This window comes from Bacillus sp. N5-665 (assembly GCF_022637375.2).
In the GTDB taxonomy this organism is placed as follows: Bacteria; Bacillota; Bacilli; order Bacillales; family Bacillaceae_G; genus Bacillus_A; species Bacillus_A wiedmannii.
Window position 1 is genome coordinate 5,010,001 of sequence record NZ_CP093325.1, and the last position, 57,671, is coordinate 5,067,671.

The window sequence follows — 57,671 nt, forward strand, 5'->3', positions numbered from 1 at the left end:
TGTATGCATTGCAACCAACCTTTAACAATGGATCGAAATCTAGAAGGAAAAGAATTTGATGAGAAATATAATAAGAAGAGCTATAAATCATAGGCATATATATGTACAATGTGCCCTTACAAAATTAAATTAGGTTCTTCACTGAACGCTTTAAATCCTCCTGAACCTAACGTAATTCCCATATATAATAAAGAAAGAGGGAGACGTAAACGTCTCCCTCTTTCTTTATTATATATTACGCCTTATGACACTCTGGACAAACGCCATAAATTTCTAAGCGATGACTATTAATAACGAAGCCTGTCGTTTTCGCAGCTTCCTCTTCAAGCTGTTCCAAACCTCCATAAGGAAAATCAACAATTTTACCACATTTTTCGCAAATCACATGATAATGTTGACTTGTAACATAATCAAATCTACTTGAAGCGTCTCCATAAGTTAATTCCTTTACAAGTCCAACCTCTTTAAATACACGTAAGTTATTATAGACAGTTGCAACACTCATATTTGGAAACTTACCTTCTAATGCTTTATAAATGTCATCCGCTGTTGGGTGCGTCATAGATTCCACAAGGTACTCTAAAATAGCATGACGCTGTGGAGTAATGCGTACACCCGTATTTTTCAGCATTTCTAGCGCTTCTTTTAATTCTTCTTTGACCACCGTCATGCACCCCGATTCTATACGGATTATTATTTTATAATTCTTATAAAGAGTGTACTCCTTTTCTTATAAATCGTCAATATTTCTACTATAAGTATGTGGTTTATTTTTGTATATAGCCTTATTCTTATATATCCTTCCCCATTTTCTATACATTTACATAGAAAAAAAGTGCGACATAATCGCACTTGGAATACTATCATCTGAGGAGGTATGCCCTACACTTCACTTTATGTAAGACGATAAAATATGTATAGACACTCGCCTTACTTCTATATATTTATCTCCACAATGAATTTACTTTATATAAGAAAGAACATCCTCAATATGTCCTTTCACTTTCACTTTACGCCATTCTTTTACAAGCTCACCGTCTTTATTAATAAGGAATGTAGAACGCTCGATTCCCATGTACTCTTTCCCAAAGTTCTTTTTCAATTTCCAAACATCGTACAATTCTGCTACCTTATGATCTTCATCTACTAAAAGTACAAATGGAAGCTCATGCTTCTCAATGAATTTCAGATGTCTGTTCGCTGAATCAGGACTTACACCAAGAATAACTGTATCTTTCTCTTGAAATAATCCATATGCATCTCGAAAATCACATGCTTCAGTTGTACACCCTGGAGTCATATCTTTCGGATAAAAATATAGCACTACATTTTTACCACGAAAATCAGCTAAGCGAACTTGTTCCCCGTTACTTCCCTCTATTGTAAATTCTGGAGCCATTTCTCCTACTGTAATCATTGTTATCACTCCTACTCTTTTCTTTTACTATATCAAATGCTATCTTATTTTTCATTGTCTATTACAGACCTCATTACAAAAGCAAACGGTAATGTATATCCAATTAGCGCTTCTGCAATCGCAATCCATCTCCCTATTCCAATCGGAGCTATATCACCGTACCCAACGGATAATAAAGTAACCGCGCTAAAATATAAGCAAATTTCTACAAGTTGAAAAGATTGGGCATGCAAGCTTTCTCCATCTTCTTTCAAAACTGCAAAACCCATTTCTTCTAATACAACATAACTTAACCCAAACGCAATCAATACCGTTGTATAAATTAAAAATAAGGAGGCTAAATTATAAAGCGAAAAGAAACGCCTAGAATCTGAATATGAACTCCATAACAATTGAACACTTCTCAAAATAGCAATCGCTGCAATTAATAGAATAAATCCCCACAACATGTCCTCCACCTCATTTTATATGTATGAGACAGCCATTGGATTTATCCCTTAGAAACAAACAAGCTTCTATAATTAATTCCCAGCACCACGGTACCTTTTTACCCCTTGATTCCAAAGAGTAATTGCAATTGTAAAACAGATAACACCAACGAGTGGTGTTGCAAATGCATAGCTATTCCACTCTGTTTTTCTTAAAAAGTATGCTGCTGGATACACTCCGACAAACGCAAATGGTAAAACAAACGTTAAAATGAAGCGAATCACACGGTTATAAATGTTAACAGGATAGCGACCATAGTTACCTATGTTATACATTAGCGGCATAATTGAACTTTTCGCATCCGACCAAAAACCAAGGCTCGCAAGCGTAACAAATATCCCTCCGTATACAAGTGCTCCTCCTCCTACCATCAGTAAGAATAAGAAGAAATCGTACCAGTAAAAAGATAATTGCAGCTCCACTGCTGCGTAGCCCATTACAATCATTCCTGTGATCGCTCCAATTAAAGATTCAAGTTCCATTCTTTCTAATATAATTTGAAATAAACTATGAATCGGTCTCGTTAATATACGATCCATTTCTCCTTTAATAATATAACGATCATTAAAGTCCCATATGTTAAAGAAAGCTGAGAATATGGAAAATGGTACTAAAAAGAAACCATAAATAAAGATTACTTCTTCTCTACTCCAGCCTTTCAATGCTTGTGTATGCCCAAACACAACGAGAATAAAGATTAAATTAACAGCCTGTAGTGCTAAATCAGAAAGTAATCCAACGATAAAATCGCCCCGATACTCCAATTTTGTTTTTATATATTGGCTTGCATATTGCAAAAATAGGTTTATATATATCATCTCATCATCCCCCTTGTACAATTAGACGTTTTCTCGCCGTTCTCCACATGAGTACAATTGGAATAATAAGTACAATTGCCCAAATTACTTGGAATAATAATGCCTCATACAATTTACTTCCTTGTATACCTTCTGAAAAAATCATACTTGGAATATAACTAATAGCCTGAAACGGTAAAAATACCATTGCCTTTTGGGCCCATAACGGATAAAAACTAATTGGTAATAATAGACCTGAAAATAAATCAATAACAACACGTTTTGCATACATAATTCCACTATTATTAAATAGGAAGAACGTGAGCATTCCCGTCATTAAATTAATTTGTGTATTAATAATAAAACTAAATATTAAAGATAAGAAGAAATATAACCACGTTTGAAAATTCGTTGTAATTTGCAATGAAAATAATAAGGTAACAATAACCATACCTGGAATTGAAAAGAAGGCAAAACGAAATATTCCTTCACCAAGACCTTGCATCACTTTCATTCCTAAATAGTTATATGGACGAATCAGTTCTACCGCTACACGCCCTTCTTGAATCTCCATCGCAATTTCCCTGTCTATATTATTAAAATAAAAGGCACGTGCCATCCACGCAATTGCGATATACGTAGTCATTTGCGAAATAGATAAACTTTCAATATTCTCTTTTCCACTATAAATTGCTTGCCATAAAAAATAATACGCGCCGATATTAATTGTATAAATTAAAATCCCGCTATAATAGTTTGTGCGATACGCAAGCATCATTAAAAAGCGGATTCGAATCATTTCAATGTACTTACCCATGTTTAATACCCTCTTCATAAATGTTACGAATAATTTCCTCTGTAGACACTTCGTTAATTTTTAAATCTTTAATTTGAAATGCTTGTACTACTTTAGAAATAAGCATTGAAATGATAACTTCTTCATTCGGTATTTTTGCAACCCACGCGTTTTCCTCTTTCGCTTTCGACCAAACGACGTGACTATCAGGCATAACCATTGATAACGCCTGATAGGAAACTGGTGCAATAAATTGAAAATGTATTTCCTTCTCTGCTCCCCACTGCGTACGAAGATTATTTAAAGAACCGTCATACATAATATTTCCTTCATCTAGCATGATAACGCGCTCACATAAAGCTTCAATATCAGTAATATCATGGGTTGTTAATAAAATTGTTGTTTTATAACGTTCATTCATTTCTTTTAAAAATTCACGTATTTTCAATTTCACAAGAACATCTAACCCAATTGTTGGTTCATCTAAAAATAATAACGGCGGATTATGAATTAATGCTGCCGCTAATTCACAACGCATTCTTTGACCTAGAGATAACTTTCGAACTGGCTTATCTAATAAAGGACCAATATCTAACGTTTCAATCACGTGTTCCATATGCTCTTTATACTGAGCGTCTGATACACCGTACACTTTTTTTAATAAACGAAAAGATTCTTGTACAGCAATATCCCACCAAAGTTGTGAGCGTTGACCGAAAACAACACCAATTGTTCTTACGAATTCTTCTCTCTGCTTATGCGGGTTCATCCCATTTACTAAAATTTCTCCTGATGTCGGAGTCAAAATCCCCGTAAGCATTTTAATAGTTGTTGATTTACCAGCACCGTTCTCACCTATATACCCAACCATTTCACCTTGTTTCACAGTAAAAGATACATCATTTACTGCTGGTACTATTTTATAATTACGATTTAATAAATCGCGAAAAGCACCCTTTAATCCCGGACGACTTGAATAGGCTGTAAATTCTTTACGTAACCCTTGTACCTCAATTACCGATTTCATAATCGGACCCCCTTCCTAAATGTCACAACGAATAGTTTACCCAACTGCCTTCTCTATCACAAACAATACGTCTTTTCAAAAAACATGTTAGAATAATACATAGATTTTTGTAAGGAGATGAATTGTAGTGAAATTCACAAAATCAGAAGCATTACATAAAGAAGCTTTAGAACATATCGTTGGCGGCGTTAATAGTCCTTCTCGTTCTTTTAAAGCAGTTGGCGGCGGCGCTCCTGTTGCTATGGAACGTGGAAAAGGTGCTTATTTCTGGGATGTAGACGGAAATAAATATATCGATTATTTAGCAGCATACGGTCCTATTATTACTGGACATGCTCACCCGCACATTACAAAAGCAATTACAACAGCTGCTGAAAATGGTGTACTTTACGGAACACCAACAGCACTAGAAGTAAAATTCGCAAAAATGTTAAAAGAAGCAATGCCTGCATTAGATAAAGTCCGCTTCGTAAACTCTGGTACTGAATCAGTAATGACAACAATTCGTGTCGCTCGTGCTTACACAGGCCGCACAAAAATTATGAAATTTGCTGGTTGTTACCACGGTCATTCTGATTTAGTACTTGTAGCAGCTGGATCTGGCCCTTCTACGCTAGGAACTCCTGACTCAGCCGGTGTACCACAAAGTATCGCTCAAGAAGTTATTACTGTTCCATTTAATAATGTAGAAACTTTAAAAGAAGCATTAGATAAATGGGGACATGAAGTAGCAGCTATCCTTGTAGAACCGATTGTTGGAAACTTCGGTATTGTAGAGCCAAAACCTGGCTTCCTTGAGAAAGTGAATGAACTTGTTCACGAAGCTGGTGCACTAGTAATTTATGATGAAGTTATTACTGCTTTCCGCTTCATGTACGGTGGTGCTCAAGACTTACTTGGCGTAACCCCAGACTTAACAGCGCTTGGTAAAGTTATTGGCGGCGGACTTCCGATCGGTGCTTATGGTGGTAAGAAAGAAATTATGGAACAAGTTGCCCCGCTCGGACCTGCATATCAAGCTGGTACAATGGCAGGAAATCCTGCTTCTATGGCATCCGGTATCGCTTGTCTAGAGGTTCTTCAACAAGAAGGTCTTTATGAGAAATTAGATGAACTTGGTGCGATGCTTGAAAAGGGAATTTTAGAGCAAGCTACAAAACATAATATCGATATTACATTAAACCGACTAAAAGGTGCTTTAACTGTATACTTCACAACAAATAAAATTGAAGATTACGATGCAGCACAAGATACAGACGGTGAAATGTTTGGTAAATTCTTCAAGCTTATGCTTCAAGAAGGAATTAACTTAGCACCTTCTAAATACGAGGCATGGTTCTTAACGACAGAACATACAAAAGAAGATATTGAATATACAATTGAAGCTGTAGGCAAAGCATTTGCTGCTTTAGCGGATAATAAATAATCCCGTCATTAAAAGGAAAAAAGAAAGCACATCTTTCTTTTTTCCTTTTTTCTATTTCATAAATCCCTCATTAATAGTATAATTATTCATAATTATCTGTTTAATTTTCTTTTATATCCTTACTATCTTTGTATACAAGGCTGCTCACGCCTTAAATAGTAAGATTATTCAAACTTCAATAAGAGGGGGGATTGACGGATGCTCAATAAAACAAATACATGGACACCGTCTTTATTTCGAGATTATAAAAATGCAGAACATGATGCGTGTGGAATCGTTTCCGTTATGGAGAAACGAAAAATTCCTACAAAAGAAAACATTGACCTTTGCATACAATCACTTGTCAAAATGAATCATCGAGCTGGTTTCATTAATGGTGAAGGAGATGGTATCGGAATTCACATTGATGTCCCAAAAGCACTTTGGAATGAAAAGCTGAAAAATAACGGATACAATCCAACGATTGTGGATCATCCCCACTTTATCGTTGGACATTTTTTTCTAAATAAAAACGCAAATATCGTTAATTTAAAAAATCATATTCGTACGCAATTAAATAACGAAAGTTTTACTATTATTTTTGAAAGTGATGATGTAATAAATTCCGATGCACTCGGTCCACTTGGTAAACAGGAAGAACCTTTATTTTGGCAAGTTGCTCTTATCGCAGAAAATAAAGTTGAAAATATTGAGCAAACATTATTTTCAGTAACGATAAAAATAGAGGAAAACGAAGCGATTCATGTTGCTTCATTAAGTCGTGATCATGTTGTATATAAAGTTCTAGGTGCTGGGGATACACTTGTTGCCTATTACAATGATTTACAACATCCACTTATCGCTTCAACTATGACACTAGGACATAACCGCTATTCTACTAATACATTATCTAATTTTTTTCGTGTACAACCATTTAGCATTCTCGGACATAATGGTGAGATTAACACAATTGCAAAATTACGCGATCAAGCTGACATGATTCATGTTCCACTTACTGTTGGGGGAAGTGACTCCCAAGATTTAAACCGCACCCTAGAAACCCTACTTGTTCAATACGACTACAGTTTATTTGAAGCAATGGATATACTATTCCCACCAATTATTAATGAAATTAAACTTTATGAACCGCATTTACAAGATTTATATACGTATATACGTGAAGCTTGGGGCCATTTTGCGCAAGGTCCAGCTGGTATTATTTCACGTTATAAAGATGAGGCTGTTTTCAGCGTTGATTCCCTTGGACTACGACCAGTATGGAAAGTAGAGACAGTGAGTTCTTATGTTTTCTCTTCTGAACCTGGAGTTGTATCACCAACCGAATATGTAGAAGAACCGAAACCACTCGCGCCTGGAGAAAAGGTCGGATTAAAATGGAATGAACAAGATGAACTTGTTCTTTATGAATACGACAAATACCAAATTGAAGTATATAATCGTTTCCAAAAACGAATCGATGTTAGCAATTATCATTTAAACTTATCTATCCCTGAAACGAAAGAAATCCAAGGATTATGTGATTCTGTTCAAGTTGAAACGAAACAGTACGTTTCTTTCGGGTGGGATCGAGAACATATTCAGCTTCTTGAACAGATGGCAACAAAAGGCGTCGAGCCAATTCGCTCACTTGGGCATGACTCACCACTTGCAGCACTCGATACTGATAGACGAAATATCGCTGATTTCATTAAGGAAAGTGTAGCCGTTGTTACAAATCCAGCAATCGATCGTGATCGAGAGGTCGAGCACTTCTCCACACGAACAATACTTGGAGAGCGCCCAAGTTTATTAAGCGGAGCTAAACAGCCATTTGTAGTTGAGATGCTTTCCCCCATTATTCTAGAAGGAAGTGTAGCACAATCTATTATAGAGGAATTACACACAATTACGTACGAACAACTTATACAGCTATTCAATACTCATAGCTCTATCGCTACAATCTCTGCTACATTCAGTCCGACAGAAACTTTACAATGCGCCTTAAATCGAATTAGTTCTGAAGCGATAAAGGCCGTGAACGATGGAGCTTCCCTACTATTAATAGACGATGCCAATGCTCATCTAAATGAACAGTTATGGATTGATCCGCATTTAGTTACCGCTAAAGTACATCAAGTATTAAGCGAAAATAAATTACGCCGAAACTGCTCTCTCGTTATACGTTCTGGTGCCCTTCGCTCCTTACATGATATCGTCACACTGTATGGATTAGGAGCAGATGGTATGAATCCATATTTATTATTCGCAACCGTAAATGATGGAACAAAAACGCCAATTACGAATTTGTATACTGCTCTTAATAAAGGACTAGAAAAAGTCATTTCAACAATTGGAATTCATGAATTACGTGGTTACGGTCGCCTCTATTCTTCTATCGGATTACATGAGGAAATCGCAAATATATTACAAATTACGAATTTCTTCGGTTCAAATGATTTAGCTTTTTCGCTTGAATCACTTGCTGAAGATGCACAATTGCGAGCGGATGATTATAACAATCCTAAAGTTAGAATGCGAAAATCTTTTCATATATTCCCGCGAATTTGGAAAGCAATCGGCGATGTCGCAAAAGGAAACTCTTATGATGATTACCGTGACAAGTTAAGTGGATTAGAAGAAAATAATCCAATCGCAATTAGACACCTTGTTCAAACGAAACAAACAAAACATGTAGTTCCAACTGAAGAAGTGTCCATCAGCATTCAAAATCATGATTTACCATTTATTATTAGTTCCATGTCATTCGGTTCTCAAAATGAAGTTGCCTTCCGTGCATATGCAGAAGCGGCCGATCAGCTAAATATGATTAGTTTAAACGGTGAAGGCGGCGAAATTAAAGATATGATTGGAAAATATCCACATACACGTGGACAACAAGTTGCATCTGGGCGATTTGGCGTAAATGCCGAACTACTAAATTCATCAAACTTAATTGAAATAAAGATCGGGCAAGGCGCAAAGCCTGGTGAAGGTGGACATTTGCCAGGTTCAAAAGTAACTGCAAAAATCGCTGAAGCACGTAATGCTACAATTGGCTCAGATTTAATTTCACCTTCTAACAACCATGATATTTATTCCATTGAAGATTTAGCTCAAATGATTACAGAAATTAAAACGGCTAATCAACTTGCGAAAGTAGCTGTAAAGGTCCCTGTCGTCCCTAACATTGGAACAATTGCTGTCGGTATCGCAAAAGCTGGTGCTGATTTTATTAACATTAGCGGATTTGATGGTGGTACAGGTGCTGCACGTATTCACGCATTGCAACATGTAGGGCTTCCTGTAGAAATTGGTGTGAAAGCCGCTCACAATGCTTTATTAGAAGCAAATATGAGACATAAAGTAGAAATTTGGGCTGACGGTGGTATTCGAAGTGTTAATGATGCCTTGAAAATCATGCTCCTTGGAGCAAACCGTATTGGGTTTGGTACATTATCCATGATTGCAATCGGCTGTACAACTTGCCGCGGATGTCATCTAGATACTTGTCACGTTGGAATTGCAACACAAATTGAGTCTGAAGCTCAGGCGAAAGAACACGGATTACGCCGCTTCGTCCCGCGCGAATTAGAAAGCGCCGTTGCTGGATTATTACATTTATTCACCACTTTTGGCGTAGAACTAAAACGATTAACAGGAAATCTTGGTTATGCAAATTTACAAGAAATTGTCGGACGTTCCGATTTATTAGAACAAGTTCGAGGCGAAAATTTATTAAATTTATGTAATTTACTACAAACGATAGAACACCCATCTGTTACAAAAACAGAATACGTACCGGAAAAACAATTTGAAACAGTTCATTCCCCTCATTCAAAAGAATTAGTAAGCGTTGGCGTAGAGCAACGCGTTATGGGTGGGCTAGAATCTTGCTATCGCGTTCGTAGTAAATTATATGAAGACACGAAGCTTGAACCACTTACATTAAAGTATACGAATGGCTCTATTCCTGGAAATGGATTAGGTGCTTATAATAGTGAGAACTTATTTATACACGTAAATGGCGGTGCACAAGATGGTATTGGTAAAACTTCCTTTGGTGGTGGTATTTATATAACGAAAGCAAAAGGAAAAGACGGCATATATTATAACGGTTCTGTCGGAAAAGGTTTTGGGTACGGTGCACAAAAAGGATCGCTATACGTTCAAGGTAACGCTGATGCTCGCGCCGGCATTCGCCTCTCTGGAGCAGACATGATAATTGGAGGGCGAATGACAAAGCCACTCCGTGAAAAAGAGCAAGGGAATATAGGTGTATACTCTAATATTAAAGGTTTCGCTTTTGAATATATGACAAATGGGCGAGCGCTTGTTTTAGGGGATCCTGGTCCATGGATTTGTGCTGGTATGACTGGTGGTGTTGTTTATTTACGTCATGATTCAAGCTCGGGTTTAACAGAACACGCCTTAAAAAGAAGAATCGCAAAAGGGGCAAATGTTACATTACAACCAATTAGTAAAAATGGCGTGCAAGATGTGACTGAGTTATTGCTAGATTATATTCGTGTATTAAATGAACATGAGCAATACGAGGAAGTTGCTTTATTAACACCGTTACTCGATGATATGCAGCAACAGTTTTTTGAAATTATCCCGAAAAAAGAGCAGGCTGATCCATCTATCTCCACAGAGTGATATACCAACTTTTCATTCTCAAGAAAAAATTGACGAAGTACACTTCTCATAGTAATCTATAGTAACAATTTGAAACCTGCTGAAATTCAGCAGGTTTTTTCACTAAAAATTGATGTTTAAAAAGAATTAGGAAAAAGTATAAAATGAATCTTAATTTCTTATTAACGTCACTAAAATATCACTTGCTAACATATTGTAATGAATGTATAGTATCATGTTGTACATTCATTATGACAAGAGAAAGGATCTTATTAAGGGTATGAAACTTGGTGCTCGCATTTTAAAAACGGGTATTGCCATCACATTAGCTTTATTTGCTTGTATTTTACTTCAATTACCGAGTCCAGTATTCGCGGGAATCTCAGCTATATTCGCTGTTCAACCGTCTGTATACCGCTCGTATTTAACAGCTCTTGAGCAAATTCAAGCAAACGTCATTGGTGCGGTATTCGCTATCGTATTTGCTACTGCTTTTGGACATAATCCTTTTATTATTGGATTAACATGTATATTAGTAATTGCGCTTACGTTACAATTACGATTAGAAAACACAATATCAATTGCTTTAGTAACAGTTATCGCCATTATGGAGTATCAGGGCGACGATTTCTTTAGTTTTGCCTTACTTCGCTTTGCGACGATTATGATTGGAATTATTGCGGCTTCACTTGTAAATTTAGTGTTTATGCCGCCAAAATACGAAACAAAACTATATCACCGTATCGTTGATAATACAGAAGAAATTGTAAAATGGATTCGAATGAATAGCAGGCAAGCTTCTGATTTTACAACGCTAAAAACTGATATTGATCGTATGAAAGAAAAGATGATCAAACTAAACCATTACTATTTGCTGTATAAAGAAGAAAGAAGCTACACGAAAAAAGTAAAGTTCGCAAAAATTCGTAAGCTCGTTTTATTCAGACAAATGTTAGCGACGACAAGCCGTGCTTTAAGTACGTTAAAATCATTACATCGTACTGAAAATGAACTGCGCTATATGCCAGAAGAATTTCAGGAATCTATCCAAAACGAACTTGACTCATTAACCCATTACCATGAACAAGTTTTATTAAAATTTATTGGTAAAGCAAAAAAACAACAATCCGTTGAAATGCTTGATGAAGTTGAAACAGGTAAACAAGAATTAATTGATATCTTTATGGATTATCAAAACAAGGACGATGAGGAAGCTTATAAAACATGGCTACACCTCTTCCCTCTTATTTCTGCCATTATTAACTATAGTGAAGAAGTAGAGCATTTAGATTTACTTGTGGATAGCTTCTACACATACCATAAACCAGAAGCAGAACTCCAAATCGAAGATAAAAAAGAAGACGAATAAAGAAAACAGCTCCTTTTACGCTAAAGGAGCTGTTTCTGTTATATGTTGAAGTTGATATAAATTGTAATAAAACCCTCTTTTTTTCATTAACTCTTCATGAGAACCTGTTTCTTTAATTTCACCATCTTCAATGTAAATAATCGTATCCACATGTGTAATCGTCGCCAATCGATGTGCGATTACGATCGTCGTCCGATCAGCAGCTAACGTCTGAAGCGCCTGCTGAATATACCGTTCATTTTCTAAATCTAAAGCGGAAGTCGCCTCATCTAATATAAGTAACGATGGATTCTTTAGAAACACTCTTGCAATCGCTACACGTTGCCTTTGCCCACCAGATAACTTCACACCGCGTTCCCCAACGACAGTATCATAGCCATCAGGTAACTCTATAATAAAATCATGAATTTGCGCAGCTTTAGCAGCTGCAATCACTTCTTCCTCTGTAGCTTTCGGATTTCCATATAAAATATTTGCCCCGATTGTATCACTAAATAACAAATTATCTTGCAGTACAATTCCAATATGACTACGTAAATTTCTCATATCATACTTTCTAACATCTATTCCATCTACATAAACTGCACCTGAAGAAACATCATAGAAACGTGGGATTAAGCTAGCAAGAGATGACTTCCCTCCCCCACTCGCTCCTACAAGTGCTACCTTCTCTCCTGGCAACATAGTTAACGAAAGGTTATGTAATATCTCTTTTTCATCCGAATTGTAACGAAAAGATACATTATCAAATATCACTTCACCATTTAATTTTGTCGTTTGTACCGCACTTGGCACATTGACAATATCGTATTTTTCATCTAACAATTCAAACACTCGATCCATCGATGCGAAAGACTGTGTTAATGTTGTGGAGGAATTAACAAGGCGGCGAAGCGGACTATACAAACTATCCATATATCCAACAAAGGCAACCATAGTCCCTAATGTTAACCGCCCCTGAATTACTTCATATGCTGCAAAGCCGATCACCAGTAACGGGCCTAAATCGGTTAACGTATTCACTGCTGAAAATGTCCTTGCAGTCCAACTCGTATGCGTTAACGCTTTTGTCAAAAATTCATTATTTCTTTTTTCAAACTGCTTACCCTCATATTCTTCTAATGCAAAGCTACGTGTCACTTGCATCCCTTGAATACGTTCATGTAAATACCCTTGCATCGTTGCTAACGCTTGTGAACGCTCTTTCGTCAATTTTCGAAGACGTCCGAAAAAATATTTCACCGCCACTACATAAATAGGTAAAATTAATAGCGCAACAAATGTCAATTTTATATTCATAGAAAACATAACAATAATAGCAATAGCAATTGTTGCCGTATCTAACCAAACATTCATCAAACCAGTAATTACAAAATCCTTCGTTTGTTCTACATCATGGATTACACGTGAAATAATTTCCCCTGTTTTTGTGTTCGAATAATAGCGTAAACTCAACTTTTGCAAATGACCAAAAATATGTTTTCGCAAATCATATAGTATTGTATTTGCGATACGCTGCGCGAAATATTGACGATAATATTCAATTGGCGGTCTTATTACTGCAAAAATAAAAAAGGCAATCCCAACGGCTGTTACTAATTGGGATGTTTTATCTTGAAGTGACCCTCCACCTTGAATTACATCATCGATAATATATTTTAATAACCACGGCATAATAAGCGGGATGCCGAATTTAACTAGACCAATCATAATCGTAATAGCAATAAGCCATCGATATGGTTTAACAAAGTGCAAATATCTTTTTATACCTTGCACATAATCCCCCCTCTAATAGGACAAACCTGCCGGGAAATCCCCTGCAGGTTTGTTTTAATTTCTGTACATTAAATATCTTTCATACCACATATCTACAAAATCTGGCGCGAATGGCCCTTTTCTTTGATGAATCCATTGTGTTAATTGTGCTACATTTCGTTTTAAAATAGTATCAATAACAGGTGGATACTGCATAATTTGACTATGCTTTTCATACTCATCTTCATCTAAAAGCGTATATGTCATATCTGGATATACTTTAATATCTAAATCATAATCAATGTACTTTAATGCTTCAGAATCATATGCAAAAGGTGAGCCTAAATTACAATAATAATATACTCCCTCTTCCCTTAGCATCCCAATTACATTAAACCAATAGTTTGCATGAAAATAACAAATTGCTGGTTCACGAGTAATCCATGTTCGGCCATCTGATTCTGTCACTACTGTACGATCATTTGCTCCGATAACAAGACTCTGTGTCCCTTTTAAAATTGTTGTCTCTTCCCACATTCTATGAATGGAGCCATTATGTTTATAACTATGTATTTGTACTTTTTCTCCTTCTTTGGGAAATCCCATATATGCTCCCTTCTTTCAACTGCAAATGCCCTTTGAGCTGCATTCACTTTTTTTCTATTATAACTTTTTTGTCGAAATTTTAAAACTAAAGCGACAAGACTCTATTTTTCACACCGAATACTATATCCCTAATCTTCTTAGGAGACGGGGCCTTCGCTGAATGATTTACAAACGAGGAAATGGGAATAGAAAAAGCCCTTCCTTATTTCTATCTAAAGAAGGGCCTTTCACCGGAAGGTAACAATATGCCTTACCCTAAATTCGAAATCATTTTTTCAGTTTCAAAAGATTGAATCACACTATTTGTTTGCTCTTCAAATTTCTCATGTAACAGTTTTAACGCTAATTCTGTTCTATATATTTCTTGGCGGATAAAATGTAATTCCTTTTTATCGCACGTATCCTTTTCGCTGATTTCAATTTGCTGATATTTCTCTAGATGAGCTTGTAACTTTAACAACTCATCCATCGTTTCCAATTGCTCTCCTACCAACTTATCAAAATCGTTCATTACTTACCCCCTTTTAGATTTATTCATCAGTTATTATTCCTAATTACATATTTCTAATCTTTAACTTCCTTCTCCTTTGACTACATTTGTTGACTTATTAGAAGTTATGTCGTTCGCTTTCTTTTCATTACAATGACCCGCACACAAAGAAAACACTTCTCTCGAAATGGAGAAGTGTTTTTCTTTCATTACTCGTTTGAACTAGAAGATTGTGATTGTTTTGCAGCTGATTGTGCATTTTGTTTTTTCACAGCATGCACATCTGTTTCAGTTGCAAATTCTGTACCATAACTAGCGTTTGCACTTTGTGCACCAGAAGCTTGTGCTTTCTTTGCTTCTGATTGTGCGTTTGCTTGTTTTACTGCTTGTGCATTTGTTTCAGTCGCGAACTCTGTACCATAACTAGCATTTGTACTTTGAATGCTAGCACCCGAAGTTGCTTTGTTATAACCTTGTTGTTTTTTACTCATCTTTCTCACCTCCACAACCAATAATGTAACCAATTCACTTAGAAGTTATCCGTAATTTTCTTTTGAAAAAATTTCGCATATATCTCTTATTACTCATTCAAACTATAGGAAATGGAGGTGGTAGTATGTATATAGGACGCGATATGACCGAACTAACGATGATTTCCAAAAATGAATGGAAAGAAGATGAATTAGCTTATTTTCATCACTCATTACAACAGATTTTGCCGTATTTAAATGCAGAAGGTCAAAGTATCTATAAAGAAATTGTAGTAGAAATTGAATCAAGAGGTGGCTTACAAGAAGGTGATGCTAGTTGGACTCATGGGACAAAAATTTCTTACGATTAAAAAAGTGTTCCCAATCTAGGGAACACTTTTTTTGTTTATTGCATTGTAATTTTCTCAACACAACTCTCATAAATCGTACGATGCGATTTAGAGAAAGGTAACTGTTCAAAAGCTTCTTTCGATACAAATTTCAATGTATCTGTTTCAACAATATCACCGGTTACTTTTCCGTAAAATACAAATATATCCCAAGTACGATGAGTAAATGTATGTTGTACATTCATTGCGTATTCTTCAATAGAAATCGAGAGCTCAAATTTTTCCTTCATATAATCTGTAAGCTGCTCTTTCTGATTCCGAATCCCTTCGCCAAGTTCAGCATTCGGAAACTCCCACATGTTAGCTAATAACCCGGTACTTGGACGTTTATTAATGACGTAACGACCATCTTCAGTTTGAAGTACCCCTGCAACAATCGGTACCATTGTAGGAGCCTTAGCTTTACTTTTTACTGGTAATTCCTTTTGAACACCTTCAGCATATCCTCGGCAATGTTCACGTACAGGACAAAGTAAGCAAGATGGATTTTTTGGAATACAAATTAGTGCACCTAATTCCATCAAACCTTGATTAAAATAAGATGGATTTTCAGCCGAAATAATTTCACGTACAATCTCTTCAAACACTTTTCTAGTTTTCGGTTTTGCAATGTCATCCCATACTGATAAAATGCGAGATAATACACGCATAACATTTCCGTCAACTGCCGGCTCTGGTATACCATATGCGATACTTAAAATAGCACCTTTTGTATACGGGCCAACTCCTTTTAATTTTTCAATTTTCTTTACATCACTCGGTACTATCCCGCCGTATACTTCTTTCACTTCTTTTACAGCCGCATGTAAATTTCGTGCTCTAGAATAATATCCTAAACCTTCCCATGCTTTTAACACTTCTTCATCACCAGCATTTGCCAAAGATTCTAGAGTAGGAAACTTCCCCATAAAATTCGCGTAATATGGTTTTACAGCTTCTACCCTCGTTTGCTGCAACATAATTTCCGAAACCCAAACGCGGTATGGATCTTTATTTTTACGCCACGGTAAGTCGCGTTGCTCTTCTTCAAACCAATCAATTAAATCATTTTGAAACTGCTCTATGTTAAAATTATTTAATATTTCAAGTGTCAAACTTGATCCCCCTCATTTTTTTGCATATAAGTACTATTATAAAGATTTTAGGAAAAAATTTAAGTAAGATGACATAGGAAATAGAAGGCAAAGGACTTGAGGTATCGAATAAAAAGAGTTACATTAATAAAAAACGGAGGTGGATTTCTATGGACACAGCCACTCACCTTGTTATGGGCGTTACTCTAGGCAGTTTGGCAACGTTAGATCCAGCCATAGCACAAAGTGATATTGGACCACAAGCAGTTATGCTTGCTACAATTGCCGGTTCCAATATTCCTGACATCGATACAGTTTTAAAATTGCGTAATAACGCTAAATATATAAGAAATCATCGCGGGATTACTCATTCCATTCCTGCAGTGATTCTTTGGTCATTCCTTATAAGTGGTATCTCTTTCGCCTTCTTTTCAGACGCTCCATATTTGCATCTACTACTTTGGTCATTTATTGCCGTCTTTCTTCATGTCTTTGTAGATATTTTCAACGCCTACGGTACACAGGCATTACGGCCCTTCACAAAAAAATGGGTAGCACTCGGCATCATTAATACATTTGATACCGTCATTTTCTTTATCCACCTACTCGCGATTGCTTGTATGCTCGTAGGTTCCCATAAAGGGTATACTGCTTTAGCAGCGTATATATTGATGATTGTTTACTATATCGGACGGATTATGATGCATAGAAACATACGTAGCGTCGTATATAAACGTTTCAATCACGTGGAGAAGATAATCATTTCTCCTTCTTACAGATTTTATCATTATCATTTAGCAATCGTTACAACTGATTATTACTACGTTGCTAGATGGCATCGTGGTAACATCATGGTCTATGATAAGTTCGAACGGATACCGTTCCCAGATAATGCTATTATGCGCGCAGCTAAACAAGATGAAAACATCTCAGCATTTCTATCTTTCTCCCCTGTATATCGCTGGGACATTTTCGATTATGATCATTATTACGAAGTTCGCTTCATTGATTTGCGCTATCGCAGTAAAGATTATTATCCATTCGTTGCAATCGTTCAACTCGACCACAATTTAAATATTATTAGTTCCTATACAGGATGGATTTTTAGTGAAGAAAAACTTCGAAAAAAACTGGAATTACTTCCACATTAAAAAAAGCGACTTAAGTCGCTTTTTTTAATGTTTCAAATGATCTTCTTGATTGATTAAATGGCTATATTTCGGATTATTTGTACGCATTTCATGAAGGCGACCTCCATGATTATTAATCCATGTTCGTACCACTTGTTCAGTCATTTCATCACCTTGATAACGACCTGATTTAGCATAAGTTGTTTGAAAGTCTTCCCACAATAATTCAACCCACGCACGAGCTTGTGCGTAAGAAAGTTTGTCATTTTTGTCTAATAGTTCTTTTGTTAATGTTTCGTGAATATCATTCATGTTCTATTCTCCTTTTACCTATTTATTCCCTTAATTTCTAAAGGATAGTTTCTTCTATTTTGCACATTCTATAAGTGATACTTCTTAAAGAGGTATCAACTGATGATGAGGAGGGCGTTCGCAATGGGTAAACAAGCCGAATTTTGGTCTGAGTCAAAAAACAACAGCAAAATCGATGGTCAGCCGAAAGCGAAATCACGCTTCGCTTCGAAACGACCTAACGGCACAATTAACACGCACCCACAAGAACGTATGCGTGCTGCAAATCAGCAGGAAGAATAGTACAGGTACAACCTAAAAAATTAACTTCCTACACGAGGTGATAAAGATGAGCTACCGTGATCGCTTAGATAGTCGTTCTGAATTATTTAACCATACGTGGACTCGTCCGAAACATGCAAAAGCGCAAGTTAACGGACAGACGCAACAAACCCAGTCTCTCATTATACTGGCGAATGAATGTAAAAAACGCCAATTTTAGAATCTCCTATCTCCTGTAACGCCTACCAAAAATGAAAACCAGAGAGATATTCGCTCTCTGGTTTTCATTTTTCTTGCAATAAAGAAATCGGTATTCCAATCTCTTCATTATCATTTTGCTTATGTCCCCAAGCAAATACCCCGTTGAAATACGTAATTTCAAATAATATACCAGGTTCTTCTACTAATTCATATGTCTCACCAATATGAAATTTGTTTATATCAGTCATATAAGCACGAGCCATTGCCATCTTTCGCATTAATACATCGAACTCATTTACAATACCAAGCTGCTCTGCCTTTATTGCTTGCTCTTTCAAAACCCCAATTTCTTCCCTTAGCTCATGTGGTGTCATTTCACTGTAGCGTTTTGGCATATTCATCTTATTCCCCTCATCCCTCTTCACGTTTCATCTGCAAAAATATCTCTATCTCATCAATAGAGAACCCTTTGCGATATAACGCTTGTTTCATCTTATTTTCGAATGTCCATCCATCATACTTCTTATATTTCTCATAATATTTATTCCCATGATAGTGTAACGCTTCTTGTTGCTGTTCGTCATCTTTTTCGTCTTTCAATTCTTCCAAACAAATTTGAATTACATCTCTAGAATATCCTTTACGAACAAGCATTTCGTCTAACTTTAGCTTCATTTGTAAAAAGGAATGCTTTTGATAAGACCTTTTCTTCTTTTCTATAAGAAGTAAAGCATTCTCAATTTGCTTTTCCTTCGGATATTCTTGTAAACTATGTGTAATGATTAGATCCTGAACACCTTTATTTAATAACTCTCTTTTAATAACAGTTGGACCCTTTCGATTCACATTACTTTGCGTTCGCGTATATAAAACAGCGTACTCTTTATCATTAATATATCGATCATGTAATAATTTCGAAACGACTTCAGAGATGACGGCCTGTCCCACTTCTTTTTTTCGTAAATAGTCTTCTACTTCTTTTTTTGTTCTCATTTGATAGGATAGATAGGAAATTGCTTGTAAATATGCTTTTTGTACCTCTTCATTGTATAAAATATTTCCTAACGCTTGTTCATCAATTTCTAACCCTTTTTGTAATCCATGTTTCATTAAGATTACTTGATCCACACTAAATCCGTATTCTTCACCTTGACCTTTATCAATATAAATATTAAACCGTTCTTTCGATCGTTTTTGCACTTCTATTTTTGTAATGACAGCCATACTCTCACCTCTCTATTATTTTAACATAGTCAAGGAACGTTTTTGCTTTTCAAGAATATATATAATGAGGAGGAAATAATTGTGAGAATCGCAATTTCTGGTGGTACCGGCTTTATCGGTAAATACCTTTCTACTTTTTTTATTCAAAAAGGATATAATGTTCACATTCTTACTCGAAACAAAACTACTGAAACTTCCCACCCTAACCTTCAGTATGTACAATGGACACCAGATTTACAAACCTTCCCCCTCTCTTCTATCGATGTAGTTATTAATCTAGCTGGAGAGTCTATTAATAGTAGATGGACAAAGAAACAAAAGGAATCCATTTTAAACAGTAGAATTCAAACAACAAAAGGACTCATTAAACAATTACAAACACTTGGTACAAAGCCAAATACATTTATTAACGCAAGTGCTATTGGATACTATGGAACGTCTGAAACTGAGTCTTTTACAGAACAGCATGAGATTCCTGGAAATGACTTTTTAGCAAATACAGTATATTCATGGGAACAAGAAGCATCTAAAGCACGTTCTCTTGGAATGCGAACAATCTACGCAAGACTTGGAGTTGTATTAGGCGCAGACGGAGGAGCTCTTCCCAAAATGCTACTCCCCTATCAATTCTATATTGGAGGTACAATTGGATCTGGAAACCAATGGTTATCATGGATTCATATAGACGATGTCGTTCGCCTAATTGATTTCATCATACACAAAGAAGAAATTGATGGCCCTTTTAACATCACAGCTCCCCTACCTATAAAAATGAAGGAATTTGGAGAAACCATTGCAACTATAATGAAAAAACCTCATTGGTTACCTGTCCCTTCATTTATGCTTCACACTTTATTGGGTGAGATGAGCATACTTGTACTCGAAGGACAACATGTATTACCTAGTAAAGCAATTGAACATGGGTATCAATACACATTTCCGGCAATAGACCATGCATTACAAAATGTACTTTCGCATACAATGTAGTACTTCTAAAACACAGTTTTACAGGGCCCCCTTTCAAAACTTTCATTTTCTAGAATCCGGAGCATTATTACACAAATAACCTTTCAGTTACTTTCCCTTAAATTCCATTAACATTGTAAAGTAACAGAAATGAGGTACCTATGAAAATATTGCTCAAACAAGCCATTGTCTATCCTATTACATCCCAAAAATTTCAAGGGGATGTACTCGTTATAGGAGAAAGAATTGCCGAGGTCAAGCCTTCCATTCAACCCACTCAAGATATGACAGTTATAGACGCTCGTGCACTTCATCTTTTACCTGGATTTATTGATGTCCATACTCATCTTGGTCTCTATGATGAAGGTACTGGTTGGGCTGGCAATGATGCAAATGAAACATCTGAAGTTTCAACACCACATATCCGTTCTTTGGACGGAATCCACCCTTTTGATATTGCATTTCAAGATGCTGTACAAAACGGAATCACAACTGTTCACGTTATGCCAGGAAGTCAAAACATTATCGGCGGTACGACTTGTGTAATAAAAACAGCTGGAACTTGCATTGATCATATGATTATTCAAGAACCTGCCGGCTTAAAGATTGCCTTTGGAGAAAATCCTAAAAAGGTCCATAGTAATGGAACAAAAGAATCCATAACACGTATGGGAATTATGGGGTTACTTCGGGAATCATTCTATGAAGCACAGCACTACGGGCATGAAGCTGATTTTCGAATGCTTCCTATCTTAAAAGCATTACGCCGCGAAATACCCGTACGTATCCACGCTCACCGAGCAGATGATATTAGTTCTGCTCTACGCTTTGCAACAGAGTTCAATCTCGATTTACGTATTGAACATTGTACAGAAGGACACTTTATTGTTGAAGAGCTTTCGAAACACAATTTGAAGGTTTCAGTTGGCCCCACTCTTACACGCCGTTCTAAAATCGAACTTAAAAACAAAACATGGGATACTTACCATATATTATCGAAAAATGGAGTGGAAGTTTCTATAACAACAGATCACCCTTATACACCAATTCAATATTTAAATGTTTGTGCTGCTGTCGCAGTAAGAGAAGGATTAGACGAAAAAACTGCACTAGAAGGAATCACTATATTTCCAGCACGAAATTTACGTTTAGAGGATAGAATTGGAAGCATTGAGGTTGGAAAAGACGCTGATCTCGTGTTATGGACTCATCATCCTTTCCATTATTTAGCCAAGCCTGTACTAACCATGATTGACGGAAAAATAATTTACAAAAAAAATAAAAAAAACTAGTTTATTTTTTTGACTAGATAAAGTATTATACGATTATAAACTGAATGAAACCATAATCAATTTGTGTCGTGATTATCATTTTCAAATTGATGAATGGGGAAGGCAAATGGTGCGCCACCAGCGTTAGAAACTGGTTCTAGTGGGTTCGATTCCCACCCCGAAATTTTTTAAAGATTGATATAAAAATTTCGAGGGTGGGGTGTTTTTTCGTCATGCTACCCTCGTGTGAGGAGGAGTTAGTATGTTGAAAAAACGCGACTTACACGACAGCCACGTTCTATACGAGTTAATGGTGGACCCAGCTGTCTTCCCTTTTGTGCGTCAAAAGGCTTATTCTTATGAGGAGTATTTATTTTTAACGAAACAAACGATTGAAGCTGAAGAGCGTGGGGAATTAATTTCACGCACAATTTTAGATGAATGGGGTAACCCTATCGGAACAATTACTTTATTTGATGTGCAAGAAAAAGCCGGATTTCTCGGAACATGGCTTGGCAAACCCTATCATGGAAAAGGCTATAATAAATTGGCGAAAGATTCATTTTTTAGTGAACTTTTCTATGAATTAGATATTGAAACAATCTTTATGCGTATTCGTAAAATAAATATTCGTTCTATTAAAGCTGCCGAAAAACTACAATATGTAAATCTAGCAAACGAAACAAGAAAAGCCGTTTATGATGAAATTAACGCAAATGAAGAAGTATATAACTTATATGAAATCCCAAAAGATCAATATACACTTGCTACAATGCGAGATACAACGTTCCAAGATGCTCACCAATTAAAAGAAGCGTAATCTAAATTTTTAGAAAAAATAATTAATCATTAACATTTTGCCATATACGTATATCACCCCATGTCTTTGGAAACGATAGATAGTGACTTTAGGACACGAGGTGATTTGTAATGGATAAAAAGAAACGTGACAAAGCAAAAAACACATTATCTAGTACACAAGAAGTTCTCTACCAACGAGAATTTCGCAAAGCAGATCGCGCAGCGGGTTATCGCTCGAAAAGTATTTAAAGTGAGAATGAATAATTAGACGTTTTCCCCCCTAATTATTCATTCTCATTACATATTTTTTCTACGTGATAGAATAGACAAAAAGGTTCCTTATAAATAAGGAACCTTTTTTGTGTGGATAACGTTATCCACACAATTTATAGAATTGTGAATAAATTCAACAAACCCTTCACAAATTTATATATTGTAACGCATAGTAAATGTTAGAATTGTGGATAGTTTTCTAAAAATTGTGGACAATGTGGATATAGTTGTTAATATTTCGACTTTACTGTTTAATGAAAACGTAATCTTCATGTGGATAAGTTACCACTTTATCTTATAAAACAATAAAGAACCCTCTTTAAACATATAAAAGAGGGTTTCATATTAAGTAAATAATTGTGCAAGAGCAGGTGATTTAATAGGTATATGATTCGGTTCTACATGATTTTCTGTCAAAATTGTATCCACAATATGACCAGCTGGCTCCGGACGATAAATGCTTTTCATCGCTTCTTTCATTTGAAGAAGCTTCATATCATCTTGTAATAACGCCTCTGTCTTTGCAAAAACCTCACTATCATCACGAATGACAACTGCAGCTCCTTTTCTTTCAAAGTACAGCGCATTTTCATTTTCTTGTCCTGGAACAGGCTTATATAAAATGACAGGTACTTGCAATGCTGCCGCTTCACTTAACGTAATACCGCCCGGCTTCGTAATCATACAAGAAGTAACACGGAATAATTCATCGATATTTTCAACATAACCAAATACTTTTAATGCATCAGGATTTTTTTCCTGAACCCCTAATAAATCCTGTTTTAACGCTTCATTTTTTCCACAAACGACAACTACTTGTAAATCAGGTACTGACATAAATGATTGGCATAGTTCTTTTACACTTCCTAATACCCCATGAGCACCTGCTACAATTAGTAAAATCTTTTTATTCTTACATAATTGATATTTATTATATATAATGTCTGGATTGATCTTCAGCTCAAAACTACTACGAATCGGAATTCCAGTTTCAACAATTTGCTCCGCGGGCACACCAATATCAATCATAATTTTTTTTACGTGATCAGTTGCTACAAAATAACGATCTACTTCCCGATGAATCCATATTTTGTGCACACAAAAATCAGTTAATACGTTATACACAGGAATTGAAATACCTGTTTGCTTTTTTAACTCTGGTACAGCTATGATCGGAAAAGTATTAATAACAATATCCGGTTTCTCTGCTTGTAAAAGTAATTTCAAACGTTTTCTTCCAAAGTTCGCATACCAAGATGCTATTTTTTTATCATAAATTTTTTCTACGCCATAATAAAACAAGCGGTATAATTCTTTTCCTATTGTATAACTTTTTAAATATAAATATTTTGTAATATCGGTTATAACTGGATGTGATTCTCCGAACAAATCGCATACAATTACATCTTTAATTCCTTTTTGGCGAAATGTTTGTTCTAATGTTTTCGCTACTTGCACATGACCATTACCGTAATGTGCAGTTAATATTAAAACCTTGGGGTTTTTTATCAAACAAATCCACTCCTAGCTTATTGTTTCTCCATATTGCATATACGACAATAGGAAAAACATTTTCCTTAAAAATTACATAAACAGATTCTAATACTTCTCTTTCAGCTATGTACCTGTCGTGGATATGCAAAGCATATAAGATTGACCCCTTAATCCTATCTGTGCTCATATCTTTACATTATACTTTCCTATAAGAGCTTTCGCAATAACTTACAAATGTTCTCTATTCCATGATACTCACTCTTTTACTTCTTAATTCTTTTTACTATTTTGATTTCCCTTTACAATTATGTAAATTTCTCCACTTATTCCTTACAAAAATATGGATATTCTATTTTCAGTATACTCTTTTCTATATACATACTCTAGGTTTTATTGTAAAGAAAGCAAAAAGCCTAATCCAATATTTGGATTAGACTGCTTGTAAAATATGTCTTGCTTGCTCTACATTTTTTTCAGTAGGTGGTTCTACATTCGCAAGTGGATACTTATGCCCAAGTGCCTCCCATTTATATACACCAAGCTTATGATATGGTAGCACTTCAACCTTCTGAACATTAGACAGGCTTTGAATAAAGCTAGATAATTTTTGTAGATCCTCTTCATTATCCGTAACACCAGGAACTAATACGTGTCTTACCCAAATTGGTTTATTTTTATCCGATAAATAACGAGCAAATTGTAAAATATGTTCATTTGGTTTCCCTGTTAATTTACGGTGTTTCTTTGAATCAATATGTTTCAAATCCAATAAAACTAAATCTGTATAATCCATTAAAATATCTAGCTTATTTTGGAATTCTGGTTCTTCAGAATAACAACCACCCGAAGAATCAATTGTTGTATGGATTCCAACTTCCTTACATTTCTTAAATAATTCAATTAAGAAATCTAGCTGTAATAATGGTTCACCACCACTAACTGTTATACCGCCTCCAGAAGCTTCAATAAAAGGAAGGTAACATGTCACATCCTGCATAACTTCTTCAACTGTTATTTCTTTTCCTTTACCGATCTCCCACGTATCAGCATTATGACAGTATTGACAACGTAATAAACACCCTTGTGTAAATATGACATAACGAATTCCTGGGCCATCAACAGTACCACAAGACTCTACAGAATGAATTCTTCCTTTTATCATGTTACTTCCTCCTTTATTGAAGCAGCCTCCCTCTGCTATTTATAAAAAGCAGAGGGACACTTTTTCACTTACATACTTTCATGCATTGTACGATTAATTACATCGATTTGTTGTTCACGAGTTAATTTAATAAAGTTTACAGCGTAACCAGATACGCGAATTGTTAATTGTGGATATTTCTCAGGATGTTCCATCGCATCCATTAATGTTTCACGATTAAATACGTTAATATTTAAGTGATGGCCTTCTTTTACTGCATAACCATCAAGCATTGATACTAAGTTACGTACTTGTACATCATCTTCTTTACCAAGTGCTTTTGGAATAATAGAGAATGTATTAGAAATACCATCTTGTGCATCTTCATATGGTAATTTAGCTACAGATAATAATGAAGCTAATGCACCTTTTGTATCACGGCCATGCATTGGGTTCGCACCTGGTGCAAATGGTTCTCCAGTACGGCGACCATCTGGAGTGTTACCAGTTTTCTTACCATATACAACATTAGATGTGATTGTTAAGATCGACATTGTATGAACAGAATTTCTGTATGTTTTATGTTTACGAAGTTTATTCATAAATGTTTTTACAAGATTTACAGCGATTTCATCTACACGGTCATCATTGTTACCGTATTTAGGGAAATCTCCTTCGATTTCAAAGTCAACTGCAATACCGTTTTCATCACGAATTGGTTTTACTTTTGCGTGTTTAATTGCACTTAAAGAGTCTGCTACTACAGATAGACCCGCGATACCTGTTGCCATTGTACGAAGAACATTTGTATCATGAAGTGCCATTTCAATACGTTCGTAGCTATATTTATCATGCATGTAATGAATAACATTTAATGTGTTTAAATATAGACCCGCTAACCATTCCATTGTCATATCAAACTTATGCATAACTTCTTTATAATCTAATACTTCAGAAGTAATAGGTGCGTACTCAGGACCAACTTGTGCTTTAGATTTTTCATCTTTGCCACCGTTAATCGCATATAGTAATGCTTTTGCTAAGTTTGCACGTGCGCCGAAGAATTGCATTTGTTTACCAATTCTCATTGCAGATACACAACAAGCAATTCCGTAGTCATCGCCGTAGTCAGCACGCATAATGTCATCATTTTCATATTGAATTGCTGATGTTTTAATAGACATTTTTGCACAGTAGTTTTTAAAGTTCTGCGGTAATTGTTTAGACCAAAGAACTGTTAAGTTTGGTTCTGGAGCTGGTCCTAAATTATCTAATGTATGCAAGAAACGGAATGAGTTCTTTGTTACTAATGCACGACCATCTAATGCCATACCACCGATAGACTCAGTTACCCAAGTTGGATCACCAGAGAATAATTCATTATAATCAGGTGTTCTTGCAAATTTCACAAGACGTAATTTCATAATGAAGTGATCCACAATTTCTTGTACTTCTTCTTCTGTCAAAGTACCATTTGCTAAATCTCTTTCAATATAAATATCTAAGAATGTAGAAGTACGTCCAAGACTCATTGCAGCTCCGTTTTGCTCTTTAATTGCTGCAAGATATGCGAAGTATAACCATTGGAATGCTTCTTGTGTATTTGTTGCAGGCTTAGAAATATCAAAGCCATGAGAAGCGGCCATTTGTTTTAACTCTTGAAGTGCACGCATTTGCTCAGATAACTCTTCGCGTAAACGCATTGTATCTTCGCTCATTACACCGCCAGTTAAATTCAAATCAGCTTTTTTCACTTCAATTAAATGATCAATACCATATAATGCTACGCGTCGGTAGTCACCGATAATACGTCCACGTCCGTATGCATCTGGAAGACCAGTAATTACACCTGATTTACGAGCCGCTTTCATTTCTGGTGTGTATGCATCAAATACACCTTGATTATGAGTTTTTCTCCAGTCTCTGAAAATACTGCTAAGTTCTTTATCCATTTCGTATCCATAAGATTCACAAGCTTGTTCCGCCATACGAATACCACCATATGGTTGTAAAGAACGTTTAAATGGTTTTTCAGTTTGGAAACCGACTACTTTTTCAATATCTTTATTTAAATATCCTGGTTCATGTGATGTAATAGAAGAAACAATTTTTGTATCCATATCAAGAACGCCACCGTTTTCACGTTCTTTCGTTGTTAAATCCATTACTTGATCCCAAAGTTGCTTCGTTGCTTCAGTTGCTCCCGCTAAGAAAGATTCGTCTCCTTCGAAAACGTTTACATTATTTAAAATGAAATCGCGAACATCAATCTCTGCTTTCCATTTTTCACCTTTAAAGTTTTCCCATGCGTTTTTAACATTTTCTAATACTTGAGTCATCCTAATCTCCTCCATTTTTGATTAGTACAGGACTAAGATTTTTTATATAACAGCTTACACACTTAGAATACTACTTTTTTGCTAAAGTGAACGAAATAGTTGTGACATGTTTGTGAAAAGTTGAGCAAACTACTATATGCATAGTGTTAACTTCACTTAAAAGTCTTTATAATTAACCCTTTCCTTAATTGTATTTTTTTGGTATCCTTATATACGAGTCCTATTTTGTAATATAAGAACAATACCCATTGTAGAGCTGTAATACTCTTATCTCCTAATCTGTTATAGTTTTTATAACAGAACAAAAAAGTGTACATATGTTGTACACTTTTTTGTTACTACTCTAAAACATCTCTTTTTCTATTCCCATCATAGAATCCACCACGGCTGCCTTCTAATACAATTAATTGCTCTAATCCTTCTATATGATCACCTATAATTCGCAAAACAGCTGGAGGATGACCTATTTTTGCAAAATGTTCACTGGGACGAATGCGGTTCATCTTATCGACCTCTACACGACTTACACACGCAATTTCGAATCCTGACAGAATAGCTTTCACTTGGGCTACACAAGGTGACAGTAAAGATCTATACCCGATTTCTTTCAAACACTTACGGCTAAACGCATTCGGTACAGCGATAAGAGAGCCTACTCCTAAATCTTTTCTATCACAAGCTAAATTTAATGCATATTTAAATGCAGTTACAAGATGAAGCGGTACTCTTAAATCTAAATAATGATTTAGATCATTTAATGCGACATCCATTCCATCTGCAATAGCTTTTGCAAATGGATATAGCTCACTAGCTGGAATAACAAAATCACCGTCTATAAATAATACAATTTCTCCTTTGGCGAAATAAGTTCCAAGTGAACGCCCCACATCGTTACCAAGTGCTTCTTTATATACAATTGTTGTTGCTCCCTTGTCTTTTGCAATCGTTGCTGTTTTATCAGACGAACCATTTACAACAACGATAATTTCAAAAGGTTCAATTTTGCGAAGCTCTTCTATAACGTTTCCAATTGTTTTCTCTTCATCTTGTACAGGAATAATGACCGATAATTGCTTTCCTTTATACAACTTAGATGTAACGCCCCATCCTTGATAAAAATCTTCGAAACTTAAAGTATGATAGACACACTCTCTTTTCCTATTTCCATCATAATACCCTCCGCGCTCATCACTGCCTACTATTCGCTCCGCTACAGCTTCTATATGATCACCTATCATCCGTTTTTCAGATTGAGAAAGACCCGTTCCATACGCAGCATGCTCGGTTGGCCGAAATTTATTCGGCGTAATAACATCAATTGCACAATGACGACTAATTCTCCATTTGCTTTGTACTAGACGTAAATGAGCTACAATAGGATTAACGAAACATTCATATCCAATGCATTGAACAACTTCTTTCGTCAACGCATGAGGTACAGATAATAAAGAATCAATTTTTAACTCTTCACGCTCTAACATTGCATTTAATATTTGGCGCCATACTGTCACGGAGTGCGGTTTTTGTTTCTTTAAAAATAATGCGTCCAAATTATTTAAAACGATGTCGGCTTGATCATGTAAAATTGGATTCAGGAATAATTGTAATTTTGAAGTTTGAATAGCAAAATCTCCATCTATAAATAGTAATACATCACCTATCGCATGTTTTGCACCAACCGCACGGCCAACATCATTCCCTAGTAGCTCTGTATGCTTGATTACTTTACATCCTAAACGATCAGCAACCTCTTCTGTACCATCATTACAACCGTTTGCTACTACAATAATCTCTACTGGATTTAATCCTTTTACCGATTGAATAACGTCTGAAATCGTATCCGCTTCATTACATACAGGTATAATAACCGAAAGCGACTTAGCCATTGTTTTCTTCACGAAACCATTTAATAGTTTCCTTCAATCCTTGTTCCCACGTTACTGTCGCTTGAAACTGCACAAGTTCTTTTAATTTCGTTACATCTGGTCTTCTATTTGGAATTTCTTCAAAGCCATGTGGGTATACCTCTTCGAAAGGAACTTGGACAATCTTTGAAGAAGATTTCGTTAGCTTTTTAATTACTTCTGCTACTTCTTTTATACTCTTTTCGTTCTCAGAACCTATATTAATAATCTCACCATTTACCTTCTCATCCATTGCCCGAATCGTTGCCTCCACCGCATCACTTACATACGTAAAGCAACGTGTCTGCTTTCCATCTCCATATACGAGAATGTCTTCTCCTTGCAGGGCCGCACTGATAAATCGTGGGATTACCCCTGCATACGGACCGTCTTTCGCTCTTGGACCATAAATATTAAAATAGCGAACAATCGTTACCGGTAAACCTTCTAATGCGTAGCCTAAACATAATGTTTCTTCTAACGTTTTACACACTGCATAACTCCAACGTATTTTAGAGGTTGCCCCGTATAATCGATCCCCCTCTTCAGAGAAGGGTGGGTTTGCCTTACCATATACTTCTGAAGTAGACGCAAAGACTACTTTCTTCTTTCCTTTTAGCGCTGCTTGTAAAATGTTTCTCGTTCCATCAAAATTCGTTTCAATAAGCTCTATACTCTTTTCCATTGTCGTTTTCACACCTAAAATTGCTGCTAAATGAAACACTACATCATGTTGATTTACTAATTCATAAATAGAATTTTTATCTAAAACGCTTATTGGAATAACCCGAATTTCTTTCATTAACTCATCATGATATTTATTTTTTCCTTTATAGAAGTTATCCACAATCGTGACTTCATTTCCTCTTTTCACCAATTCTTCGGCTAGATGCGATCCAATGAATCCTGCTCCACCTGTAATTAAACATTTCTTACTCATACACTCACCTTCTTTATAATTCCACGTGTATCTATTACTCGCTTCATTCCTTTAAAAAGCTTCCAATCGATATTAGAGTGATCAGTTAAAATTAAAATACAATTCGCTTGTTTAATGACTTGTTCATCCAAAGAAACAGATTGGTACAACTTATCTCCAAATTTTGCAGAAGAAATATATGGATCGTGATATTCTATCTCATATCCTTCTTTTATTAACAATTCAATAATCGGTAAAGCCGGTGATTCTCTCAAATCATTTACATCTTTCTTATACGCAATTCCTACAATTAAAACTGATGCAGGTGATTGCACCATGCCTTTTACTTTCCGGACTATTTTCTCTGGCATTTCTTCATTAATCACATGTGCTGCTTCAATTAATTGACTAATTGTCCCATTCTTTTTTATTCTCCATTGGAAATATAAAGGATCTACTGGAATACAATGTCCCCCTATTCCTGGTCCTGGCCAATATGGGGTAAATCCAAACGGTTTTGTAGATGCAGCTTCAAGCGCCTCATAAAAATCAATTCCTAAACTTTCACATAGTGTGTTTAACTCATTTACTAATGAAATATTGACTAGGCGCTGAATATTTTCAAATAACTTACACATTTCCGCTACTTTTGGAGAGCTAACAGGAACGACTACATCGAAGATCGTGCTATATAAATCCTGTACTTTTTGTTTGCACTGCTCAGTTTGTCCACTAATAACCTTTGGAATGTCCTGAACGGAATATTGACTATTTGCTGGATCAATCCTCTCAGGAGAATATCCAATATAGAAATCTTCGCCTACCTTTTGGCCGCCTTGAGAAACAATCGGAATAATAACTTCCTCGAGCGTACCTGGATATGTGGAGCTTTCGAAAATGAAGGTTTGTCCTTTTTGAAGGTTTTGTTGTATATAATGCGAAGCTGAAATGAGGGCACTTAAGTCTGGTTCTCTTTGTTCATTAATTGGAGTCGGGACAGTGACAATAACATAATCACTATTTTGAAAATCAGCAATACCTTGATCCGGTGTATTTACTATTAATTTTTTTTTAGCCAATAAACTTTGTAACAATTTAGAAGAAACATCCGGAATATAACTTTCTCCTTTTATAATTGATTCTATTTTTCTAGTATCTTTATCTAATCCAAGTACTGTATGTCCTCTCTCTGCAAAATGGACTGCCAAAGGAAGGCCAACATATCCTAATCCGATAATGGCAACTGTACTACTAACATTCATCTGTATTCTCTTCTTCCTTTCTCAATTGTTGAATGATATTTCTATCCCGCTCTCCATCTGTAAAACTCCCGCGCTCATCTGTGGATTGCAATAAATATGCAATTGCCTCAAGTTGATCGCCGAAAATACGGTCAAATGCTGGAATACGCCCATTTACAAATCCATGTTGCTCTGGACGTACTCGATTTGTTTTTATTACATCCACAAATTCTACTGCTGTAATAGAAAATCCCTCCAAAATAGCTTTCATTTGAGCTAATGGCGGAATAACTAGAGAGTCATATCCTATTTGTTCTATTACCTTTTTATGCATAGCATGTGGTACTGCCGTTAATGAGTTATTCCATAAATCTGGTCGTTTCGCTACTAAATTCACAAAATATTTCCCCATGCTAATTGGATCTGCCGGATGAAACATATCTAATAAACACTGTAAATCATTTAATGCCACATCATACCCATCTTCAATAGCATGTAAAAATGGAATTAGTTTTTTTCCCGGAATAACAAAATCACCATCGACAAATAAACAAATATCGGCCGTGGCATGCATAGCGCCTATCGCTCGGGCCACATTATGCCCGAGAGCTTCCTCGAATTCAATAACGATAACATCCTCTAACTTTGCTTGTTTAATTGTCTCAATATCAGCTCCATTCGCAACAACTATAATTTCATCTACACCTGCTTTTTTCACTTCTTGTATAACAGATCTTATAGTCATTTTCTCTTCTGACACTGGGATAATGGCACTATATTTCGCTTTTTTCTTTTGTAATACAACTGGTTTATACTTTCCTATAAACCCTCTATCCCTATTTCCTTCCGAAAAACCACCACGCTTACCATATATTTCGATTGCGTATTGCAAAGCACGTAAATGATCTCCCATAATACGACTAGTCGCTTTCGGATAAGGCGAACCGGGTGATGTACCAGTATGAACAGGACGCACTTTATTTGTATGAATAACATCGACCGAGGCCATATCGACAATATCTACTCCTCTAGACATCGCCAGCGCTTGAAACAGTGCTGGATCTGCTAAATTCCACCAACCAAATTTCTGAATAACTTCCCTACTCATCGCATGTGGAATTGCGATTAAAGATCCAACAACAAGCTCTTTTTTATTCAAATAACGATTCAACATAAATTTGCCAACTGTCGTATAATGCGGTCTCATTTTTAAATAAACGGACCATGTTAAATTATTCACAACAATTTGGTGGCCTTGCTGAATTCCTTTTATGAAACGTTGCAACTCTTTGTTATCAATGACGATATCACCATCTAAAAACAAAACAATGTCACCTTTCGCTTCTCTTGCTCCGATTGCCCGTCCAACATCATTGCCAAGAGAATAGTGATAATAAATGACATGGCAATGATGTTGTAACGCTATTTCTTTTGTCCCATCTGTCGATCCATTATCAACTACGATAATTTCATAAGGTTCGAGCTTCTCCACTTCTACTAAAACTTGTGATAAAGTACTCGCTTCATTATGCGCTGGAATAACAACTGATACTCTCATATTTGTATCACTCTTACCCTTCCAAGCGAACATAAGCAATAATAGGAGTACGCACAACTACATCTTCCGGTGGTCCATAAGAAGGAGAAGTACGAACACTTACTGCCCCATCTGTCACAGATAACAGAATACCTGCAACAATTTCAACCGCTGTCACAACTTGCACTAGCTCACCAACATGGTTACGCAATTCTTCAGTAAATAACATATATAAGTCTCCTTCCTTACGCTTCTTTAATTGATATAATGCTTGTAAATGGTAATAAAATTTCTGTTCCTATCCCTTCTTGCAGTGTTAAGAAATCATCACCAACTGCTACAATTACACCCGTTAACTGTCCAACTGTCACCGTAATTTCTACGTTTTTACCCAAATACTGCTCTGCAATTTCTTTAAAAGGTGATGTATTACATTCTTTTAATATGTTACAAATAATAGATTGAAATCTGCTTGATTCAATAAATTCTTCCGTAGCTTGCTTAGAGTTTCTTTGAATAAATCTCGCGAAGTTTTGTGAAAATAAAAGTCGTTCCACAGCAGGCAATAACTTATTATCTAAAAAATAATCTAATTGTCTATTAAACAATCTCGATAACTTTTTCCAATACTTACCGAACAGACACATACACTTCTCCTCCTATTATTTTTAGATTATAAAAATACATCCATACATCTTAATGTATACAAAGCAGACTTTTTTGTGATAGGTAAGACATACATTTTTTAACAAAACAATATGTTCTAATCACAAAAAAAGATAGATGGTATCCCATCTATCTTTATGTATATATTAATTTTTAATTGTAACTATCGCAGAGACACTGTAATAAACTGCTCGTGGTAATTCTGCCTGTTCACTTATAGAAGCTGTAACAAGAGACCCTCCACTTGCCGAAAAATACTTAACAGCTTCTAACGGAATACCGTCTTCTTTCACATCTATATGTGTTCCATCCCGCCAATCTATTTTCTGCATTGTTGCTGAAAGGTCCCCAGTCACTTTACCAAATTCTTTACCATCCACCCCTAAAAAAATCCATTCCCACTTTGTTAAACTTAGTATTTGTGTTAACTCTCCAATTTTCTTTCCGTCTACATTAGAAAAAATATAGACGTTGCGTACTCCCATCTTCTTTTGAACACACAACAATCTTTCTCCCGAGTGATTATATAAATACAATTGTTGCTTATGTAATCCCCTAAAAAGAAAAGAAAGTACAGCTTGCCATACACGTTGAATAACAAAATCATACTCTTCTTTTAAAAACCCTACTGCACTGCCATCTAGTCCAAAGTACGTTATTGCTTGAAATACCCCTACCTCTTTGCGAACAACAAATTTTTGTTGCTCAAATAATTCAGAAGTCTCTATATTATAATTTTCCTGTTTAAGTATTTTTGATCTTCGTTTTTCCATAAAACTATATATTAATAATCCAATTGCTGGTAGTACAACACTTATTAATTTCAGATTTTCTTTCTCCGAAGTGAATAGCATCCCTTTTTTATATTCCATCACTAATACAATTGCGACGATAATCCATACAATGACAGATACAAAAAATATGCGTTTTGCATTACGTGCGTGATGCTTATGTATACTCATATCCCTCCCCCTTTTCCATTTATCCCGCATTAACGGGCAGTAAGACCCCCACTTCAAAATTCAGCGAAAGCAAAGAAGTTAGGTGGGGGATCCACTGCCCGTAAAAGCCCGATTGGTTCAACTAATAATCAGTGGGGGATGAACAAAACCCCCACTGATTAAAGTTTCACTTTATTTCATTATCTCATTACCCCCTACACTTCCTCAATAAAAAAAGACCATCCAATAGGATAGCCTCTTACACTTCAATATTTCGCAACATCGTATAAATGTCGTTATTCACTTTACCAAACGATTTAATGTTGTTTTGAATGTTAGATAATAAAACGACATACACACTTCCGTTTTTACTAAATCCATTTAAGCAATTCCATCCTGGCATTACACCGTGATTTGAATAACTGCCCGGGTCTACATACCAACCAAATCCGTAATCTTTTTTTCCGCCTGTAAACATTTGATCATAGCTCTCTTTTGAAATTAACTTTCCAGAGAAGAGTGCTTCATTAAATAAATATAAATCATGTGCACTTGTATATATATCACCACAACCATATAGTTGTGACATACTTGGAATATTAGGTGTTGTCATATTGTTATTTACTATTTTATAACCTGTCGATGGAAACCTTGTTTGCTCTAACGCTTTACCGAAACCAGAATGTTCCATACTCGCAGTAGCAAAAATATGTTGTTTAATATATTCTTCTAACGGTTGTCCACTTACCTTCTCAGCGATGTAGGCAAGTATCGAATAGTTCGAATCGGAATATTTCCATTTCTCTCCTGGACCCCCAACACGCTTTTGCTTTCCTATTCGTTTTATCAATTCTTCATGAGAAATATCCTCTGTTCCCTGCTCATACTCTGGGATTCCTGATGTATGTGTTAGTAAATGTTTTAACTGAATACCATTACCTTGAGGGAAATCTGGAATATACTTTGCAACCGTATCCTCTACGTTTAATTTATTTTGATCCTTTAATTGCATAATAGCAGTCGCTACAAATGCCTTTGAAATAGAACCAATATAAAAAGTTGTCTCTGAATTATTCGGTACTTGTTTCTCTTTGTTCGCCATACCATATCCTTTATTCAAAAGAACTTTTCCGTTCTTCACAATAACAGCTGTCCCGCTAAATCCTGCGTTTTGTAAATATTGATCTAATTTAGCGTTTTCATTAATTTCTTGAGGTGGTCCCTCAGCAGGCTTTTCCACAGCTTGTACTTGCTTTACTTGTTCTTCCTGCTCTTTTTGTTTTTGTGCTTCTTGCTTCTTCTTTTCTTCTTTCTTTTTTAGCTCTTCTTGTTTCTTCATTTCTGCTGCTTTTAAAGTTTCTTCTTTCTTATTATGCGCAACAATTTTTGTATACATGAAATATACAACTGAAAATAGTAAGACGAGAATGATTGTTCTTTTTATGTATACAATCGGCCGACGTGCTTTCCCATTCGCATTATTTTTTTCCTGATCCATGATTGCTTTTTTCCCCTTATTTACCGATAATTTAATTCCACTACACAAGATTCATTCCGGATCTTTTTCATAGATTTTTGACATTCCATTCGACGTCATCCCTACTTTATCACGCACTACACATATTACCAACCTATATGTATGAAAAAGAAAAAGAAAATTTACAAAAGTAAGATTCCCGTTAAATTGTTAACAAAAAAAAGAGGATATCCTCTAAAAAAATTGATGTTATCAATCTTTTGGGATATCCTCTTATCTCATTATTTATACGTGTTTTTTCATATCATCGGCAACGGATTCAACATTTGTACCTACGATAACTTGGACACTCGTGTTACTTAATTTCATAACACCTTTTGCACCAGCACGTTTTAATGCTGCTTCGTTTACTTGACCAGCATCTTTCACTTGTAAGCGTAGACGTGTTGCACAGTTATCAATAACTGTTAAGTTTTCTTTTCCACCTAAAGCTGCTACGTAAGTTTCACCAATTGAACCTGCAACTGGAGCTTCTTCACCTTCAGCTAGTTCCTCTTCATCTTCACGACCAGGCGTTTTCAGGTCGAACTTCTTAATTAAGAAGTAGAATACAACGAAATAAATTACTGCGTAAATTAAACCGACTCCCGCGAGTAATACTGGTTTTGTTGCAATACCGAAGTTTAAGAAGTAATCGATTGCACCGGCACTAAATGTGAAACCATCGTGAATGCCGAGTGTTGTTGTAATGAATAGAGACAGACCTGTTAATACAGCATGAATACCATATAATACTGGCGATAAGAACATGAATGAGAATTCAATTGGTTCTGTAATACCAGTTAAGAATGAAGTTAGTGCTAGACCACCTAACATACCTGTAACCATTTTACGTTTTTCTGGTTTAGCAGCCGCAATCATTGCGAAACATGCTGCTGGTAAACCGAACATCATAACTGGGAAGAAACCAGTCATAAACATACCCGCTGTTTTATCTCCTGCAAGGAAGCGAGCAATATCACCATTTACAACATTACCTGCTGCATTTGTAAAGTCACCAAGTACGAACCAGAAGTATGTGTTCATTACGTGGTGTAAACCGATTGGAATTAATAGACGGTTTAATAAACCAAATAGACCTGAACCAACTGCCCCTAAATTAACAATTCCATGAGCTAATGCATCGATAGCATTTTGAATTGCTGGCCAAATTTGTGCGAATAGAATTCCTAATAGTAACATCACAACCGATGTAACAATCGGAACGAAACGTTTTCCAGCAAAGAACCCTAACCATTCTGGAAGTTTAATCTTATGGAATTTATTATAAAGAAGTCCTGCTATAACACCGACAATAATACCACCTAAAACTTTCATATCCACTTTAGTCGATAATTCGGCTGCCTTAGATACCTGTGTCATTGTATCTGCAAGCTTAGATGGATCTACATTAGCGCTATTACCTATTAAATCTTGAACTTTGCCTAATTTATCTTGTAATTCTACAGTAGAATATCCCTTACTAAGTGCATCAATACTGTTTTTCATAACTAGATAACCAATTGCACCTGCAAGACCTGCTGCACCACTACCATCAACTGAAAGACCGATTGCAATACCAATTGCAAAAATAAGTGCTAAATTATCAAAAACTGCTGCACCGGCCTGTGCCATAACAGGAATATCAAATACATCTGGTTGCCCTAAACGAAGCAATAATCCTGCTGCTGGTAGTACGGCGATTGGAAGCATTAATGCTTTACCAATACGTTGTAGAAACTGCAACATTTTAATTCCCCCTATCAAATTTATGAAATCGTTATCATTATAAGTACGCCTTAGAAAACGCTTTCTATTTACATAACCATAATAACATATAGTTGTATAGATGTGTAGTTTTTATTTTCGAATTTTTTATGGATAAATCTCCTATTTCCAAACTGTTATATAAAAGGAAAATTCTCCTTTTTAATATAGAATACTCGAAACGAAATACCTACTATAGAACATGTAACTTTCGTTTTATCATTCCACCTTTTCATGTTATTATTTATTTCCGAGCATATCGGGAAAAGTAAACGTAGTTAATTCGAAATAGGAGCGTTGGTACTATGCAGTGCATTGAAACAAACAACTTACAACAGTTGTTAGAACAAGTAAAACCATATACGAAAAAAGGAAAGCTTGCTACTTATATCCCCGAACTAGGAAATGCAAATCCGGCTGATTTAGGGATTGCCATTTTCCATAAAGAAACAGAATACATCCATGCTGGCAACTCACAAACACTATTTACTCTTCAAAGTATTTCAAAAGTAATTACACTTGCACTTGCCCTTTTAGATCGTGGTGAAGAATATGTATTTTCTAAAGTTGGAATGGAACCAACTGGTGACCCATTTAATTCTATTATTAAGTTAGAAACGACAAGTCCCTCTAAGCCACTTAATCCAATGATTAATGCAGGGGCACTAGCTATTACAAGTATGTTAACAGGAAACGATAATGAAGAAAAAATGGAGCGTATCCTTCATTTTGTACGTGAAATAACAGATAATCCTACTATTAATTATTCTTCTAAAGTTGCCAATTCAGAATTAGAGACAGCTTACTTAAACCGTTCACTTTGTTACTATATGAAACAAAACGGAATTATCGATTGTGACATCGAAGAACTTATGGATTTATACACTCGTCAATGTGCAGTTGAAGTAAACTGTATCGATTTAGCACGTATTGGCTTAATTTTTGCTATGGATGGCTATGATCCATATAAAAAAAAGCAAATTATCCCTAAACATATTACAAAAATCTGTAAAACATTTATGGTTACATGCGGTATGTATAACGAGTCTGGTGAATTTGCGATTCGTGTTGGTATTCCAGCCAAAAGTGGTGTAGCTGGTGGTATTTTCGGCTGCGTAAAAGGAGAAATGGGAATTGGTATTTTCGGACCAGCTTTAGATGCAAACGGAAATAGTATCGCTGGTTTTAAAATTCTTGAACTTCTTTCTGCTCAAGAAGGTTGGAGCATTTTTTAATTCAGAGTTATCCTGCTATACTAGCAGGATTTTTTTATTTCATAAAACCCTCAATTTTATCAGCTATCCATCCCCTTACAAAAACCGTACTGAAAGTTTCTCTATATCATGCATATTTGCTCCCCCCTCCTGAATAATATAGTACAACCTAGCGCTATATGTGGAGGTGTGAAAGATGAAACTAATATTTCAAATGGAAAAACAGCCTGTTCTTGAAAAAACAATTCTTCTTTTTATATTGAGTATTGTAGAAAGCTTGAAGTTAAAAGTGGTTTCGCTCGATGAGGCTCACCGATACATATTCAATTTAGAAGTGCTTGAACTACTAATGGATCGGAACATCGATGATCAAGTACTTGAACTCATCCATTTCGGAATGGGACTTGAAGACATTCATCATGTGCTTCCTGAAGAACTTGAACATACTATTGAAGAATTAAAGTGGCTTTGCATTCAAGTGTTAAGTGAATACAGCATGCATGAAGAATCGGAACAATTAATTGAAGATATACGTTAAAAAAGCACCTATGTAGGTGCTTTAGTATTTATAAAAACAGTAACGTTTCGGTAATTGCACATCCGATGTCGATATATGTAATTCATTCGAGTATTTCCGAGGAAATGCTCGAACATTGTATGTTACAATAACTGATCTATCCCAATAAGAATTAATAGCACGCCCGCAATAACAGTAGCCCATTTCCCTAAGTATGCTGCTAAAAATCGTTTTCCTACATACGCAAAACCACTGATACAAATAAAACTAAACACCCCAGAAATAGTTGCTGTAAGCCACAGATTCAAGTTTGTTACCCCAGCATCAAATCCACCTGCAATATTATTAATAGACAATGCAATCCCTAAAACAATTGCTTCTGAAAAACTAATTGTTTTAGAACCATCAAAATCTGCTTTTTCTGGATCACGTAAAATTCCCATAAGTACATTACCATCTTTAGAGCCTACGGTATTTCTTTGCCCCAAGAAAGGCTGACATAAAATAAACACCCCGATTATCCCTAAAACGATTGCTCCAATCAGGTTTGCAGTAAACTCTGAAATAAATAACGCTATCCAGTTCCCAAAAAATCCAGCTAACAAAGTAAATAAAAACCCAAAAAATGCGATGATAAAATTGTTAAGCCACGAAATTCGAATTTTACGAATGCCATATGCAATCCCAACACCTGCATTATCTAAATTAGAAGCAATCCCGATTAAAAAAATTGAAAATAGACCTGCCGTACTCATAAACAGCCACCCCTTTTTCTCACTTTTCCATGCATCTTATGAAAATGTTGAGCAACTGTGCCTGTCTGTTTCATATACATGTAATAAATGCTCAACATTTTTTCAACAATAAAAAAGGAGTGCCTTCACTATGCCTAGAGAAAATCCAAATGAGCGGCTTAGTACATTAATAAAAAAACTTTTAAAAGAACGTGCCTTATCCATGCGCCAATTAGGAATGCATACAAATATTGATCCCGCAACAATCTCAAGAATTATGAATGGTAAACAACCGCCAAAACAAAAACATCTACAAAAATTTGCAGAATGTTTGCAAGTTCCACCCCAATTGTTATTTGATGAAATGTATCCTGATTCTCCTCACATTAATAAAGAAAAGACGGATATGTACACATCTCTTGATACAATTCAGCAAACGCTGCAATCCTCTAACTTATTCGATTTCGACTATACAACAACTCGCGTAAAACAAGAACTTGAAAACTATGAACGCTATGCTCAGACAACAGAAGGCGAAAAACGTATTCATGAAAGTTTCGCCAGTAAATTAGAACAAATTGATAGCGCTGGTCCTTTTATTGAACAATTAACCGATATGTATCAACAATTTTGCAATGAAACTATCTCAAAAGAAGAGCGTGCAGTTCTTGGAGGCGCATTACTGTATTTCATTTTATCGACAGATATTATTCCCGACTATCTCTTTCCAATTGGCTATTTAGATGATGCAATTGCTGTTGAATTAGCGAAAGAGAAATTAATCGAACTAAAACGAAAGACATAGAAAAATAAAGAACTATTTCAGTTGTTTCTGTTCAACTCTGAAATAGTTCACTAAAAAATCGTACAAGTATACATACCTGTACGATTTCAACACACTAATCTATTTTTTTGTATGACACCATTCATATATAAATGCTGTTATTACTTTTGTAAATTCAATTAACTGTTCTACTTCAACTTTCTCATTTATTGAATGAGCTTCTTCTAATGTACCTGGTCCGTAAATAACAGCTGGAATATGAAATTCACTAAACCAACCACCATCCGTTACCGTTGCAGACATATCTAAAATTGCATTTTTAGATAGAATTGATTCGTGTACTGAGCTAAGCGTTTTTACTGCTGCATGTTCACGATCTACTTCTAAAGAAGGGAAAATTTCGCCACGATCCACAATCATTGATTCTCCGCCCCACTTAAATTGTGGTGGATTTTCACTTAACCATGGATCGGCAGCCGCTACTTTCTCAATATACTCTTCAATTTCTTTTATTATTTGTTCATGTGTTTCATTCGGATAGAAGTGCACCGTTATCCATAACTGGCACTCATCCGCAATAAACGCTGCATGCCGTCCGCCTTCAATAACAGCTGGGTTAATTGTTGTTGTTCCAGATGGATAACCTTCATATGTTTTCATAACTGCCCAATGACGCTCTAATTCTTGTAAACTTTGCACAATTTTCATCATTTTTTCAATCGCACTCGCTCCGAATAAACGTCCTCCAGCATGAATCATTTGCCTGCGTGTTGCATCATGAAACGTCTGGGGGCTTTTCACAGTAATCCATCCAGTAATTACGCCGCCCTGTCCTTGTATATGTAAATCACTTGTATCCACTACGACTGCAAAATCAGCATCATAACCTCTTTTACAGCATTGAAGTGTACCTGCTTCTCCAACTTCTTCCCCAATTACTGATTGAAAGATTAAATCTCCAGGTAATTCAATGCCAGCTTCTTGTACAAGTTGAATAGCAAATAGTGCTCCAGCCAATCCTCCTTTCATATCTGCCGCACCACGTCCAACTAACCAACCATCTTTTATAAATGGCTCAAACGGATTGGTTTCCCACGCTTCATCTGCTGATACTTCAGCTACATCCACATGTCCATTAATAATAAGACTTTTATGTGTGTCACTTTCTATCCCTTTTCTCACCCCAACAACGTTCGGGTCATTCGGATATACATCCCATTTATCAACAATAAAATTTCGTTTTCTTAGAAAATCTGCAACAAATTCTTGCGCTTCATTTGTGTTTCTCGCCGGCGGTGCTGGTGTTTCAAAACGAATTAAAGTCTTTGTAAGCTCTAGTAACTCATCTTTTCGTAAATCAATCTGTTCTAATAGCTGTGAAACTTCTTGATTCATCGCTAATTCCCCTTTGCATACATAGTATGTTTCCAGGTTTATTGTCACAAAAAAAGAGACTGTTTACAATTTTACAGTCTCTTTTTTTAGCATAAGTTTCTAATATATTTATAAACTTTCTGCCTCTGTTGTATTTGTTTTTTCAATATGTTCTACCTTACGTGCCTTATTTCTTGTCGCGCGGTAAAACAGTAAACAAACAATCATAAATGGAATACCACAATATAATGCCATTCTTTGTTCTGGAATAAAAGCCATACCAACAATTACTGTTACATTTAATACTAACGCAAGCAGTGGTACGAATGGATACAGCGGTGTTTTAAATTTCAAGTCCTTCACATCCCCGCCCTGCTTAATGTATGACCTTCTAGCCAATAAGTTAGATAGAGCAATAGATGCCCAAACTAATATCGCCCCAAACCCGGCAATAGAAAGTAGCCATAAATAAACTGTATCTTCCGCATAAATACCTGATAGTAATGAAAGGCAACCTACAATTGTACTTACAATCAATGCATAAATAGGAACACCATTTTTAGATAACTTACCGAAAATTGGACTAATCATGCCTTGGTTAGACATAGACCATAGCATACGCGAAGTTGCATATAATCCTGAATTTGCAACGGATAGAACCGCTGTAATAATAACGAAATTTATAATATCGGCTGCATAAGGAATGCCAATTTTATCAAATACAACTACGAATGGACTTTCTATCACTCCTGCTTGCTGCCAAGGGAATAAGCCTGCAAGAATGAAAATAGATAATACAAAGAACACAAGTATACGCCAAACTGTATTATTAATTGCCTTCGGGATCGTTTTCTCTGGATTTTCACTCTCTCCAGCTGCAATACCAACTAGTTCCGTTCCTTGGAAGGAAAAATTAACTGCAATCATAGTAATTAAAATGGCTGATAATCCATTTGGAAACAACCCACCATAATCAGTAAAGCTAGAGAACATCGGTGCGGGTTCGTTTCCTTTCATATCTAGAAAACCAAACATTGCTGCCCCGCCTAAAATAATAAATGCAATGATTGTAATTACTTTAATACTTGCAAACCAAAATTCAACTTCTGCAAAACTTCTTGAAGATAACGCATTGATAGCAAAAAGAAGCACCGCAAACACTACACACCAAATCCATGACGGTACATCAGGAAACCATCGTTTCATTAAAATACTAACTGCAATCAGTTCAATACCTATCGTAGCAGACCAGTTTAGCCACGACATCCAGCCGACTACATAACCCGCTGCAGGGGAAATGTGCTTTGTAGCATACGTTTGATAAGATCCTGCGTCAGGCATCGCAACAGCTAACTCTCCAAGACAGAGCATCGTTAAATACATAACAAATCCTCCAACAAGATACGCTACAATCGCTCCTCCAGGCCCAGCTTCATGAATTGTATACCCAGACCCTAAAAAAAGACCGGTACCAATAACTCCTCCAAGTGCAATCATAAATATGTGCCTGCTTTTCAATTCCCGTTTTAACCCTTGGTTTTGATCCATCATATAAATCCCCCCTTTTCCCTTTGGAAACCCATTTCATGTAAGCGTTTTTAAAAATATTCATAATAAGAATAATTATTGAAAAGAGCAAAATACATAGTATCAATCACTACCTGTTATTAAAAGATCATCCCTCACTGTTATTAATAACTTTTTATCAGCGATAGCTTGTCCTTCTACTACTTCTAATGATTCGATATATCCACTGATCCCTACTTTAATTTCTACTTTCTGTTTATCTATTGTTTCAATTAACGCTAATTTCTCCCACTCGTATACGTAAGAACTTTCCGTAACAAATAACTTCTCTACTTTCCCATAACAAGGACTATACACGCCTTCTATAACCATCTTCACTTTATAAACTCCTCCTTCTTATTAATTGGTACTGAAACGTTGCATATCCCTCCTTTAGAGATTTCAACTATTATTTATGCAAAATGCGTACCAATCTCCAATTCCTATTTAAAATGAAGGTTTCTCAAAAAAAAATCTTCATAACCGCAAAATTTTTCTATCATTTGAGAAATTTTAAAGAGAAAATAGCAAAAAAATTTTGCGATTTTATAAGAATTTTAATAAAATTATAAAAAGTCAGTCTTCATAGGGTGAAATGAGGAGAAGATAATCTATGCGTACAGAAGAAATTAATTTTAAACAGATCATTGAAATGAATATGCTATATGAAACTTTACTTAATGAGCTCGATATCGGGATTCATATTATTAATGAGGAAAGTAAAACGATTATCTATAACCGCAAAATGATGGAAATTGAATCAATGGAACGCTCAGATGTGCTATATAAAAGTCCTATAGAAGTATTCGCATTTGAAGAAAATAAAAATAGTACTCTTATAGAGGCATTAAAATTAGGAAAAACAAACAAAAATATAAAACAAACGTATTTTAACAATAAAGGGCAAGAAATTACAACGATTAACAATACTTTCCCTATAATAGAAAACGGAAAAATTAAAGGCGCTATTGAAATTTCAACAGAGATTAGCCATTTCAAACAAACGATGAAAACGAACCTTTCTCGAAAACAAAATAATAAATTTACCTTTGATCACATAATCGGTGATTCTAATGCTCTTCAATCTGTCATTACAGAAGCAAAGAGAGTAATTCGTACATCCTCATCCATACTTCTCGTAGGAGAAACAGGGACCGGTAAAGAACTATTTGCACAAAGTATCCATAATGAAAGTCAACGTTCAACAAAACCATTTATTTCACAAAACTGTGCCGCTATACCTGATACACTCATGGAAAGCTTATTATTTGGTACGAACCGAGGTGCATTTACAGGAGCTATCGATAAAGCTGGTTTATTTGAAGAAGCAAATGGAGGAACTTTGTTATTAGATGAGATCAACTCATTAAGTCCAGCACTTCAAGCGAAGTTACTACGAGCTATACAAGAAAAAACAATACGAAGAATCGGAGGCACACAAGAAAAAGAAATTGATGTTCGTATTATAGCAACTATTAATGAAGACCCTCTTGAAGCTATTACACACAATCGATTACGGGAAGACTTATATTACCGATTAAGCGTCGTTACTTTATGTCTCCCGCCTTTACGTGAACGAAAAGAAGATATTCCTGATCTTGTGCAGCACTTTATCGAAAAGTACAACATTCAATTTGGACTTGGCGTAACGGATCTAGATGTACATGTAAGAGAATTTTTGTATGCATATGATTGGCCTGGAAACGTACGAGAATTGGAACATATCATTGAAGGTTCAATGAATTTAGTTGAAGATGAAAATATCATTACAGCGTTTCATCTTCCCACTCGCTTTCGCGAACGAATAAAAAAAGAATTCAATATGCAACCTTTCCTAACTAATAACGAGGCTGATGCACCTAAAACGTTAAAGCACACAATAGAGGCAATGGAGAAGAACTACATCAATCAAATTCTGACAGAGTATCACGGTAATATCTCACAGGCTGCAAAGTTTTTAGGATTAAGTAGGCAAAACTTACAATATCGAATTAAAAAATTGCATCTACACATATGAAATGAAACTTTAATCAAATGTAGGATGAATCCGCTTCTAAGCGCAAATAAAAATTGGAAAAACATGCCACAATAAACATATAACATACTAGAAAGGAACGATATATATGAGTAATGATAACAAATTAAAGTTATTACAATACTTAGCCTTCTTCCCTACCATTGTATGTATGATGTTACTAGTTGATATGAATGCTTATCCTTATGCAAAACTATTAGCAACAATTAGCGGCTCCTTTGCAGCTATTATGCTTGCTGCTTTTTGGAATTTGAAGATACGTATGAAGAAAGAAAAATCTTCTTAATGCCAAAACAATAAAAAAACCGAGCTTACACAGCTCGATTTTTTTATTGTTTATTAAAATTCAACATTCTCCAAATACAAACCACTCGCCTCAGCAAGACAATTAATTTGATTACGTTGTTTTTCCTCTAAAATATTTGGGATTGCGTCCGCATCTAATTGTCCTAATCCAACTTCAATTAATGCTCCAACAATTTTTCGTACCATGTTATGAAGGAATCCGTTACCACTTACTCTAATTTGTACAAATCCTGCTTCTTCCATCACTTCAAGTGTATATACTTCTCGAACCATAGACTTTTTCTTTGATTTCGCATTTGAAAAAGCAGTAAAGTCATGTGAACCAACTAAATGTTTCGCAGCTTCTTTCATGCTTTTCACATTTAATTTTTTATTCACATGCATGCTGTATTTACGCATAAATGGATTTGTATGCTCTTCATTCCAAATTTTATAAAGATATGTTTTTGCTTTAGAATTGTAACGAGCATGGAAGCGATCTTGTACTTCTTCTACACTCGTAATGCTAATATCATTGGGTAAATATTGATTTAAATATTTTTTCACTTTATGTTCCACTAACTTCTCATCACTCTGAAAGTTAGCAACTTGATTCAAAGCATGTACACCCGCATCTGTTCTACTACAACCGATAATTTCAATTTCTTTTCCGATCATTTCAGATATGACACTCTCGATTTTCCCTTGAATTGTATTATCGTTATTACCGAGACGTTGCCATCCTTTAAAACGTGCACCATCGTACTGAATCGTTAATTTATAATTATTCATTTTACTCTCCTTCATAGAAAATATTCCCTCATATCGTGAGGGAATATGAATACACTTTACTTTCTAACAAGCTTCACTACATTTTCTACATGGGCTGTATGTGGGAACATATCAACTGGTTGTACATATTCCACTTCATAACTCTTCATTAATGCTTGTACATCACGTGCTAATGAAGAAGGATTACATGATACGTAAACAACTTGTTTTGGTTTCACTTTTAAAATTGTTTCCAGTAATTTATCATCGCAACCTGTACGAGGTGGATCGACAACAATTACATCTGGACGCCATCCTTCTTTTACCCATTTCGGTAACCATTGTTCAGCTTTACCTGCTTCATATTTCGTATTTGTAAATCCGTGACGCTTCGCATTTTTTCTTGCATCTTCAATCGCTTCTGGAATTACATCCATACCACGTACTTCCGCTGCATCATTTGCAAGCCAAAGACCGATTGTACCAACACCACAATACGCATCTACAATTTTCTCATCGCCTGTTAAAGCAGCTGCTTTTTTCGCTTCATCGTATAAAACAACTGTTTGTTCTGGATTTAACTGGAAGAATGCACGTGCTGATAATTCAAATGATAAATCACCTAGTGTTTCTTGAATTACTTCTTTTCCAGCTAATTTAAATGTTTTATCACCGAAAATAACAGATGTTTTACGCCAGTTTACGTTTTGCATAATTGATTTAACAGCTGGCATCTGTTTTTGTACTTCTGCGATAAATTGATCTTTATTTGGTAATTCTTCTTTTGTTGTAATAAGTGTAACTTGTACTTCCCCTGTTTGAACTGCAGTACGTGTCACAATTGTGCGTACTAAACCTTTTTGTTTTTTCTCATTGTAAATAGAAACATTTAATTTTTCTAATATACGTCTTACAACTTTTGTCGCTTCATTCGTTGCTTTATGTTGAATCATACAGTGAGCAATATCAATTAACTGATGTGAGTTTTGCTTATACAGCCCTGTAATAACCTTTTCGTCTTTACGTCCCACTTGTAATTGACTCTTATTACGATAATGCCATGGGTTTTCCATACCAAGCGTTGGACGAATTTTTTCTTCCAAACTGTTGTTCATATACTTCTCGAATGCTTGTACAACGATATCACGCTTTTGATTTAATTGTTCTTTATAATCTAAATGTTGCAGCTGACAACCGCCACACTCTTCATATACCGGACATGGTGCTTTCACACGATGTGGTGAAGCTTTACGAACTTTTTTCACTTTCGCTTCAGCGAAGCCACGCTGAATTTTCGTTGTTTCAGCAACAACTTCTTCTCCTGGTAATGCCCCTGGAATGAAAACAACTTGTCTCTTAAAATAACCAACGCCTTCTCCGTTAATCCCAAGACGTTTAATTGTCACAGGAAACGTTTGACCAACTTCCAACTTACTCTCATGTTGCTTTTGTATCATTATTACACCTCTACTCTATACTTTTCCATAAATATAACGCTGCATAACTGCAGTATGGTTCACACTCTTGTTTCACTTTTTCTAAAAATGCATCATCAGGTTTATCATCTAATTGAAATACGCCTTGCACTGCACGCTGAATCCCAATGTCCGCTTTCGGAAACATATTTTTCCGTCCAAGCCCAAACATTAAAAAATTTTGCACTGTCCATGTACCAATCCCCCTAATTGGTAACAATTGTGCGGAAACCTCTTCATCCGCCCTGGTTTCTATACTCGCTAAATTTAATGTACCGCTGACAATACTTCGACCTAACCCTACTATATATTCAGCCTTTCGCTGACTAAACTTCTGCTCTCTCAATTCTTCTATTGAAATATTTGCTACTATTTTTGGAGTGGGGAAAAAGAATACACCGTTCTTCTCTGTTCCATATCGTTTCACAAACTGTTCTGTTAACACAGTAGCAAATTTCAAATTTATTTGTTGATGAATGATACAGCGAAGAAGACAAGCAAAATAATCAAACTCTAAAATAATTGGAGTATAAGCATATGTTTCAAATAGTGGACGTAATGATGTGTTTAAAAAATGATTTTGTATATCTTGAAACGGTTCATTCCAATGAAAAATGGCCCTCATTCGTTTCATGACTTTCTCTTGATCTCCTGCCTGACTAGAGATCCAAAACTGTGGATTTTGAACAGTACCAATCCCTTGCAAGCGAACAACAATCTGTTCCTCGTCTATACAAAGCGGGACATAAATGACTTTCTCATCTAATTGAATGACGTTAAGAGGATCAAAAGATAAACGTTTTAATACTTCTTCAAAATGATACGGATACTCTAACGTAACATGTTCGCTCCACATACGTGTCCCCATCCTTTTTACACATCATTATAGCATGAGAAAACCGCAAGCATACATGCTTACGGTTGATTGCTTTTTACTAAGTCATCTAGACTTTTAAAATGATACCCTTTCTCGCGCAAATCATCAATGATTTTCGCAAGTGCTTCTGCATTATCTTTTGATATTGCATGAAGTAATAAAACAGATCCTGGATGAATCATCGTCATTACATTATTATGTGCATATTGCCATCCTCTTTGCTCGTCCACTTTCCAATCCAAAAATGCAAGTGACCAAAATACATTATAATAGCCCATTTCTTTCGTAAGAGCCAATGTTCTTTCACTAAATACGCCGCGCGGCGGACGTACATATTTTACTTCTTTTTGCCCAGTTACTTTTTTAATCTCTTCCGTTACACTCGTTAATTCTTCACGAAGTTTCGCATCATTTACCGTTGTAAAATCAGGATGACTCCACGAATGGTTTCCAATAATATGTCCTTCATCCTTCATTCTTAATAACAAATCTTTTTGTGTTTTAATATAATGACCCGTTACAAAGAAAGTTGCCGGTACTTTTTTCTCTTTTAATACATCTAAGATTTTCCCTGTGTATCCATTCTCGTACCCATTATCGAATGTTAAATAAATATCTTTTTTCTTTGTATCCCCTAAATAAAACCCACCATTTTTTTGTAGTAAATCTGTATATAACTTTCCTGCATCTGGTACTGTTTCATTTTTAGGACGCGGGATTCCCCAGTTATGTGGAGTATTTGTATAAGCTAATGCTGAAACTGGAACAAGTGCCATCATAATTGAAAAAATGAGACCGATATATAACCATTTATATTTCATAAATAGTCTCCTTTCCATATATAATCGTACTTGTAGTTTCTGTTGCCGTGCATTCTTTCATGCTGAACATGTTTTTCTATATATACCAAAAAAATGCATCTCGAATCATTCGAGATGCATTTTTGTTTACTTAAATACTGGCTCTTTAAAGCTAGCTAATTTTTCAAGTGATGTTTTATCAACATCTGCATGTAAGCTATTACCATGAGAATCCATCGTTACAACTGCTTTAAATCCTTCGATACGTAAATGCCACATTGCCTCTGGAATACCAAATTGTAAGAAATCAACATCTTTTACTTCTTTAATACATTCAGCATAATATTGCGCTGCACCGCCAATTGCATTTAAATATACACCACCGTGCTCTTCTAAAGCCGCTAATGTTTTTGCACCCATACCACCTTTTCCAATGACAGCGCGAATACCGAATTTCTTCATAATATCGCCTTGGTACGGTTCTTCACGAATACTCGTCGTTGGACCTGCCGCTTTAATTTGCCAGTTTTCATTTTCATCTTTCACGACAACTGGACCACAGTGATAAATAACTTGTCCTTTTAAATCTACTGGACAATCGTTATCCATTAAATGCTTATGGATTGCGTCACGACCTGTATACATCATGCCATTAATTGTTACAACATCACCAACGCGAAGTTCACGAATTTGCTCTTCTGTAATTGGTGCTTGTAATACGATCTCACGTTGCTCTATTTTTTCTTGCGCTTCTTGCTGAAGTGTATCCTCACCTTCTTGATATAGCCAGTCCATAATTTCACCTGTTTCAGGATCGATTGTTACGCCAAGGCGGCGATATGCCCAGCAATTATACGCAACAGATACGTAGAAACTAGCGGGCAGACGATTATACACGCCAATTTTACAACCAAGTAAAGTCGTTTCTCCGCCAAATCCCATCGTACCAATGCCAAGCTTATTCGCATTTTCTAATACGTACTCTTCAAGTTTTTGTAACTCTGGTACTGGATTGACATCATCTAATGTACGGAATAATTGATTTTTTGCTAATTCGTAACCTGATGTGCGGTCTCCCCCGATACCAACACCAATTACACCTGCACTACAACCTTGACCTTGCGCTTGATATACAGCATGAAGAAGGCATTTACGAATTCCTTCTAAATCACGACCAGCGCGTCCAAGTCCTTCTAATTCACACGGTAAGCTATACTGTATATTTTTATTCTCACAGCCACCACCCTTTAGAATTAAGCGTGCATCAATATAATCTTTTTCCCATTGTTCAAACTTAATAACCGGTGTACCTGGTCCTAAATTATTTCCACTATTGTCTCCAAAAAGAGAATCAACAGAATTGGGACGAAGTTTACCATCTTTTGTCGCCCGCTCAAGCGCATTATAGATAGCTTCCTTCAACTTTAATTGATTCACACCAACTGGTGTATAAATTTTAAACGTTGGCATCCCTGTATCTTGGCAAATTGGCGAGATGTTATCATCAGCCATTTTAATATTATTCGTAATTGTGCCAAGTGCCATCGCAGAACGAGTCCCTGAATTTTCTCGTTCTTTCGCTTGTTGAATCGCACGACGAACATCTTTCGGTAAGTTCGTTGACGTTTCAACAATTAGTTGATACATGCTTTCTTGAAGCTTTTCCATTGTTACTTCCCCCTCAATTGTGAACGCTACCAAAACGTTATGAGCTGAAAATTCCATTGTTATGCTCTTCAGCTTTTTATTTGTTTCACGCTATTAAAGCATAAATGAAATTTTTCACAACTTGATTATACCTTTTTTTCTACCGTCCTTCTATTATCCATACAGAAAAAGGCTGCCAATTTTGCATTGGCAGCCTTTTTAATATATTATTCGTCTTTTTTAAATTGCTCACATTTTAATTCTAATTCATCTAACATCGCAAGAAGACGATCTACATCCTCTAACTCTACTTCTTCAGGTTCAATTGTATCAATTACTTCAATGAACATATTTAAACGTTCTTTTAAATATACTAGTTGTGAATCTTTATCTTCAATTGCTTTTCCCATGAAGGCACTCTCCTTTTAATTCGAGTTGCTTTTATTATACCGCAAAAATGATTGCTATGGGCATGAAATTTCATCAATTTTGTCACAGTCATTCATTCAAATGTAAGCCCTCTCTCTTTTTTCACAAAAAAGTTTCACTTTATAAAAAGTACATATTCTTCTATTATAGAGAATGGACAAATTGTTATTTCAATAGTCAAAGGAGTATTTCATATGACGATATCACAAAAAATGAAGCCGATTACTCCTTCTTACGATCCATGGGAAGCGTATATGGACCTTGAAGAGTACGGCAAACTACTATTAACAAACGTTGAGTTTACAACGACAACGTTATGCAATATGCGTTGCGAGCATTGTGCTGTTGGTTACACATTACAGCCGAAAGATCCAAATCCGCTTCCGATGGAGCTTTTATTAAAACGATTAGATGAGATTCCTCATTTACGTTCTTTAAGTATTACTGGCGGAGAACCAATGCTTTCAAAGAAATCCGTCGACAACTATGTAACACCACTCTTAAAATACGCCCATGAACGAGGCGTTCGCACTCAAATCAACTCAAACTTAACTATAGATTTAGCACGTTACGAACAAATTATTCCTTATTTAGACGTATTGCATATATCCCATAACTGGGGAACAATTGATGACTTCGTTGAAGGTGGATTTGCAATGATGGAACGTAAACCTACTTATGAACAACGTGCAAAATTATTTGAACGAATGATTACAAATAGTAAAGCTCTATCAGATGCAGGTGTACTCGTATCAGCTGAAACGATGTTAAACAAAAGAACTCTACCACATATTGAACATATTCATCGTCAAATTGTCGAAGAGATGGGCTGTAAACGTCATGAAGTTCACCCGATGTATCCGAGTGATTTTGCGAGCAATCTAGAAATTTTAACAAAAGCTGAAATTCGTGATGCAATTGAGCATTTACTAGAAATTCGCGATGAAAATGTATGGATGTTATTTGGAACTTTACCTTTCTACGCTTGTAGCGATGATGAGCGAGACATCGCCACATTTAAGAAATTACAAGAAAGCAAAAATGTAACAGTTCGTAACGATCCAGATGGTCGTTCTCGTTTAAACGTCAACATTTTCGATGGAAATATTATTGTAACTGATTTCGGTGACGTTCCCCTTCTAGGTAACGTACAAACAAACACACTACAAGAAGCGTATGACAAATGGAGTGCTTCAAAAACAGCACAATCATTAAGCTGTCACTGTCCTGCAGTAAAATGCCTTGGACCAAATGTTCTTGTAAAAAATAGCTACTATCCGACAGAAGATTTCTTATCAAAAACAGCAAACATAACATTTTAAAGTTCAACTTTAATCAGTGGAGGTTTTGTTCATTCCCCACTGATTATTAGTTGAACCAATTGCCCACAAATAGCAGGATAAATAAAAACGTCAGCTTATAAGCTGACGTTTTTTCATATTATTGCGAGTGAGAAGATGAAATGAATTTAAAATACAAATGATCATGAATTGGAATCGCCGCTCCAATTCCTTGAGAAGTAATATTTTTTACAACAAGCCTTTTTTGATTTCCCTTTAACACAAGATACACTTCTCCAAATGTTACTTTTCCTTTTTCATTTACTGCTGGTGTATAAGCGTATAAATATCCAAGTTGACTCGGACTAATATTATACACACGCTCATGTCCAGTACCATAACCAATGGTCGTTTTAAATGAAAGCGGCAATTGTACTTTTTCAAGTGCTTTGAGAAGCATCATTTTTTTCACATCCGCAGTATTTTTCATATCTGCTGTTAAATCACCTTCAACCGTCTTTTGCGTTTCTTGCTTATAGCGTAGCGGATATAAGCGATCTCCTCCGCGATTATCGTACACATTGCGATTTACTTGTTTATATTCCCAATTAATCGATGTCTCAACCGATTCATAATTCAAAGCCCATTGACCTAAATAAATCTTTGCTCGGTACCCTACCGCAAGCGGCGCATTCGAAATTGTCGTTTCATTAAACATTCGAATTAAGTCCGGATTTTCAATTTTAATATTTGCTGTTTTCAATAGTTCTTGAGCAAACTTACTCGGTTGTAAGCGCGGCAAATCTTGCGCATCATTTGGAAACGTATTGTCTTTAGAAATATTTAAAACAGATGAAGGCATTTTTGTTTCTACCGTTGTCTTTGCAAAACTCATGTTAGGAAATAATAGAATAAACGAGACCATAGTTGAAAGACATATGCTGTATACTCGTTTCACCTGTCTGGCTCCTTCCTACGTAAAGGTATATATACTACTTTGTTTATTGTTTTCTCTCAATACAATTGTTATGCCTATTTTTCATAATAAATAAAAACCAATTCCCATAATGACATACGCCGCTAATAAAGTACCGCCTTCAAACCAATTTGTATCTCCATCATTTGAAATCGCAATCGTTAAGAAAACAGCTGTAATCATAGAAACAAGTTCTGGTATTGTAAATACTAAAGGCATCCTTTGTGCAAAGAACATAGAAAGCAGTACTAATACAGGAGCAACAAACATGGCAATTTGTAACGTAGAACCTATTGCAATTTCAACTGCAATATTTACTTTATTTTTATACGCCATAATAATTGCAGATGCATGTTCCGCTGCATTCCCAACAATTGCAACGATAATAACCCCTATAAATAATTCTGACCAACCAAATGATTTTGCAACTGTCTCAAATGTATGCACAAGCGCCTCTGACACATAAGCTACCGCAATTGTCGCTATTGCTAAAATAAGTAGCGCTTTACCTTTCGACCACTCTGGTTCTTCCTCATGAGCTACTTCATCCGTTTTATGTTGATATACACCACGATGCGTAACGAGCTTAAATAGCAGTGCAGCAAGGTACATAATAATCATAATGATAGAAACACCAATACTTAATTGATAGGTCTTTCCAGCATCCATCTTCATTGAAAAAATCTCTGGAATAACAAAAGCTACTACTACAGCAAAGATTAATAAAGCTGAATTATGCCTTGCATCATACACATTAAAACTTTGTCTTTTGTATTTAAGCCCTCCTACAAAGAAGGATAGCCCTCCTACTAATAATAAATTTCCAAGTACAGAACCCGTTAATGAGGCTAACACCACTTCAATTAATCCTGCCTGAAGTGCAAAAATCGAAATGATTAGTTCAACAGCATTACCGAAAGTAGCATTTAATAATCCGCCTATTCTAGGTCCCGAGACAATCGCCAAACTTTCTGTCGCTCTCCCCATAAAACCCGCTAATGCGATAATAGTAATACAATACACAGCGAACATAATTGTTTGAGGCCAATGAAGCATTTTTCCAAGTACAGAAAGTGGTACCCCGATCAGTGCTACTATAAGAAATATTTTATTAAACATGCTTTTCATCCTTCCATCGTATGTATTTCTCCTCGATATTATTATTATTCTTCTCCTAACTTGTCCGATTTCATCACAATTACGTTTAAAAAATCGGATTGAAGAAAACAGTATGAAAGATATTTAAATTATCTTGTTTAAACGGAGAAAACAATAAATTATGAACAGGGGCTAAAAGCATGCATTTAAAAGAAAAAATTGAAACTATTATTTGCGGTCAACGAACTGGTGTATTATCTACTGTACGTGAAAATAAACCTCATAGTACCTTTATGATGTTTTTCCACGAAGATTTTGTGTTATATGTTGCAACAGATCGGAAATCAAAAAAGATAACAGATATCGAAAACAATCCAAATGTACATGTACTACTTGGACGTGAAGGAAAAAAATTAGATGAAGATTATATTGAAGTTGAAGGCTTAGCTTCCATCGAGGAAGACTCCACATTAAAAAACAAGTTTTGGAATAATAGCTTAAAACGCTGGTTACTTGGTCCTGAAGACCCTAATTACGTATTAATAAAAATCAATCCCGACACAATTTATTACATCGATGGTGCTGGTACGACGGAGCCTGAGTTTTTACGACTATAAAATAAAACAAGCCCCCTTTAGGTGGGCTTGTTTTGTCGAAAAGTTCTTCTGAAAAAAACAATAAAATAGGTGGAACTTTCTAAAGATTCTGTTATATAATAGCAGTAACTTAAATACACTGTATTAAAACAGATTGAGAGGAGAAATAAAATTGATGAAAAGAGAAGAACGTAAAAACATGATTGAGTTTATTGAAAAGAAAAAAGGGATTGAGCGTGATGAATTATTGTTTATGACAGACGATGAAGTAGAACATATTTATAATGTAACGTACTTTTTGTATGAGGAAATTGCAGAGTAGTATAATAATCCCCACCTTATTAGCAATATAAGGTGGGGATTATTTCGTTATTTGCGGGGCGGTAAAATCCCACTCATTAAAGTTTCACTTTATACATGAGAATGGTTTTCATGTATAATAATGTAAGATTGGAGGAATTTTACTATGAGTTCATGGCTCTTATTCGCACTATTATCAGCAATTGCTGCTGCCCTTGTATCTATTTTCGGAAAGATTGGTTTAGATGGAATCGATGCCAATGTTGCAAC

At 35.7% G+C, this 57,671-nt stretch carries 59 protein-coding genes and 1 pseudogene (2 of these 60 only partly in view); 21 read left to right on the plus strand and 39 right to left on the minus strand.

All coding sequences use genetic code 11. The features are described 5' to 3' along the window. Positions 1-93, plus strand: the 3' end of a protein-coding gene (locus tag MNO09_RS28320; protein ID WP_000025059.1) for a YgzB family protein. The gene continues 264 nt to the left of window position 1, outside the view; 93 of the gene's 357 nt are visible here — the last part of the coding sequence; its start codon lies off the left edge, out of view; it ends in the stop codon at positions 91-93. Positions 94-235: 142 nt separating this feature from the next. On the opposite strand, the gene perR is transcribed toward MNO09_RS28320, so the two are convergent. From perR to MNO09_RS28350, 6 genes are all read right to left on the minus strand, one after another. Continuing rightward, complete coding sequence (perR, locus tag MNO09_RS28325; RefSeq protein WP_000237831.1) at positions 236-664, minus strand: peroxide-responsive transcriptional repressor PerR; 429 nt, start codon at positions 662-664, stop codon at positions 236-238. Positions 665-961: 297 nt separating this feature from the next. Beyond that, complete coding sequence (gene bcp, locus MNO09_RS28330) at positions 962-1,417, minus strand: thioredoxin-dependent thiol peroxidase (protein ID WP_000633708.1); 456 nt, start codon at positions 1,415-1,417, stop codon at positions 962-964. 44 nt (positions 1,418-1,461) lie between these two features. Then, the gene (locus MNO09_RS28335; protein WP_000964347.1) at positions 1,462-1,866 is read right to left on the minus strand and encodes a potassium channel family protein; all 405 of its coding nucleotides are present in this window, start codon (positions 1,864-1,866) and stop codon (positions 1,462-1,464) included. 72 nt (positions 1,867-1,938) lie between these two features. Next, positions 1,939-2,724, minus strand: a complete 786-nt coding sequence (locus MNO09_RS28340) for an ABC transporter permease (protein ID WP_088106807.1) — start codon at positions 2,722-2,724, stop codon at positions 1,939-1,941. Positions 2,725-2,728: 4 nt separating this feature from the next. After that, positions 2,729-3,520: an ABC transporter permease gene (locus MNO09_RS28345; RefSeq protein ID WP_000521523.1), complete on the minus strand. Its 792-nt coding sequence runs from the start codon at positions 3,518-3,520 to the stop codon at positions 2,729-2,731. Beyond that, positions 3,513-4,526: an ABC transporter ATP-binding protein gene (locus tag MNO09_RS28350; RefSeq protein ID WP_000843649.1), complete on the minus strand. Its 1,014-nt coding sequence runs from the start codon at positions 4,524-4,526 to the stop codon at positions 3,513-3,515. The genes MNO09_RS28345 and MNO09_RS28350 overlap by 8 nt, the downstream gene beginning before the upstream one ends. 127 nt (positions 4,527-4,653) lie before the next feature. Here MNO09_RS28350 and hemL point away from each other — a divergent pair, with 127 nt between their 5' ends. The 3 genes from hemL (at position 4,654) to MNO09_RS28365 (ending at position 11,935) form a co-directional block, all read left to right on the plus strand. After that, entirely contained in the window at positions 4,654-5,952 is a 1,299-nt protein-coding gene (gene hemL / locus MNO09_RS28355) for a glutamate-1-semialdehyde-2,1-aminomutase (protein WP_000673250.1), read from the plus strand. A gap of 198 nt (positions 5,953-6,150) precedes the next feature. Further along, entirely contained in the window at positions 6,151-10,587 is a 4,437-nt protein-coding gene (locus MNO09_RS28360) for a glutamate synthase-related protein (RefSeq protein ID WP_241950077.1), read from the plus strand. Between the two features lie 259 nt (positions 10,588-10,846). Continuing rightward, positions 10,847-11,935, plus strand: coding sequence for an aromatic acid exporter family protein (locus MNO09_RS28365; RefSeq protein ID WP_000765792.1), 1,089 nt, complete (start codon positions 10,847-10,849; stop codon positions 11,933-11,935). Between the two features lie 15 nt (positions 11,936-11,950). Here the strand turns inward: MNO09_RS28365 and MNO09_RS28370 are convergent, their stop codons facing one another. The 4 genes from MNO09_RS28370 to MNO09_RS28385 all read right to left on the minus strand — a co-directional run bounded on the left by MNO09_RS28370 (position 11,951) and on the right by MNO09_RS28385 (position 15,277). After that, positions 11,951-13,711, minus strand: coding sequence for an ABC transporter ATP-binding protein (locus MNO09_RS28370; RefSeq protein WP_001161587.1), 1,761 nt, complete (start codon positions 13,709-13,711; stop codon positions 11,951-11,953). Between the two features lie 54 nt (positions 13,712-13,765). Then, complete coding sequence (ntdP, locus tag MNO09_RS28375) at positions 13,766-14,296, minus strand: nucleoside tri-diphosphate phosphatase (RefSeq protein WP_000506626.1); 531 nt, start codon at positions 14,294-14,296, stop codon at positions 13,766-13,768. 250 nt (positions 14,297-14,546) lie between these two features. Then, entirely contained in the window at positions 14,547-14,807 is a 261-nt protein-coding gene (locus tag MNO09_RS28380; protein WP_000997573.1) for a YgaB family protein, read from the minus strand. Between the two features lie 188 nt (positions 14,808-14,995). After that, entirely contained in the window at positions 14,996-15,277 is a 282-nt protein-coding gene (locus MNO09_RS28385; protein WP_000039032.1) for a gamma-type small acid-soluble spore protein, read from the minus strand. Between the two features lie 125 nt (positions 15,278-15,402). On the opposite strand from MNO09_RS28385, the gene yfhS reads away from it, so the two are divergent. Continuing rightward, entirely contained in the window at positions 15,403-15,627 is a 225-nt protein-coding gene (gene yfhS, locus MNO09_RS28390; RefSeq protein ID WP_000275433.1) for a mother cell protein YfhS, read from the plus strand. Between the two features lie 35 nt (positions 15,628-15,662). Here yfhS and mutY read toward each other — a convergent pair whose 3' ends face one another. Beyond that, on the minus strand, positions 15,663-16,760 hold the full coding sequence (gene mutY, locus MNO09_RS28395; RefSeq protein WP_000171389.1) for an A/G-specific adenine glycosylase: 1,098 nt from the start codon (positions 16,758-16,760) through the stop codon (positions 15,663-15,665). A gap of 149 nt (positions 16,761-16,909) precedes the next feature. On the opposite strand from mutY, the gene MNO09_RS28400 reads away from it, so the two are divergent. After that, positions 16,910-17,890, plus strand: coding sequence for a metal-dependent hydrolase (locus MNO09_RS28400; protein ID WP_070169383.1), 981 nt, complete (start codon positions 16,910-16,912; stop codon positions 17,888-17,890). A 24-nt stretch (positions 17,891-17,914) separates the two neighbouring features. On the opposite strand, the gene MNO09_RS28405 is transcribed toward MNO09_RS28400, so the two are convergent. After that, positions 17,915-18,181 carry a YfhJ family protein gene (locus MNO09_RS28405; RefSeq protein WP_000997857.1) on the minus strand — a complete coding sequence of 89 codons (267 nt, stop codon included), beginning with the start codon at positions 18,179-18,181 and terminating at the stop codon, positions 17,915-17,917. A gap of 123 nt (positions 18,182-18,304) precedes the next feature. On the opposite strand from MNO09_RS28405, the gene MNO09_RS28410 reads away from it, so the two are divergent. Then, positions 18,305-18,463: a small, acid-soluble spore protein K gene (locus MNO09_RS28410; protein WP_000517891.1), complete on the plus strand. Its 159-nt coding sequence runs from the start codon at positions 18,305-18,307 to the stop codon at positions 18,461-18,463. A 46-nt stretch (positions 18,464-18,509) separates the two neighbouring features. Then, positions 18,510-18,662, plus strand: a complete 153-nt coding sequence (locus MNO09_RS28415; protein ID WP_000122093.1) for a YpzG family protein — start codon at positions 18,510-18,512, stop codon at positions 18,660-18,662. A 64-nt stretch (positions 18,663-18,726) separates the two neighbouring features. Here MNO09_RS28415 and MNO09_RS28420 read toward each other — a convergent pair whose 3' ends face one another. Next, positions 18,727-19,044, minus strand: a complete 318-nt coding sequence (locus tag MNO09_RS28420; protein ID WP_001057030.1) for a YfhH family protein — start codon at positions 19,042-19,044, stop codon at positions 18,727-18,729. A 10-nt stretch (positions 19,045-19,054) separates the two neighbouring features. After that, positions 19,055-19,867, minus strand: a complete 813-nt coding sequence (gene recX / locus MNO09_RS28425; protein WP_000268514.1) for a recombination regulator RecX — start codon at positions 19,865-19,867, stop codon at positions 19,055-19,057. Positions 19,868-19,948: 81 nt separating this feature from the next. Here recX and MNO09_RS28430 point away from each other — a divergent pair, with 81 nt between their 5' ends. The 4 genes from MNO09_RS28430 to MNO09_RS28445 all read left to right on the plus strand — a co-directional run bounded on the left by MNO09_RS28430 (position 19,949) and on the right by MNO09_RS28445 (position 23,154). Then, a complete protein-coding gene (locus MNO09_RS28430) occupies positions 19,949-20,854 on the plus strand; it encodes a TIGR01777 family oxidoreductase (protein WP_070169382.1) in 906 nt (301 codons plus the stop codon). A gap of 140 nt (positions 20,855-20,994) precedes the next feature. Next, positions 20,995-22,125 (plus strand): amidohydrolase, encoded by a 1,131-nt coding sequence (locus MNO09_RS28435; protein ID WP_000698308.1) that lies wholly within the window; start codon positions 20,995-20,997, stop codon positions 22,123-22,125. A 241-nt stretch (positions 22,126-22,366) separates the two neighbouring features. Beyond that, positions 22,367-22,924 carry a GNAT family N-acetyltransferase gene (locus MNO09_RS28440; RefSeq protein WP_000914737.1) on the plus strand — a complete coding sequence of 186 codons (558 nt, stop codon included), beginning with the start codon at positions 22,367-22,369 and terminating at the stop codon, positions 22,922-22,924. Between the two features lie 110 nt (positions 22,925-23,034). Continuing rightward, positions 23,035-23,154 carry a YfhE family protein gene (locus MNO09_RS28445; protein ID WP_000358484.1) on the plus strand — a complete coding sequence of 40 codons (120 nt, stop codon included), beginning with the start codon at positions 23,035-23,037 and terminating at the stop codon, positions 23,152-23,154. 369 nt (positions 23,155-23,523) lie between these two features. Here MNO09_RS28445 and MNO09_RS28450 read toward each other — a convergent pair whose 3' ends face one another. From MNO09_RS28450 to MNO09_RS28510, 13 genes and pseudogenes are all read right to left on the minus strand, one after another. Further along, a complete protein-coding gene (locus MNO09_RS28450) occupies positions 23,524-24,690 on the minus strand; it encodes a diglucosyl diacylglycerol synthase (protein ID WP_000594704.1) in 1,167 nt (388 codons plus the stop codon). Between the two features lie 412 nt (positions 24,691-25,102). Next, a complete protein-coding gene (gene pflA, locus MNO09_RS28455; RefSeq protein ID WP_000589742.1) occupies positions 25,103-25,834 on the minus strand; it encodes a pyruvate formate-lyase-activating protein in 732 nt (243 codons plus the stop codon). A gap of 68 nt (positions 25,835-25,902) precedes the next feature. Then, complete coding sequence (gene pflB / locus MNO09_RS28460) at positions 25,903-28,152, minus strand: formate C-acetyltransferase (protein WP_000195478.1); 2,250 nt, start codon at positions 28,150-28,152, stop codon at positions 25,903-25,905. Between the two features lie 338 nt (positions 28,153-28,490). Beyond that, the gene (locus MNO09_RS28465; RefSeq protein WP_140399202.1) at positions 28,491-30,038 is read right to left on the minus strand and encodes a glycosyltransferase family 2 protein; all 1,548 of its coding nucleotides are present in this window, start codon (positions 30,036-30,038) and stop codon (positions 28,491-28,493) included. After that, positions 30,031-30,996, minus strand: a complete 966-nt coding sequence (locus tag MNO09_RS28470; RefSeq protein WP_000037030.1) for a UDP-N-acetyl-alpha-D-glucosaminuronate decarboxylase — start codon at positions 30,994-30,996, stop codon at positions 30,031-30,033. Before MNO09_RS28470 ends, MNO09_RS28465 begins: the two co-directional genes overlap by 8 nt. After that, on the minus strand, positions 30,993-32,237 hold the full coding sequence (locus MNO09_RS28475; protein ID WP_001103212.1) for a nucleotide sugar dehydrogenase: 1,245 nt from the start codon (positions 32,235-32,237) through the stop codon (positions 30,993-30,995). Before MNO09_RS28475 ends, MNO09_RS28470 begins: the two co-directional genes overlap by 4 nt. Next, positions 32,227-33,774, minus strand: coding sequence for a glycosyltransferase family 2 protein (locus MNO09_RS28480; protein ID WP_001266448.1), 1,548 nt, complete (start codon positions 33,772-33,774; stop codon positions 32,227-32,229). The genes MNO09_RS28475 and MNO09_RS28480 overlap by 11 nt, the downstream gene beginning before the upstream one ends. A gap of 13 nt (positions 33,775-33,787) precedes the next feature. Next, positions 33,788-33,982: a hypothetical protein gene (locus MNO09_RS28485; RefSeq protein ID WP_000899482.1), complete on the minus strand. Its 195-nt coding sequence runs from the start codon at positions 33,980-33,982 to the stop codon at positions 33,788-33,790. A gap of 16 nt (positions 33,983-33,998) precedes the next feature. Further along, positions 33,999-34,400 carry an LSm family protein gene (locus MNO09_RS28490; protein WP_000335519.1) on the minus strand — a complete coding sequence of 134 codons (402 nt, stop codon included), beginning with the start codon at positions 34,398-34,400 and terminating at the stop codon, positions 33,999-34,001. A 165-nt stretch (positions 34,401-34,565) separates the two neighbouring features. Beyond that, positions 34,566-35,381: a hypothetical protein gene (locus tag MNO09_RS28495; RefSeq protein ID WP_000022138.1), complete on the minus strand. Its 816-nt coding sequence runs from the start codon at positions 35,379-35,381 to the stop codon at positions 34,566-34,568. A 238-nt stretch (positions 35,382-35,619) separates the two neighbouring features. Beyond that, the gene (locus MNO09_RS28500; RefSeq protein WP_000371821.1) at positions 35,620-36,858 is read right to left on the minus strand and encodes a serine hydrolase domain-containing protein; all 1,239 of its coding nucleotides are present in this window, start codon (positions 36,856-36,858) and stop codon (positions 35,620-35,622) included. A 264-nt stretch (positions 36,859-37,122) separates the two neighbouring features. Continuing rightward, entirely contained in the window at positions 37,123-38,625 is a 1,503-nt protein-coding gene (gene nagE, locus MNO09_RS28505) for an N-acetylglucosamine-specific PTS transporter subunit IIBC (RefSeq protein WP_000938909.1), read from the minus strand. A 141-nt stretch (positions 38,626-38,766) separates the two neighbouring features. Continuing rightward, positions 38,767-38,879, minus strand: a pseudogene (locus tag MNO09_RS28510) (transcriptional regulator). Positions 38,880-38,948: 69 nt separating this feature from the next. Between MNO09_RS28510 and glsA the strand changes: the two are divergent. Beyond that, complete coding sequence (glsA, locus tag MNO09_RS28515; RefSeq protein WP_001149843.1) at positions 38,949-39,878, plus strand: glutaminase A; 930 nt, start codon at positions 38,949-38,951, stop codon at positions 39,876-39,878. A gap of 175 nt (positions 39,879-40,053) precedes the next feature. Next, positions 40,054-40,395 (plus strand): DUF3969 family protein, encoded by a 342-nt coding sequence (locus MNO09_RS28520; RefSeq protein ID WP_000766602.1) that lies wholly within the window; start codon positions 40,054-40,056, stop codon positions 40,393-40,395. Positions 40,396-40,517: 122 nt separating this feature from the next. On the opposite strand, the gene MNO09_RS28525 is transcribed toward MNO09_RS28520, so the two are convergent. Then, the gene (locus MNO09_RS28525) at positions 40,518-41,129 is read right to left on the minus strand and encodes a manganese efflux pump (RefSeq protein WP_000100744.1); all 612 of its coding nucleotides are present in this window, start codon (positions 41,127-41,129) and stop codon (positions 40,518-40,520) included. Positions 41,130-41,259: 130 nt separating this feature from the next. Here MNO09_RS28525 and MNO09_RS28530 point away from each other — a divergent pair, with 130 nt between their 5' ends. Next, positions 41,260-41,913, plus strand: coding sequence for a DUF1232 domain-containing protein (locus MNO09_RS28530; RefSeq protein WP_001136878.1), 654 nt, complete (start codon positions 41,260-41,262; stop codon positions 41,911-41,913). Between the two features lie 99 nt (positions 41,914-42,012). On the opposite strand, the gene MNO09_RS28535 is transcribed toward MNO09_RS28530, so the two are convergent. The 3 genes from MNO09_RS28535 to MNO09_RS28545 all read right to left on the minus strand — a co-directional run bounded on the left by MNO09_RS28535 (position 42,013) and on the right by MNO09_RS28545 (position 45,171). Further along, entirely contained in the window at positions 42,013-43,287 is a 1,275-nt protein-coding gene (locus MNO09_RS28535) for an acetylornithine deacetylase (protein WP_001071200.1), read from the minus strand. Positions 43,288-43,395: 108 nt separating this feature from the next. Continuing rightward, positions 43,396-44,817: an amino acid permease gene (locus MNO09_RS28540; protein WP_000969249.1), complete on the minus strand. Its 1,422-nt coding sequence runs from the start codon at positions 44,815-44,817 to the stop codon at positions 43,396-43,398. A gap of 99 nt (positions 44,818-44,916) precedes the next feature. Next, a complete protein-coding gene (locus MNO09_RS28545; protein ID WP_000784766.1) occupies positions 44,917-45,171 on the minus strand; it encodes a biotin/lipoyl-containing protein in 255 nt (84 codons plus the stop codon). Between the two features lie 274 nt (positions 45,172-45,445). On the opposite strand from MNO09_RS28545, the gene MNO09_RS28550 reads away from it, so the two are divergent. Beyond that, a complete protein-coding gene (locus MNO09_RS28550; protein ID WP_001258433.1) occupies positions 45,446-46,849 on the plus strand; it encodes a sigma-54 interaction domain-containing protein in 1,404 nt (467 codons plus the stop codon). Between the two features lie 106 nt (positions 46,850-46,955). Further along, positions 46,956-47,153 (plus strand): hypothetical protein, encoded by a 198-nt coding sequence (locus MNO09_RS28555; protein ID WP_000063919.1) that lies wholly within the window; start codon positions 46,956-46,958, stop codon positions 47,151-47,153. A 53-nt stretch (positions 47,154-47,206) separates the two neighbouring features. On the opposite strand, the gene truA is transcribed toward MNO09_RS28555, so the two are convergent. From truA to MNO09_RS28585, 6 genes are all read right to left on the minus strand, one after another. Next, positions 47,207-47,944, minus strand: a complete 738-nt coding sequence (gene truA, locus MNO09_RS28560; protein ID WP_001067305.1) for a tRNA pseudouridine(38-40) synthase TruA — start codon at positions 47,942-47,944, stop codon at positions 47,207-47,209. Positions 47,945-48,000: 56 nt separating this feature from the next. Beyond that, entirely contained in the window at positions 48,001-49,380 is a 1,380-nt protein-coding gene (gene rlmD, locus MNO09_RS28565; protein ID WP_000615214.1) for a 23S rRNA (uracil(1939)-C(5))-methyltransferase RlmD, read from the minus strand. Positions 49,381-49,390: 10 nt separating this feature from the next. Continuing rightward, positions 49,391-50,254, minus strand: a complete 864-nt coding sequence (locus tag MNO09_RS28570) for a DNA-3-methyladenine glycosylase family protein (protein WP_088106805.1) — start codon at positions 50,252-50,254, stop codon at positions 49,391-49,393. Between the two features lie 59 nt (positions 50,255-50,313). Then, positions 50,314-51,096 (minus strand): delta-lactam-biosynthetic de-N-acetylase, encoded by a 783-nt coding sequence (gene pdaA / locus MNO09_RS28575; RefSeq protein WP_000875958.1) that lies wholly within the window; start codon positions 51,094-51,096, stop codon positions 50,314-50,316. A gap of 126 nt (positions 51,097-51,222) precedes the next feature. Further along, on the minus strand, positions 51,223-52,743 hold the full coding sequence (fumA, locus tag MNO09_RS28580) for a class I fumarate hydratase (RefSeq protein WP_000413534.1): 1,521 nt from the start codon (positions 52,741-52,743) through the stop codon (positions 51,223-51,225). A gap of 206 nt (positions 52,744-52,949) precedes the next feature. Further along, complete coding sequence (locus MNO09_RS28585; RefSeq protein ID WP_000513547.1) at positions 52,950-53,132, minus strand: SE1561 family protein; 183 nt, start codon at positions 53,130-53,132, stop codon at positions 52,950-52,952. Between the two features lie 213 nt (positions 53,133-53,345). Here MNO09_RS28585 and yfkAB point away from each other — a divergent pair, with 213 nt between their 5' ends. Then, the gene (yfkAB, locus tag MNO09_RS28590) at positions 53,346-54,473 is read left to right on the plus strand and encodes a radical SAM/CxCxxxxC motif protein YfkAB (RefSeq protein WP_000156029.1); all 1,128 of its coding nucleotides are present in this window, start codon (positions 53,346-53,348) and stop codon (positions 54,471-54,473) included. A 118-nt stretch (positions 54,474-54,591) separates the two neighbouring features. On the opposite strand, the gene MNO09_RS28595 is transcribed toward yfkAB, so the two are convergent. Next, complete coding sequence (locus MNO09_RS28595) at positions 54,592-55,389, minus strand: YfkD famly protein (RefSeq protein ID WP_002096879.1); 798 nt, start codon at positions 55,387-55,389, stop codon at positions 54,592-54,594. Positions 55,390-55,470: 81 nt separating this feature from the next. Continuing rightward, positions 55,471-56,526 carry a calcium/proton exchanger gene (gene cax, locus MNO09_RS28600; RefSeq protein ID WP_000482130.1) on the minus strand — a complete coding sequence of 352 codons (1,056 nt, stop codon included), beginning with the start codon at positions 56,524-56,526 and terminating at the stop codon, positions 55,471-55,473. Positions 56,527-56,705: 179 nt separating this feature from the next. Between cax and MNO09_RS28605 the strand changes: the two genes are divergently transcribed. The 3 genes from MNO09_RS28605 to MNO09_RS28615 all read left to right on the plus strand — a co-directional run. Beyond that, on the plus strand, positions 56,706-57,122 hold the full coding sequence (locus tag MNO09_RS28605) for a pyridoxamine 5'-phosphate oxidase family protein (protein ID WP_000550224.1): 417 nt from the start codon (positions 56,706-56,708) through the stop codon (positions 57,120-57,122). 151 nt (positions 57,123-57,273) lie between these two features. Continuing rightward, positions 57,274-57,423, plus strand: coding sequence for a BH0509 family protein (locus MNO09_RS28610; protein ID WP_000977681.1), 150 nt, complete (start codon positions 57,274-57,276; stop codon positions 57,421-57,423). A gap of 144 nt (positions 57,424-57,567) precedes the next feature. Continuing rightward, positions 57,568-57,671 carry the start of an EamA family transporter gene (locus MNO09_RS28615; protein WP_000100307.1) on the plus strand. Its footprint extends 325 nt past the window's final position, so only the first 104 of its 429 coding nucleotides appear in the window; its start codon is at positions 57,568-57,570; its stop codon lies beyond the right edge, outside the window.

Excerpts from the sequence above, each read along its gene's own strand:
- bcp (WP_000633708.1), bottom strand. The coding sequence starts at position 1,417 with ATGATTACAGTAGGAGAAATGGCTCCAGAATTTACAATAGAGGGAAGT.
- MNO09_RS28335 (WP_000964347.1), bottom strand. The coding sequence starts at position 1,866 with ATGTTGTGGGGATTTATTCTATTAATTGCAGCGATTGCTATTTTGAGA.
- MNO09_RS28340 (WP_088106807.1), bottom strand. The coding sequence starts at position 2,724 with ATGATATATATAAACCTATTTTTGCAATATGCAAGCCAATATATAAAA.
- MNO09_RS28345 (WP_000521523.1), bottom strand. The coding sequence starts at position 3,520 with ATGGGTAAGTACATTGAAATGATTCGAATCCGCTTTTTAATGATGCTT.
- MNO09_RS28350 (WP_000843649.1), bottom strand. The coding sequence starts at position 4,526 with ATGAAATCGGTAATTGAGGTACAAGGGTTACGTAAAGAATTTACAGCC.
- MNO09_RS28360 (WP_241950077.1), top strand. The coding sequence starts at position 6,151 with ATGCTCAATAAAACAAATACATGGACACCGTCTTTATTTCGAGATTAT.
- MNO09_RS28365 (WP_000765792.1), top strand. The coding sequence starts at position 10,847 with ATGAAACTTGGTGCTCGCATTTTAAAAACGGGTATTGCCATCACATTA.
- ntdP (WP_000506626.1), bottom strand. The coding sequence starts at position 14,296 with ATGGGATTTCCCAAAGAAGGAGAAAAAGTACAAATACATAGTTATAAA.
- MNO09_RS28380 (WP_000997573.1), bottom strand. The coding sequence starts at position 14,807 with ATGAACGATTTTGATAAGTTGGTAGGAGAGCAATTGGAAACGATGGAT.
- MNO09_RS28385 (WP_000039032.1), bottom strand. The coding sequence starts at position 15,277 with ATGAGTAAAAAACAACAAGGTTATAACAAAGCAACTTCGGGTGCTAGC.
- yfhS (WP_000275433.1), top strand. The coding sequence starts at position 15,403 with ATGTATATAGGACGCGATATGACCGAACTAACGATGATTTCCAAAAAT.
- MNO09_RS28400 (WP_070169383.1), top strand. The coding sequence starts at position 16,910 with ATGGACACAGCCACTCACCTTGTTATGGGCGTTACTCTAGGCAGTTTG.
- MNO09_RS28405 (WP_000997857.1), bottom strand. The coding sequence starts at position 18,181 with ATGAATGATATTCACGAAACATTAACAAAAGAACTATTAGACAAAAAT.
- MNO09_RS28410 (WP_000517891.1), top strand. The coding sequence starts at position 18,305 with ATGGGTAAACAAGCCGAATTTTGGTCTGAGTCAAAAAACAACAGCAAA.
- MNO09_RS28415 (WP_000122093.1), top strand. The coding sequence starts at position 18,510 with ATGAGCTACCGTGATCGCTTAGATAGTCGTTCTGAATTATTTAACCAT.
- MNO09_RS28420 (WP_001057030.1), bottom strand. The coding sequence starts at position 19,044 with ATGAATATGCCAAAACGCTACAGTGAAATGACACCACATGAGCTAAGG.
- recX (WP_000268514.1), bottom strand. The coding sequence starts at position 19,867 with ATGGCTGTCATTACAAAAATAGAAGTGCAAAAACGATCGAAAGAACGG.
- MNO09_RS28435 (WP_000698308.1), top strand. The coding sequence starts at position 20,995 with ATGAAAATATTGCTCAAACAAGCCATTGTCTATCCTATTACATCCCAA.
- MNO09_RS28440 (WP_000914737.1), top strand. The coding sequence starts at position 22,367 with ATGTTGAAAAAACGCGACTTACACGACAGCCACGTTCTATACGAGTTA.
- MNO09_RS28445 (WP_000358484.1), top strand. The coding sequence starts at position 23,035 with ATGGATAAAAAGAAACGTGACAAAGCAAAAAACACATTATCTAGTACA.
- pflA (WP_000589742.1), bottom strand. The coding sequence starts at position 25,834 with ATGATAAAAGGAAGAATTCATTCTGTAGAGTCTTGTGGTACTGTTGAT.
- pflB (WP_000195478.1), bottom strand. The coding sequence starts at position 28,152 with ATGACTCAAGTATTAGAAAATGTTAAAAACGCATGGGAAAACTTTAAA.
- MNO09_RS28465 (WP_140399202.1), bottom strand. The coding sequence starts at position 30,038 with ATGGCTAAGTCGCTTTCGGTTATTATACCTGTATGTAATGAAGCGGAT.
- MNO09_RS28470 (WP_000037030.1), bottom strand. The coding sequence starts at position 30,996 with ATGAGTAAGAAATGTTTAATTACAGGTGGAGCAGGATTCATTGGATCG.
- MNO09_RS28475 (WP_001103212.1), bottom strand. The coding sequence starts at position 32,237 with ATGAATGTTAGTAGTACAGTTGCCATTATCGGATTAGGATATGTTGGC.
- MNO09_RS28480 (WP_001266448.1), bottom strand. The coding sequence starts at position 33,774 with ATGAGAGTATCAGTTGTTATTCCAGCGCATAATGAAGCGAGTACTTTA.
- MNO09_RS28485 (WP_000899482.1), bottom strand. The coding sequence starts at position 33,982 with ATGTTATTTACTGAAGAATTGCGTAACCATGTTGGTGAGCTAGTGCAA.
- MNO09_RS28490 (WP_000335519.1), bottom strand. The coding sequence starts at position 34,400 with ATGTGTCTGTTCGGTAAGTATTGGAAAAAGTTATCGAGATTGTTTAAT.
- MNO09_RS28495 (WP_000022138.1), bottom strand. The coding sequence starts at position 35,381 with ATGAGTATACATAAGCATCACGCACGTAATGCAAAACGCATATTTTTT.
- MNO09_RS28500 (WP_000371821.1), bottom strand. The coding sequence starts at position 36,858 with ATGGATCAGGAAAAAAATAATGCGAATGGGAAAGCACGTCGGCCGATT.
- nagE (WP_000938909.1), bottom strand. The coding sequence starts at position 38,625 with ATGTTGCAGTTTCTACAACGTATTGGTAAAGCATTAATGCTTCCAATC.
- glsA (WP_001149843.1), top strand. The coding sequence starts at position 38,949 with ATGCAGTGCATTGAAACAAACAACTTACAACAGTTGTTAGAACAAGTA.
- MNO09_RS28520 (WP_000766602.1), top strand. The coding sequence starts at position 40,054 with ATGAAACTAATATTTCAAATGGAAAAACAGCCTGTTCTTGAAAAAACA.
- MNO09_RS28525 (WP_000100744.1), bottom strand. The coding sequence starts at position 41,129 with ATGAGTACGGCAGGTCTATTTTCAATTTTTTTAATCGGGATTGCTTCT.
- MNO09_RS28530 (WP_001136878.1), top strand. The coding sequence starts at position 41,260 with ATGCCTAGAGAAAATCCAAATGAGCGGCTTAGTACATTAATAAAAAAA.
- MNO09_RS28535 (WP_001071200.1), bottom strand. The coding sequence starts at position 43,287 with ATGAATCAAGAAGTTTCACAGCTATTAGAACAGATTGATTTACGAAAA.
- MNO09_RS28540 (WP_000969249.1), bottom strand. The coding sequence starts at position 44,817 with ATGATGGATCAAAACCAAGGGTTAAAACGGGAATTGAAAAGCAGGCAC.
- MNO09_RS28550 (WP_001258433.1), top strand. The coding sequence starts at position 45,446 with ATGCGTACAGAAGAAATTAATTTTAAACAGATCATTGAAATGAATATG.
- MNO09_RS28555 (WP_000063919.1), top strand. The coding sequence starts at position 46,956 with ATGAGTAATGATAACAAATTAAAGTTATTACAATACTTAGCCTTCTTC.
- truA (WP_001067305.1), bottom strand. The coding sequence starts at position 47,944 with ATGAATAATTATAAATTAACGATTCAGTACGATGGTGCACGTTTTAAA.
- rlmD (WP_000615214.1), bottom strand. The coding sequence starts at position 49,380 with ATGATACAAAAGCAACATGAGAGTAAGTTGGAAGTTGGTCAAACGTTT.
- MNO09_RS28570 (WP_088106805.1), bottom strand. The coding sequence starts at position 50,254 with ATGTGGAGCGAACATGTTACGTTAGAGTATCCGTATCATTTTGAAGAA.
- pdaA (WP_000875958.1), bottom strand. The coding sequence starts at position 51,096 with ATGAAATATAAATGGTTATATATCGGTCTCATTTTTTCAATTATGATG.
- fumA (WP_000413534.1), bottom strand. The coding sequence starts at position 52,743 with ATGGAAAAGCTTCAAGAAAGCATGTATCAACTAATTGTTGAAACGTCA.
- MNO09_RS28585 (WP_000513547.1), bottom strand. The coding sequence starts at position 53,132 with ATGGGAAAAGCAATTGAAGATAAAGATTCACAACTAGTATATTTAAAA.
- yfkAB (WP_000156029.1), top strand. The coding sequence starts at position 53,346 with ATGACGATATCACAAAAAATGAAGCCGATTACTCCTTCTTACGATCCA.
- cax (WP_000482130.1), bottom strand. The coding sequence starts at position 56,526 with ATGTTTAATAAAATATTTCTTATAGTAGCACTGATCGGGGTACCACTT.
- MNO09_RS28605 (WP_000550224.1), top strand. The coding sequence starts at position 56,706 with ATGCATTTAAAAGAAAAAATTGAAACTATTATTTGCGGTCAACGAACT.